Below are 57,671 nucleotides of genomic sequence, written 5' to 3'. Positions count from 1 at the left end.
CGGGCGGGGTCGGAAGTTCAGGCGATATCCTCAGCCGGCGACGTGCGTCCCCGCGAGCGCCGCGAGCAGCAGCAGCGCGACGATGTTGGTGATCTTGATCATCGGGTTCACCGCCGGCCCGGCAGTGTCCTTGTAGGGATCGCCCACCGTGTCGCCGGTCACGGCTGCCTTGTGGGCCTCGGAGCCCTTGCCGCCGTGGTTGCCGTCCTCGATGTACTTCTTGGCGTTGTCCCATGCGCCGCCGCCCGAAGTCATCGAGATCGCGACGAACAGGCCCGAGACGATCACGCCCAGCAGCATCGCGCCCACCGCGGCAAAGCCCTGCGCCTGGCCGGCGACCGCGGTGATGATGAAATAGACTGCGATCGGGCTCAGCACCGGCAGCAGCGAGGGGATGATCATTTCCTTGATCGCCGCCCGCGTGACGATGTCGACGGTGCGGGCATAGTCCGGGCGGCTGGTGCCCTCCATGATCCCCGGATTGTCGCGGAACTGGTTGCGGACGTCCTCCACCACCGATCCGGCGGCGCGGCCCACCGCAGTCATGCCGAAGGCGCCGAACAGATAGGGGAGCAGCGCGCCGAGCAGCAGCCCGACGATCACGTACGGGTTGTTCAGCGAGAAATCGACCACGGTGTCCGGGAAGAACTCCTTGAGGTCGGTCGTATAGGCGCCGAACAGCACCAGCGCCGCGAGCGCCGCCGATCCGATCGCATAGCCCTTGGTCACGGCCTTGGTGGTGTTGCCCACTGCGTCGAGCGCGTCGGTCTTGTGCCGCACTTCGTCCTCGAGTCCCGCCATCTCGGCGATGCCGCCGGCATTGTCGGTCACCGGTCCATAGGCGTCGAGCGCGACGACCATGCCCGCCAGCGCGAGCAGCGAAGTCGCGGCGAAGGCCACGCCGATGATCCCGGCGATCTGGTATGCCGCGATCACCGCGACGACGATCACCAGCGTCGGCAGCGCGGTCGATTCGAGGCTGATCGCCAGCCCCTGGATCACGTTGGTGCCGTGGCCCGTCACCGAAGCCTTGGCGATCGACTTGACCGGGCGATAGTTGGTGCCGGTGTAATATTCGGTGATCCACACCAGCAGTCCGGTCACCGCCAGGCCGATCATCATGCAGATGAACAGGTCCCATCCGGTGAAGGACGGGCCGGCGGCGAGGCCCGCGATCGCCTCGTCGGTGAGCGGACCGTCGACCAGGCTGCCGAGCTCCGGAACGCCGCCGATCGGGGCGTTCAGGTCGCCCAGCGCATAGCTGGTGACGAGCCAGATCGCCGGGATCGAGAGCAGCGCCGTCGTCCAGAACCCCTTGTAGAGCGCGCCCATGATCGACTGGCCCTTGCCCAGCCGGACCATATAGGTGCCGATGATCGAAGTGATGATGCACACCCCGCCGACGATTAGCGGCAGCGACATCAGGTTGGTGAGCAGCGCGGTGTCGAGCCCGCGCATCAGCAGCGCGATCGAGACCATGGTGAGGCCGAGCGTCACGACATAGGTCTCGAACAAATCGGCGGCCATGCCGGCGCAGTCGCCGACATTGTCGCCGACATTGTCCGCGATCACCGCGGGGTTGCGGGGATCGTCCTCGGGAATGCCTGCCTCGACCTTGCCGACCAGGTCGGCGCCGACGTCGGCGGCCTTGGTGAAGATGCCGCCGCCGAGACGCGCGAAGATCGAGATGAGCGAGGCGCCGAAGGCCAGCGCAGTCAGCGTGCCGATCACCGCACGGGCATTGGGCTGGTAGTGGGCGACTTCGACCAGGTACCAGAACAGCCCGGCGATCGCGAGCAGGCCCAGGCCTGCCACCAGCATGCCGGTGATAGCACCCGAGCGGAAGGCGAGGGTGAGCCCGCCCTGCAGCGATCCGCGCGCGGCTTCGGCAGTGCGGACGTTGGCGCGGACCGAGATGTTCATGCCCACATAGCCCGCGACGCCCGAAAGCACCGCGCCGATCACGAAGCCCAGGGTAGAGAGCCCGCCAAGGGTGAAGAACAGCACGACGGCGACGATGACGCCGACGATGGCGATGGTCGTATATTGCCGGCCCAGATAGGCTTTCGCGCCTTCCTGGATCGCGGCGGCAATGCTTTGCATCTTCTCGTTGCCGGCGGGTGCTCTCAGCACCTGCTGGCTGGTCAACAGCCCATAGGCCACGGCTATCAGGCCGCAGGCGATTGCAAGGTAAACAATCGTCATCCGGTGCAGTCCTTCCCCTAGAACTTCTGGAAATCCGCGCCAGTCTTTGCCGGTCTTCGGAAGGGGGGAGCGTATCGGGGGCTCTTGGGGAGCGCAAGGCGCGCGTCAGCCGTGCTCGTAGCCCAGCTTTTCGGGCGGCTTGGCGCCATCGAGCAGTAGCGACGCGGGCCCCTTCTCGGCCATGCTCCCGACCTGCACGACCGGAACCGGCGGCTCGAATCCGGCGGGCGCGGCGAAGAGCAGCGCATAATCGTCGCCCCAGCTCGCCGCCGCGATCCGGTCCTCGCGCGCGACGCCCGGCGCGAAGGGGAAGGCGTCGAGCGACAGCATCGCAGTGCAGCCGCTCGCCTCGGCCATGCGCCGCGCGTCGAGCAGCAGCCCGTCGGAGACGTCCATCATCGCATGGACATGCGAGGCGAGCGCGCGCCCCTCGGCAAGCAGCGGCCTGGGGCGCAGATAGGCCTCGCCGTCGCCGGCGCGGAAGCCGAGCATCGCGGCGCCGATCGTGCCCGCGACGAAGAGCGCGTCGCCCGGCCTCGCGCCCGCGCGCGTCGGCACCGGCGTGACGGTCGCGCGGCCGATCGCCGTGCAGCCGAAGGTCGCGGGGGTTCCGGGCTTGAGCGCGATCGTGTCGCCGCCGAGCAGCGGCACGCCATAGGCCTCCAGAATCGCGCGCAGCCCCTCGACGAAGCGCTCGGAGCCCTCGATCAGCGCCGCGCCGATCAGCACGCCCAGCGGCTCGGCGCCCTTGGCGGCGAGATCGGAGAGATTCACCGCGACCAGCTTCCAGGCCACATCGGCGGGATCGGTGCCGGGCAGGTAATGGACGCCCTCGGCGATCGCGTCATGGGTGAGGACGAGCGTCTCGCCGCCCAGCGCCAGCGTGGCGCAATCGTCGGCAAGCCCTTCCGCCCCCGGGGCGAGGGGAAGCGTGCGCAGCGCGGCGATGAATTCGGCTTCGGTCATGGCGCACCCCCAAAACCTTCCCCTTGAGGGGAGAAGGATACGGAGCCTTGGCAGCTTGCTGCCCAGGCGTAGTTGGATGAGGGGTGGGCGCTTGCGCAGCAAGCGCGCGAAGCTTCGCTTCGCACCACCCTCACCCAGCTCCGACTAACCTTTTGCTGCGCAAAAGCTAAGTCTGCGCAACCCTCTCCCGCCGGCGGGAGAGGGGAGTTAACCCCGCACTTCCTTCGCCACCGCATCCAGGATGCCGTTGACGAAGCCCTTCTCGCGCCGGTCGTAGAAAGCGTCGGTCACGTCGAGATACTCGCTGATCACTGCGCCCACCGGCACGTCGTTCCGCGCGAGCAGCTCGTAGGTGCCTGCGCGCAGGATCTGGCGCATCGGCTTGTCGAGCCGCTCGAGCGACCAGTCGGCCGAGAGCTTGGCCGCGATCAGCGCGTCGATCTCGTCCTTGCGCGCGTCGACGCCCTTCACGACATCGTCGAAGAAGAGCACGTCGGCTTCGGCATATTCGACTTCCTCGATCACCGCGCCGAGCCGGTGCTGGTGGAATTCGTGGAGCAGCGCAGGCACGGGCGTGCCTTCCATCTCGCGCTGGTAGAGCGCCTGGACGGCGGCGAGGCGCGCAGCGGCGCGCGCCTTGGAACGGGTCTTTGCTTTGGGACTTGGCATAGCGGCGGCAGATAGGCGCGTGCGCCGCCAAAGGCAAAGGCTGCGATCAGCGGCCCGGCGCACCCGCTCCGGCAGGGTTGTCGAGGTCCAGTGGATAGGTCCCGTGGCCCGAACGGACGCGGTCGCCGTCGAATACCAGCACTTCGCTCACCGGGACGCCGCGCTGGTTGCGATACTGGATCACCACTGCGTCCACGCCGGCGAACACGCGCTCGACCGTGAAATGGAGGTCGGGGATGCGCCGCAGCCCTTCCTCCCAATAGGCCCTGAGCGCCGCCTTGCCGGTGATTCGCCCGCCGGTCTCGGGCAGCAGCTTCGCCGCCACCGGCGAGGTGAAGACCGCGTCCTCGTGGAAATGCGCGAGCACCGCGTCGAGGTCGTGCGCGTTCCAGGCGGCGCACCATTCAGCGGCAAAGGCGTCGGGATCGTCCATGGTGCCATCCTGGCTCGCCGCCGTGCGCGCGGCAATCCCGGGACTCAGTCGCGCGGCCAGCTCCGCAGCGGCGTCCGCGCGGCATAGTCGCGGCTCTCTTCATTGCCGGCCTGGACGTCGATGACATGCTCCTGGGTGAAGGGAAGCTCGGTCCCGATCCAGAATTCGTCGTTTTCGTCGATGTCGGGCGCGTTGTCGAGCAGCCCGAAATAAGTGTCGCCGGCGACTTCGCGCACGACCACCCACATCCGTTCGTAGATCGGCTCCTCGTCGTCCTCGACGGCGATCGCGAAGATCAGCTTGGCGAAATCGCCCGCGCGCAGCGTGCGGCGGGTGCCTTCGTCCGGAATCTCGAAGGTCTCGGGGTTGAGCGCATGATATTCGACTGCGCTTTCCAGGCACCACCCGTCCTCGATCAGGTCGGGCGCCCGCATCAGCCCTGTCCCAGCCGGATCGCGACCGAGCGTGCGTGCGCCGGCAGGCCCTCGGCATCGGCCAGCGCCACCGCCGCTGGGCCGATCGCCGCCAGCCCGGCCTCGTCGAGCGCAAGGAAGCTGGTGCGCTTCATGAAGTCGAGCACCGAAAGCCCCGAGGCGAAGCGCGCGCGCCGCCCGGTGGGGAGGACGTGGTTCGGCCCCGCGACATAGTCACCCACCGCTTCGGGCGTGTGGCGGCCGATGAACACCGATCCGGCGTGGCGCACCAGTTCGAACAGCGCCTCGGCCTCGTCGCAGGCAAGCTCGAGATGTTCGGGCGCCAGCCGGTCGACCAGCGCGATCGCGTCGGTCAGGCTGGGCACGAGCACGATCGCGCCATTGGCGTCCCAGCTCGCCCGCGCCGTGTCGCGCGTCGCGAGCTGCTCGATCTGTGAGTCGACGGCCAGCGCCACGCGATCGGCGAACCTGGCGTCGTCGGTGAACAGGATCGATTGGCTGGTCGGGTCGTGCTCGGCCTGGCTCAGCAGGTCGGCGGCGATCCATTCGGGGTCGTTCTTGCCGTCGGCGACGACCACGATCTCGCTGGGCCCCGCCACCATGTCGATGCCGACCACGCCATAGAGCTGGCGCTTGGCCTCGGCGACCCAGGCATTGCCGGGGCCGGTGATGACGTCGACGGCTGCGATCCTGTCGGTGCCATAGGCGAGCGCCGCGATCGCCTGTGCTCCGCCGACGCGCCACAGCTCGTCCACGCCGGCGACATGCGCCGCGGCGAGCACCAGCGGATTGACTTCGCCGTTCGGCGTCGGCGTCACCATCACCAGCCGGCGCACGCCCGCGGCCTTGGCCGGGATCGCGTTCATCAGCACCGAAGAGGGATAGGCCGCACGGCCGCCGGGCACATAGACGCCCGCCGCATCCACTGCGCGCCACCGCGCGCCGAGCCGGATGCCCTGCGCGTCGATCTCGTCGCGATCCTCGGGCTTCTGCTTGGCGTGATAGGTGGCGATCCGCTCGGCGGCGAGCTCGAGCGCTTCGCGCAGCTCGGGCTTGAGCCCCTCATAGGCCGCGAGGCAATCGGCGCGATCGAGCGTCCAGCCGCTCGCGTCGAGGTCGAAACGGTCGAAGCGCTGGGTGAGGTCGCGCAGTGCCGCATCGCCTTCGTCGCGCACCCGCGCCACGATCGCGGCGACGTCGCGCGCCACATCGGCATCGGCCTCGCGCCGCGCATTGACCAGCGCCGTGAAGGCGTCGGCGAAGCCGGCGGCGGAGAAGTCGAGCCGGATCACGCCGCCTTCCTCTCCACGGCTCGCCGGAACCCGTCCACCAGCGGCACCACTTCGCTGGCGCGCGTCTTGAACGCGGCGCGGTTGACGACCAGCCGGCTGGTGACCTCTGCGATCACTTCGACTTCGACCAGCCCGTTCTCCTTGAGCGTGCGGCCGGAGGAGACGAGGTCCACGATCCGCGGCGCCAGCCCCAGCACCGGCGCCAGCTCCATCGCGCCGTTGAGCTTGACGCACTCGGCCTGCACGCCGCGGGCCTCGAAGTGCGCACGCGTGATGTGCGGATATTTGGTCGCGATGCGGACGTGGCTCCAGCCGCGCGGATCGTCCTTGGCAGCCAGGTCGACCGGCTCGGCGACCGAGACTCGGCACTTGCCGATGCCCAGGTCCACCGGCGCATAGAGTTCCGAATAGGCGAATTCGGCGAGCACGTCCGATCCGACGATACCCAGCTGCGCGGCGCCATGCGCGACGAAGGTCGCGACGTCGAACGCGCGCACGCGGATCAGGTCGATCGCGGGGCTGTTGGTCTTGAAGCGCAGCGCGCGGCTGCCCTCGTCCGAAAAGGCCGGCTCGGGCACGATGCCGACCGCCGCGAGCAGCGGCAGCGCCTCGTCGAGGATTCGGCCCTTCGGCACGGCAAGGATGAGCGGTTCCTGCATGGGATGGCGGGGGCTTTACTTGCGGGGTGCCTCGGGCGCAACAGCGGGAGCGGAGGGCAGGGGAATGGCAGACGAGGCAGCGAACCGCGAGGGCTTCCGCATCCAGGCCGGCTATTGCACGGCGATGGCGGCGCCGATCACCGCGCGGATATCGACGGTGCTGGCGGATGCGCTCACCCGCGACAGCGAAACCGGGCGGCGCGTGCTCGACTGGCCAGGCGAGCCCGTGGCCGATGCACTGGTGCTGCGGCTGATCGGCGGTCTCCACGCACTCCACCGCCGCGGCGTGCCCGAGCTGGCCCCGGTGTTCACGGGCGCCGAGACCGATCCCGCCAAGGTGGGCGCGATCCTCCAGCACGTTCTGGCCGCGCATGACACCGAGCTGCTCCCCTGGCTCGATGGCCCGCCCCAGACCAACGAGGCGGGGCGTTCGGCCGGGCTGATGACCGGCATCCTCCACTTGGCCGAACGCTATGGCCCGCGCTTCGAGCTGCTCGAGATCGGCTCGAGCGCCGGGCTCAACCTGCTGATCGGTCGTTATCGCTTCGATCTCGGCGGCGTGCGCACCGGCCCTGCCGATTCGCCGGTCACGATCAGCCCCGAATGGCGCGGCCCGCCGCCGCCCGACGCGCCGGTCAAGATCGTCTCCACGCGCGGCGTCGACATCCAGCCGCTCGACTTGTCGGGCCCGCGCGATGCCGAGCGGCTTCAGGCCTATTGCTGGGTCGAGAATGTCGAGCGCCAGGCCCGGCTCGAGCAGACGATCGCAATGGTCCGCGCGCACGGCGTCGACCTGGTCCAGGGCGACGCCGCCGACTGGGTCGAGGCGCGCCTCGCCGAGCCGCAGCAGGAGGGCGTCACTCGCGTGCTCATGCACTCGGTCGTCTGGCAATATCTCCCCCGCGCCACCCAGCAGCGCATCACCGACGCGATGCGCGCCGCCGGTGCCCGCGCCGCGCCTGAGCGCCCGCTCGGCTGGGTGATGATGGAGCCCAATCGCGACTTGCACCGTCACGAAGTGCCCGTGCAGGGCTGGCCCGGCGACACGCCGATGGAGCTGTTCGCGCTCACTCATGCGCATGGCGCCTGGGTCGAATCGCTCGAACCGCCCTATGAGACGCGGGCATATGCAATGCGTGCCTAATGATGTTGACGCGCCCCCGTTCATCTGGGGTACAGGGGCGCCAAGCCTTTTCGCGGTATCCGTAAGATTACGAGGGAGTAGGGGAATGATTCGCCGTCACATGTTCATGAGCGCGGCTGCGGCAACGCTGGCGCTGGCAAGCTGCAGCGGCGGTGATGACGATCCCACGCCGACGCCGAGCCCGTCGCCCACGTCGAGCCCGTCGCCGACGCCCACCGCATCGCCGACCTACACGGCCTTCCCGCTCGCTGCGGCGGCCTCGTTCAACACGATCAACGCCTCGGTCAGCTACACCGGCGATCCGGCCGCGGGCGCAGTCTCGCTCGGCGCAGGCGCCACCGAGACGCTCTCGTCGCGCGTCAGCCTCGCGACCAGCAATGCGATCGCCACCGGAACCTATGTGATCAACGAGGCGGGCGAGGAATCGCGCTTCACCACCACCAACGTCACGGTCCAGCCCGCGCCGGCGGTGAACGAGTTCGTGTTCCGCACCGACGACGCCACCACCGCGGGCAAGTTCTCGCAGCTCGAGTTCCTCAACAACACCATCCCGTCGCAGGTGACCAGCACCGCGGCGCTCCAGCTCACCAATGTGAGCTACATGAACTGGTGGCGTGGCGATTCGACCGCGGGCGCCAAGCGCTTCACCACCGGCGTGTGGGGCTACAACACCGCGGTCGGCGACCTGCCGACCACCGGCACCCAGGCCTATACCGCGACCGTCAACGGCCGCCTGATCAGCGTCGCGGGCACCACGACGACGGTGACGCGCGTCTCGGGCACGGTGACGCTGTCGGTCAACTTCGCGACCAGCATCGTCGACATCACCATGAACCTGACCACGCCCGGAACCGGCGGCGGCGCGCCGGTGCCTTACGGCACCTTCACGGCCCAGGCCTCCTGGGCGACCAAGTCGACGCTGTTCAACGGCAGCTTCCTCCAGGGCAGCCCGCTCAACGGCACGGTCGCCGGCGGCTTCTACGGCTCGCAGGCCAAGGAAATCGGCCTGGTGTTCCAGGGTTCGGGCACGTTCAACGGCGCCAACCAGCGCCTCGTCGGCAACATCGTCGGCAAGAAGTAAGCGCGGGCGGCTCGCCCAAAGCGAAAGGAAAGGGCTCCGGGAACCGGGGCCCTTTTCCTTTTGCGCCTCAGTCCTGCAGCCGCAGCGCCACGTCGTTCATGAAGCGCGTGTCGTCGCCCTTGGCCAGCCATTCGGCCTCGGCCGCGATCGCGCCCAGCATGTCGCTCAGCGGCTCGATCTCGGTCTTGGCGTAATTGCCCAGCACATAGCCGGTCACCCGGTCCTTGTGCCCGGGATGGCCGATGCCGATCCGCACCCGGCGGAAGTCCGGGCCGATGTGCTTGTCGGCCGAGCGCAGGCCGTTGTGCCCCGCGGTGCCGCCGCCGGTCTTCACCTTCACGCGGAACGGCAGCAGGTCGAGCTCGTCGTGGAACAGGGTCACGTCCGCCGGCGTGAGCTTGTAGAAGTCCATCGCCGCGCGCACCGCCCGGCCGCTCTCGTTCATGAAGGTCGCGGGCTTGAGCAGCACGAGCTTCTCGCTCCCGATCCGCCCCTCCTGGGTCCAGCCCTGGAACTGCTTCTTCGGCGCCGAAAACCCGTGCACCTCGGCGATGGCGTCGAGCGCCATGAAGCCGACATTGTGGCGGTGCATCGCATATTGCGGCCCCGGATTGCCCAGGCCGACCCAGAGCTGCATCTCAAATCCCCGAAACGAAAATCGCCCCCGCACCTAGGATGCGGAGGCGATTTTTTCACCCAAGAAGTTCGGTGAAGGGCTTATTCGCCCTCGGCCTCGCCCTCGGCGGCTTCGGTCTGCGTGTCGCCTTCGCTCGACTTGAGCGCCGACGGAGCAACCACGGTCGCGATGGTGAAGTCGCGATCGGTGATCGCGGGCTTCGCGCCCTTCGGCAGCTGGACCGCGGAGATGTGGATCGAATCGCCGACTTCGACGCCCTTGAGCGAAATCTCGACCTGGTCGGGGATCTCGGCCGCGTCGACCACCAGTTCCAGCTCGTGGCGGACGATGTTCAGCACGCCGCCGCGCTTGATGCCGGGGGCTTCCTCTTCGTCGGTGAAGACGATCGGCACTTCGACCGTGACGGTCGCGTGCTCGGAGATGCGCAGGAAGTCGACGTGCAGCGGACGATCGCTGACCGGGTGGAACGCCACGTCCTTGGGCAGGGTACGCTCGCCCTCGATCATCACGACCGAGTTGAAGAAGTGCCCGGTGTTGAGAAGCTTCTGCAGCTCACGTTCGCCGACGTGGATGCTCTTGGGCTCCTGGTTGTTGCCGTAGATGACGGCGGGGACGCGGCCTTCACGACGAAGCGCCCGGGAGGCTCCCTTGCCAGCCCGGTCGCGCGTCTCGGCCGACAGCGTAAGCGTCTCGCTCATGTGTCGTTCCTGTGCGCTAAAGTTATCAGTTCAATGCCGGGCAGGCCTCCAGGGATGACCCTGCCGCGACAAGCGCGCGCCTTTAGCGGAGATGCGGCCGAAGCGCAACCGGATCAGTAGTTCACCCGCTCCACCTTCAATCCGCGCTTCGCCAGCTCGGCCTGCACGCTGCGCCCGCCGGCCAGATGCCCCGCGCCGACTGCGACGAACACCGTCCCCGGCTGCTTCATCCGCTCGACCAGCCAGTCGGCCCATTTGCGGTTGCGCGCGGCGAGCAGCCGCTCGGCCAGCTCGGGCGATCGGTCGAGGTCCTCGTTCATCAGCGCCGCGAGCCCGTCGGCGTCGCCCTTGCTCCACGAAGCGACCATGCGGTCCACCGTCGCCCCGGCATTGGGCAGGTCGCCCAGCGTGTCGAGCAGCAGCGCGCGCTGCGCATCGGCGGGCAGCGCGTCGAAATAGCCGAGCTGCTCGCGCGCGGTCTCCAGCCCCGTCACCGGCTTGCCGGCCCTGGCGGCGGCGTCGCTCAGTATCTTCTCGGCGCCGTCGGCATCGTCATAGCCGAGCTGGCGCAGCGGCAGCGACGACAGCATCGTCGCGGCCAGCCAGGGCTCGGCCCGGTCGAGCGCATTGGCCCTGAGCCCATATTGCGGCAGCGCCGCGCGGATGCGCGCCGCCGCCTCGGGCGGCAGCTGCTCGGGCAGGCTGGGGCCGCTCGTCGTCGTCCCCAGCTCGGAAACCAGCGCCTGCATCTCCTGCTCGGGCGGCATCACCAGCTCGAGCACCAGGCTGTCGCTCGCGTCGAACGCGCTCTTCACGCCTTCGTCGAACCAGCTCAGCCCCGGCTTCAGCATGTGCACCGTGCCGAACAGATAGATGGTCGTGTCGGCGTCCTTGACCACCCAAAGCGCCGGATCGGCGTCGTTCGCCACGGGCTTGGGCCCGCATCCGGCGAGCGCGAACAGGGCGAGCAGGGGAAGGAAGCGACGCAACATCGCCGGCCTTGGACCCGAGCGGCGCTGCGCTGTCAACGCAGGGCATCCCGCACTTCTTTGGTCATCACACCCCCTTCGTCATCCCCGCCCCCCTTCGTCATCCCCGCGAAGGCGGGGACCCAGGAATCGCAGGCGACGCCGCCCGTTGCTCCGGGCCCCCGCCTTCGCGGGGCTGACGACAGGGCGCGCCGCACACCCGCGCCATTGACCCTCCCGCACCTTCGCGCCAAAGCACCGGCCATGTCGGAACCCCTCAGCTTCCAGCGAATGATCCTCAAGCTCCACGACTATTGGAGCGAGCGCGGCTGCGTGATCCTGCAGCCCTATGACATGCGCATGGGCGCGGGCACCTTCCACCCGGCGACCACGCTCAAGGCGCTCGGCCCCGATCCGTGGAACGCGGCCTTCGTCCAGCCCTGCCGCCGCCCGACCGACGGCCGCTATGGCGAGAACCCCAACCGGCTCCAGCATTATTACCAATATCAGGTGATCCTGAAGCCGAGCCCGCCCGATCTGCAGGAGCTCTACCTGGGCAGCCTCGCCGCGATCGGGATCGACTTCACGCGCCACGACATCCGCTTCGTCGAGGACGATTGGGAATCGCCCACGCTCGGCGCCTGGGGTCTCGGCTGGGAAGTCTGGTGCGACGGCATGGAAGTCACCCAGTTCACCTATTTCCAGCAGATGGGCGGCTTCGACTGCAAGCCCGTCGCCGGCGAGCTCACCTACGGGCTCGAACGGCTGGCGATGTACATCCAGAACAAGGACAGCGTGTACGATCTCGCGTTCAACGACGCGGGCGTGACCTATGGCGACGTGTTCCACGAGAACGAAGTCCAGATGTCGACCTGGAACTTCGAGGTCGCCGACACCGAGACGCTGTTCGACCAGTTCCGCAAGGCCGCGGCCGAATGCGAGAACTGCCTCGCCAAGGGCCTGCCGATCCCCGCCTATGAGCAGGCGATCGAGGCGAGCCACATCTTCAACCTCTTGAACGCCCGCGGCGTCATCTCGGTCGCCGAGCGCCAGGCCTATATCGGCCGCGTCCGTGACCTCGCGAAGGGCAGCTGCGCCGCCTGGATGGAAAAGAACGGATGGGCGGCGTGACGCGCTTCCGCACCCAAGGTCGCGAGGGCGCGATGATTGGTTCACGCGGAGGCGCGGAGACGCGGAGGTCGTCGCGTCGCCGCGCCAGCGGCCATCAAATCCGCCCGATCGCCAGTCCGCTGACGATTTCGAGAGCGGCTGACGCCGCCGCGCAGCGCGACATCTCCGCGTCTCCGCGTCTCCGCGTGAACCAAATCCTTCTTCGTGGCTTCGTGGCTTCGTGTGAGCAGGATTTTCTCACGCAAAGGCGCGAAGGCGCAAAGGCACGGAGATCGTCGCCCCGCCGCGCCAGCGGCCTTCAGATCCGCCCGATCCCCAAGCTGCCGACGCTTTTGAAGGCGGCTGACGCTGCCGCGCAACGCGACATCTCCGCGCCTTTGCGCCTTTGCGTGAACCAATCTTCTTCCCTTCTCCGCGCCTCCGCGCCTCCGCGTGAGTCAAAATGACCGATTTCCTCCTCGAACTCCGCTCCGAAGAAATCCCCGCGCGCATGCAGGAAAAGGCGCGCGAGGATCTCGCCCGCCTGTTCGCCGCCGAGCTCGACAAGGCCGGGCTCAAGGCCGCGGAGACCGTCACCTACGCCACCCCGCGCCGCCTCGCGCTGATCGCGCGCGGCCTGCCCGAGCAGACCGCCGCCGTCTCGGAGGAGACCAAGGGCCCGCGCGTCGGCGCACCCCCGCAGGCGCTCGAAGGCTTTCTCCGCAAGACCGGCCTCAGCCAGGACCAACTCGTCGAGCGCGACGGCGTGCTCTTCGCGATCGTCGACAAGCCCCGCCGCGACACGGCGCAAGTGCTCGCCGAGGCGATCCCCGCGGTGATCCGCGCCTTCCCCTGGCCCAAGTCGATGCGCTGGGGCCAGGCCTCGCTCTCGACCGAGAGCCTGCGCTGGGTCCGCCCGCTGCAGGGCATCGTCGCGATCCTCGGCGAGACCGTGGTCGACTGCGAAGTCGCCGGCGTCCGCAGCGGCGCCGCCACCGTCGGCCACCGTTTCCACCACCCGGGCGTGATCACGATCGGCGGCCCCTCCGACTATGTCGAGAAGCTGCGCGCCTGCCACGTCATCGTCGACGGCGCCGAACGCCGCGGCATCATCGCGCTGGGCGCCAAGATGGCCGCGCAAAAGGCCGGCCTCAGCCTGGTCGAGGACGAGGGGCTGCTGTTCGAGAACGCCGGCCTCACCGAATGGCCGGTGCCCTTGCTCGGCCGCTTCGACGAAGATTTCCTCAGCGTGCCGCCCGAGGTGATCCAGCTCACCGCGCGCGTGAACCAGAAATATTTCGTCTGCCGCGATAGCGCGGGCAAGCTCGCCAACGCCTTCGTCTGCGTGTCGAACATCGACGCGGCCGACGGCGGCGAGAAGATCGTCGAGGGCAACCGCAAGGTCCTCGCCGCCCGCCTCAGCGACGCGCGCTTCTTCTACGAGACCGACCTCAAGGTCGCGCTCGAGGAGCAGGCGAAGAAGCTCGAGAAGATCGTCTTCCACGAAAAGCTCGGCACCGTCGCCGACAAGGTCGAGCGCGTGGCCAAGCTGGCGCGCTGGCTGGTGGAAGAGGGGATCGTCCCTTCTTCTCCCTCTCCCCTCCGGGGAGAGGGTCGGGGAGAGGGGGAGTCATCCTCCGGCGCCGCGCCTGCCGAAACTGCCCCTCTCCCAACCCTCTCCCCTGAGGGGAGAGGGCTTTTGGCAGACCTCGCGGAACGCGCAGCCCGCCTCGCCAAGGCTGACCTCGTCACCGGCATGGTCGGCGAGTTCCCCGAGCTCCAGGGCTTGATGGGCGGCTATTACGCCGCAGCCCAGGGCGAGGACCCGGCGGTCGCCGAAGCGATCCGCGACCATTACAAGCCGGTCGGCCAGGGCGACGAAGTCCCCACCGCACCGGTGACGGTGGCGGTGAGCCTCGCGGATAAGCTGGATACGCTGGCAGCATTTTTTACCGTGCACGAGCGACCTACCGGTTCGAAGGATCCTTTCGCTTTGCGACGGGCGGGCATCGCTATCGCATCTCTGATCCTCAATAATCAGTTGCGGGTTTCGCTCACACCAGCGGTGATGGAAGCGATGTTCGGTGTGCTCGGACCGATTTATCGCCGTGCACTGCAGGCAAAGTTGGATGAGATCTCACCGGCACTCCGCAGTGTTTCGGACGCGGACTTGAGGCGGTCTATTATCCGGGACATTTTCCCTTCTGTGACCTTACCGGGAGATCCCATCGCCCGCGTGCCGGTCGAGCAGAGTGACCGCGACAATGCAGCGACGCTAGTCGAAACAATCGCCTTCCTCATGGACCGCCTCAAGGTCCAGCAGCGTGAAGCCGGCGTCCGCCACGACCTCATCGACGCGGTGTTCGCGCTTGGCGGCGAGGACGATCTCGTCCGCCTGCTCGCCCGCGTTCACGCGCTGCAAGCCTTCGTCACCACCGAGGACGGCGCCAATCTCCTCGCCGGCTACAAGCGCGCCGCCAACATCCTCAAGAAGGAGGAATGGCCTCCCCGTGCTCCTGCGGAAGCAGGAGCCCAGGGTGGCTCTGACCCGAACGACTCTGGGCTCCTGCTTCCGCAGGAGCGCGAAGGGGGCAGGATTTCGCTGTCCTACACGCCCCTTCCCGAGGAGCAGGCGCTTATCGCGGCGCTCGATTCGGCCGAGCCCGTCGCAACCGCCGCGATCGAGCGCGAGGACTTCGAAGGCGCCATGGCTGCGCTCGCCTCGCTGCGCGCGCCAATCGATGCCTTCTTCGACAAGGTCACGGTGAACGACTCCGATCCGGCGAAGCGCACGGCTCGTCTCGATCTGCTCGCGCGCATGCGTGCTGCAGTGCACAAGGTCGCCGATTTCTCACGGATCGAGGGCTGAAACAAAATTGCGCTGTCAGGAAATCTAGTTTCAGGATTCGCAAGAATTTTGTGACTGGTGGGCAATAATTGCTGTTTTCTGACAACGCGATCAGCGCTTCCGCCTCGTTCGCGGCTGCGGTAGCGGAACTTCCCTCCCCGGGAAGCGCTCACGGCCTAAAGGAGTTTGGATGACGCAGTACGTGTACCGCTTCGGCGGCGGTGTTTCGGATGGCGGGGCAGGGGACAAGAACCTACTCGGCGGCAAGGGCGCGAACCTGGCGGAGATGGCCTCGATCGGCCTCCCCGTTCCCCCGGGCTTCACGATCAGCACCGAGATGTGCACTCGCTATTACGAGGAAGGCGAGACCTTCCCCGATAGCGTGAAGGCCGAGGTCGCGAACGGCATCGCGCATATCGAGGCGATCACCGGCAAGAAGTTCGGCGACGCCGCCGATCCGCTGCTCGTCTCGGTCCGCAGCGGCGCGCGCGTGTCGATGCCCGGCATGATGGACACGGTGCTCAACCTCGGGCTGAACGACCAGACCGTGCAGGGGCTCGCGGCGACTTCGGGCGACGATCGCTTCGCCTGGGACAGCTATCGCCGCTTCATCCAGATGTATTCGGACGTGGTGCTCGGGCTCGATCACGGCCGCTTCGAGGAAGCGCTCGAGATCGCCAAGGAGGACCGCGGCTTCCAGCTCGACACCGAGCTTTCGGCCACGGACTGGCAGGGCCTCGTCGCCGAGTACAAGGGCCTGGTCGAGGAGCTGTGGGGCAAGCCTTTCCCGCAGGACGTCCACGATCAGCTCTGGGGCGCGATCGGCGCGGTGTTCGGCTCGTGGCAGTCCGAACGCGCCAAGGTCTATCGCCGCCTGAACGACATCCCCGGCGACTGGGGCACCGCGGTCAACGTCCAGGCGATGGTCTTCGGCAACATGGGCGACACCTCGGCGACGGGCGTGGCCTTCACTCGCGACCCTTCCACCGGCGAGCGCGCTTATTATGGCGAGTTCCTGATCAACGCCCAGGGCGAGGACGTCGTCGCCGGCATCCGCACCCCGCAATATCTCACCCGCGCCGCGCGCGAGCGGGCAGGGGCCAAGCCCGCTTCGATGGAAGAGGCGATGCCCGAGGTGTACCAGCAGCTCGCCCAGGTCTTCGACACGCTCGAAAACCACTATCGCGACATGCAGGACATCGAGTTCACGGTCGAGCGCGCCAAGCTGTGGATGCTCCAGACCCGCTCGGGCAAGCGCACCGCCAAGGCCGCGCTCAAGATCGCGGTCGACATGGCGAACGAGGGGCTGATCACGCGCGAGGAGGCGATCCTGCGCGTCGATCCGGCGGCGCTCGACCAGCTGCTCCACCCGACGCTCGATCCCGATGCGCCGCGCGACGTGCTCACCAAGGGCCTGCCCGCCTCGCCGGGCGCGGCCTCGGGCAGGGTCGTGTTCGACGCCGACAGCGCCGAAAAGGCCGCCGCGGCGGGCGAGAGCGTCATCCTGGTCCGCGTCGAGACCTCGCCCGAGGACATCCACGGCATGCACGCCGCCAAGGGCATCCTCACCGCGCGCGGCGGCATGACCAGCCACGCCGCGGTGGTCGCGCGCGGTATGGGCCGCCCCTGCGTCTCCGGCGCCGGCACCCTGGCGATCAACGCCCGCGAGAAGCTGTTCCGCGTCGGTAAGCGCGAAGTTCGGGAAGATGACACGATCACTATCGACGGCGCGACCGGCGAAGTGATGCTGGGCAGCGTCCCCACGGTGCAGCCCGAACTCGCCGGCGATTTCGGCACGCTGATGCAATGGGCCGACGAGAAGCGCCGGCTCAAGGTCCGCACCAATGCCGAGACTCCGCTCGACTGCCGCACCGCGCGTGATTTCGGCGCCGAAGGCATCGGCCTCTGCCGCACCGAGCACATGTTCTTCGAGGCCAACCGCATCACTGCCGTCCGCCAGATGATCCTCGCGCAGGACGAGGCCGGCCGTCGCGCCGCGCTCGACAAGCTGCTTCCCGAGCAGCGCAGCGACTTCGTCGAGATCTTCGAAGTCATGGCCGGGCTGCCGGTGACGATCCGCCTGCTCGATCCGCCGCTCCACGAGTTCCTGCCGCACGAGGAGGCCGAGTTCGCCGAGGTCGCCGAGGCCGCGGGGCTCGATGTCGAGACGCTCAAGCGCCGCGCCGCCGAGCTACACGAGTTCAATCCGATGCTCGGCCACCGCGGCTGCCGTCTCGGCGTGACCTTCCCCGAGATCTACGAGATGCAGGCGCGCGCGATCTTCGAGGCCGCGATCGCCGTCGCCGAGAAGTCCGGCGCCGCGCCGATCCCCGAGGTCATGATCCCGCTGGTCGCGACCAAGCGCGAGCTCGAGCTGATGAAGGCCGTGGTCGACAAGGCCGCCCAGGCGGTGTTCGCCGAGAAGGGCCGCACGATCGAGTATCTCGTCGGCACGATGATCGAGCTGCCCCGCGCGGCGCTGCGTGCGGGCGAGATCGCCGAGGCCGGCGCCTTCTTCAGCTTCGGCACCAACGACCTGACCCAGACCACGCTCGGCGTCAGCCGCGACGACGCCGCGCGTTTCCTCACGACCTATGTGGAGAAGGGCATCTATGCCCGCGACCCGTTCGTCAGCCTCGACGTCGAGGGCGTCGGCGAGCTGATCGCGTTGGCGGCGGAGCGGGGCAGGGCGACGCGCCCGGACATCAAGCTCGGTATCTGCGGCGAGCATGGCGGCGATCCCGCCTCGATCGCCTTCTGCGAGAAGACCGGCCTCGATTACGTCTCGGCCTCGCCTTACCGCGTTCCGATCGCGCGGCTTGCGGCGGCGCAGGCGGCGCTCAGGCGCTGATCCTGCCCGTCATCCCTGCCGGCATGACTCAATAGCGGTCGGGGCGGTCGTCCGGGTGGCGTTCCGGCAGCGGCGCGCGTGCCAGGCTGCCGCCCAGCCGTGCATTCTCGTCCTCGAGCACGCGGATGCGGTGGTTCGCCTCGCGCAGGTCCTGCTCGGCGACGTTGCGGTAGCGGGCGTGTTCGGCTTCGGCTTCGTTGAGTCGGGCCCGCCACTTGCGGGCGCCCGAATGGCTTGCGAGGCCCAGGATCCAGCCGGCCACGAGCGTGAGCCCAAGCGCGACGAACTGCGTGAGTGTCTCGAACGGCAATAGCTGCATCTTGCCCTCCACCTCTCGTGCGGTGGGCAAAGCTACTCCGCGCGGCGGCCCGGCGCCACCCTCATGATCGGCGCTTAATGCGCGATCAGCGCGTCGTTGATCGAGCAGGCGGCCGGACCCAGGATCACGATGAACAGCACCGGCAGGATGAACAGGATCAGCGGTACGGTCATGATCGCGGGCAGGCGCGCGGCCTTTTCCTCGGCGCGCATCATGCGCTCGTTGCGGAACTCGGCCGAGAGCACGCGCAGCGCCGAGGCGAGCGGCGTGCCGTATTTCTCGGTCTGGATCATCGTGGTGACGACGCCGCGGATTGCGTCGAGGTCGATGCGCATGGCGAGATTCTCGAACGCCTGGCGGCGGTCGGTGAGAAAGCCCAGCTCGATCGCGGTCAGCGAGAATTCCTCGCCGAGTTCGGGATAGGCCTTGCCCAGTTCCTTTGAGACGCGGGCGAAGGCTGCGTCCACGGTCAGGCCCGCCTCGGCGCAGATGACGAGCAGGTCGAGCGCGTCGGGAAGCCCCTTGCGGATCGCGTCGCTGCGCTTGGTGATGCGGTTCTTCAGGTAGAGGTCGGGCCCCTTGTAGCCGAGGATCAGCGAGCCGGCGACGAGGCCGTAGCGCTTGAACGCCGTCCAGTCGGCGAAAGTGTCGGTGCCATAGACCAGGAAGCCCATGATGCCGCCGAACAGGATCGGCAGCACCAGCCGGCCGAAGATCACGGCGACTGCCCATTCCTTGCGGCGGATGCCCGCCTGGAGCAGCTTGATCTGCGCGGTCTTGACCTGCTCGTCCTGCAGCACCTTGAGCGACGAGAGGAAGGCGCGGATCTTGTCCGTGGTCTCGCTCTTCTGGACCAGCTTGGCGCGGCGCTTGGAGGTCGAGGCGGTGATGCCCGCCTTGAGCTGCTCGCGGCGGTCGTTGAGCGCCTTGACGCGCTTGACCATCGGGTCGCGCACCGTGGTGGCGGTGTAGATGGCGAAGAGCACGGCGAAGGCGGCCACGCCGGAGAGCAGCGTCGCCACCCACATGACATCGACGCCCAGCAAGGTCGGACCGGAGGGAGGAGGAGTCATCGCATCAGATCTCGAAGCTGACCATCTTGTGCATGATGAAGGCGCCAATCCCCATCCAGACGAGGCCGCCGCCGCCCGCGACCATAAGTCGCTGGTCCTCGAAGAAGTTGGCCATGTAGTTGTTGTTGATGAACCAGACCATGCCGAACACCACGAACGGCAGTGCGCCGACGATCAGCGCCGACGCCTTGGATTCGGACGACATCGCCTTGATCTTGAGCTTCATCTGGGCGCGCTTGCGCAGCACCTCGGCCAGGTTGGCGAGCGTCTCTGCCAGGTTGCCGCCCGTCTCGCGCTGGATCGCGATGGTAATGGTGAAGAACTGAAACTCGGGTGTCCCCAGCCGGTCCGCGGTCTCCTGAAGCGCGGCGTCGAGCGTGCGGCCGATCTTCATCTTGTCCGAGACCGAGCGGAACTCTTCGCCCACTGGTCCCGCGACTTCCTGACCCACCACACCCATCGTCTCGGTGATCGGCAGGCCGGAGCGCAGGCCGCGCACCAGCAGTTCGATCGCGTCCGGGAATTTGGTGGTGAACTGGGTGATGCGGCGCTTGATGAAGAAGCCGACCATGAAATGCGGCAGCCCCAGCCCGACGAACAGCCCCAGGAAGAGGGCGAGCCAGATCGGCGCGCCCTTGAGCCACAGCATTGCTGCGGAAACGATCATCAGGCCGGCGGTCGCCAGGCCATATTGACCGAGCGACCAGGGCTTTCCGGTCATCGCCAGGCGCTTCTGGAGCAGCGCGGGGTTGGGCAGCAGCCGCGACGCCGCCGCGTCCATTCCGGTCGCGCGGGTCGAAGTGACGCGGCGGATCTGCGCTTCCATCGCCAACGCGCCGGTGGGGCTTAGCGAGTGCCGCTCGCGCACGCTCGACAGCCGTCGCGTGCTCGCGCGCGCGGCGGAGGGCCCCGAAAAGGCGAGCACGACGAGCGCCAGCACCAAGAAGGCGCCCCCGCCAAGCATCAAAATCGGCAGCAATTCCATGCCGCTTGCGCCTCCGAACCCATATTGCCCGGCAGCCGGAGCCGCCGGTCCCAGTTACTTCTTTGCCTTGCCCGGCATCTTCACCTTGATCTCGCTGAGCTTGCCCAGCAGCGAGGTGCCCTTGCCTGCGGCCTTGCCCGACTTGCCGCCCTTGGCCGGCTTGTCGTCGTGATCGCCGGAGTCGGTGATCGCTGTGATCCGCCGCGCCAGGTCCATGAACGGGGCCAGCGACTTGGCGTTCTTGCCCGCTTCGGCGAGCGGCTTGCCCAGCTTGGCGGCCTGCGCGGCGAGGCGCGGCTCGAACGGGATCACGATGTCGATCTTGCGCTCGATCGAGCCCTCGAAGTCCTTTCGGCTGATTTCGAGCATTGCGGGCTGATGAACCTTGTTGGCAATGACGATCACCTGAGTCTGCGGCGCGTTTGACTTGAACCAGCTCAGCAGGCGGATCGCGTCGCGCGCGGCGGCGAGCGTGAGCTCGGTCACCAGCACCGCCACCTGGACGTCGGCGATTAGGTGCGGATGGTTGACCAGCATCGCGCGCGTCAGGTCCACCACGGTGCACTCGAACGCGCCGCGCATCTCTTCCTGCAGCTGGTAGAAGGCTGCGCCGTCGCTCAGGATCGGCGAGTTGATCGGCGCCTCCGCCGAGAGCACCGCGAGCCGCTCGGACGCCTTCACCATCGCGCGCTCGATGAACAGCCCGTCGATGCGGCTCGGATTCTCGATCGCATCGGTCAGGCCGCGGCCCGGCTCGAGGTCGAGCGCGAGCGCGCCGGTTCCGAAATGCACGTCGAGGTCGAGCAGCGCGGTCGCGCGCGCATGCTTCTCGCTGAGCTGCCACGCGAGCGAAGTCGCGATTGTCGAGGCGCCGCAGCCGCCGCGCGTCCCGATCACCGCCACGCTGCAATGCGGACGGTCGGTGCCGGCCTCGGCCAGCTTCGGCGCGGCCAGCGCCGCCTGGGCCTGGCCGAACGCGTCGCGCAGCGCATCGGGGTTGAGGGGTTTCAGCAGATAATCGTGGATGCCGCTGGCGACGAGGTCGCGATAGAGGCGCACGTCGTTGACCTGCCCGGACGCGATCACGATCGTGCCGGGTTCGCAGACTTCGGCGAGCGCATTGATGTCGTTGAGCGGGTCGCCGCTCTCCGAGAGATCGACGAACAGGATGTTGGGGCTCGCCGACACCGAAAGCGTCTGGACCGCGTTCCGCAGCCCGCCCTTGTTGACCTTCTCGGGCGACCAGCCGAGCTCGACGGCGATCGGACGGAGGACCTCCGCCGTGGTCTCGTCGCAGACGAAGGCGATGAACGGTTCGCGGTGGCTGGCGCGGCCGGGTTGGAAGGGCGCGTTCACTTAATTGGCTCCCGTGGATTCGGACTTGACCGCAGTGCCGCCATTGCCGGTCGGCCTGGCGCTGCGCAGCGCGCGGATCGACTTGGTCGCGCTCAGCGGATCGGCGGTGGGGGCGCCGGGGGCGCCGCGCACGAGATCGGCCGGATTGGCGATCATCGCCGCCAGATTGCTGTTGATCGCGCAGCCGAAGTTCGGGCTGGTGCTCTGCGAATAGTTGGGCGCGTAGTCGCCTGAATAGTTCGGGCAGTCGGGCACCGAGGCAGTCATGCGCGTCAGCACGACGCGAACCGTGCCGGGGGCGATCTGGCCCACCGTCACCGGTGCCTGCTCCGAGAGTATCAGGCCATAGCGATTGGCCTGCGCCGCGACTTCGTCGCGCGCGGTGCTGCCGCCGGCGCCATCGTCGACGGCGATCCGATCACCGTAACGCAGTTCCATGGAGGCCAGCCAGCCGGCGAGCCGCTCGGCTTCGCCCGCGGCGAGGCCGCTGCCCGCCGCCTGCAGATCGAGCACGTAGTCGTTACGCTGAACGACCGGCTGGTGAACCGATTCCAGCCCGCCATTTTGGCTTCCACAGCCGCTCAGCAGCAGCGCCGGTGCCAGAAGGAGGAGGGGAGTGAAGCGCGCGTACATTGCTGTCTCCTCGGGATCAGAAGCCGAAGCCGGGGGCGGCCGCGCCGCCCTTCTTCTTCGACTGGGAGGGGGCGGGTGCCTTGACCGGCGCATCGGCCGAGCGCTCGTTGGGAGCAGCGGGCGCCAGCGGCGCGGGCGCGAGCGCACCCACCGCCGGTGTGCCTGCGGGCGTCGCCATGCTCGGCGTGGGCCGCTGGCCGCCGCTGACGCCGGAGCTCAGCTGGCCGTTGAAGATGCGCTGGAAGTCGTCCGGCGCCTTGTAGCCGTCGGTCGGCAGCGCGATCTGGTTCGCGTTGACCGGCTTCACCAGATAGGGGGTGATCACGATCACCAGCTCGGTCTCGTTGCGACGGAAGCCGTTCGAACGGAACAGCGCGCCCAGGATCGGCACGTCGCCCAGCCCCGGTGCCTTGTCGATCGAGTTGTTGTGATCGTTCGAGAGCAGGCCCGCGATCATGAAGCTTTCGCCCGAGCCGAGCTCGACCGTCGTCTCCGCGCGCCGCGTGGTGAGCGCCGGGATGGTCACTCCGTTGAGCTGCACTGCGCCGGCCGAGGAAAGCTGCGAGACTTCGGGGCGCACGCGCATCGAGATGCGGCCATCGGAGAGCACGGTCGGCGTGAAGGCCAGGCTCACGCCATATTGCTTGTACTCGACCGACACGGTGCCCAGCGCCTGGCTGATCGGGATCGGGATCTCGCCGCCCGCCAGGAAGGTGCTGCTCTCGCCCGAAAGCGCGGTTAGATTGGGCTGGGCGAGCGTCGTCACCTGGCCGATCTGCTCACCAAGGTCGATCGCCGACAGGATGTCGAGCCCCAACAGCTTCCCGCCGAGCCCGAGCGTCGTGTGCTCGGCACCCTTTGCGATGTCCGTCACTGTCGTGCTGCGCGGATTGACGAACTGGCCGGTGGCGGGGTCATAGGCACCGGTGATGTAGCCGCCACCCGGCAGCGGAATCTGCGCGGTGGGAAATTTGGCGAGATCCGATTGCGTGAAAGCGCCGGGGATGCGGCCCGAGCCCAGACCGAACATGAAGCCGCCGGTGTTGTCGCGCGTGGCGAAATTGACGCCGACGTTCTTGATGAAGCTGCGGCTTACTTCGGCGAAGCGCACCTGGAGCTGCACCTGCAACGGAGTGGCGGTCTTGAGCCGGTTGAACACGCCGATCTTGAGCGACGCATTTGGATCGGAGACGTCGACGCCGGGATTGAGCAGCGCCGTCACGAGCCGCGCGGCCTGCTCGATGTCGTCCGGCGAGGCGACGGTGCCGGTGAGCACTGCCAGCTGGCCGACGGTGGTCACCTTGATGTCGGCGTCCGGCATCGCGGCCTTGAGCATCTTGTCGATCGACGTGATGTTCTGGCTCACCCGCACGTTGGTCGAATAGACTACGCTGCCGTTGGCGGCGGTGGCGAACACCGTCGCCTCGCCGAAGTTCTTGCCGAACAAGTGGATCTGGCGCGGGTTGGTGACATAGACGTCGGCCACGTCGGGGTTCGAGACCCAGACATTCGCGACGCTGGCGGGAAGCGTGATCAGCTCGCCTTCGCCCACCGAGAGCAGGACTTCGCGGGTCGGGCGTTGGGTGCCGACCGGAAGCTGGGCGACGCGGGCTCGGGTGCCGCTCTGGCCCGAGCGGGCCTGCTGTGCCCCGGCGGGGGCAGACAGCATCGCGAGCGTCGCTGCGGCAACCGCGGTCCGCTGCAGGAGAATCTTGCTTCGCATCTCAGTTCTTACCCCCGACTGGGACTTCGGTGACGGCGTTGCCGCGTGCGATCAGGATCACGGGGCCCTTGGGAGCCTGCCCGCCCGGATAGGCGCCGGTGGGCTGGCTCGCCGGCGCGGAATCGGCAGCCTTGCCGGGGACCGTGCGACGCTGGAAGCGCGAGACGTCGGCGCCGGTCGCGAAGGTCGTCTCACCTTCGATCGGACGCGCGGCGACGCGATCCAGCATTTCCTTTTCTTTCTTGGGATCGCCATCGGCGGGCACGTCGACTGCGCCGTCCGCGATCGCCTGCTCCAGATCGCCCTGGTTGTCGGCGATCGAGCGCAGCGACAGCGAAAGCGAGCCCACAGTCTGCGCGACCGAGATCTTTTCGGCGATCTTGGGAGTCACTTCGAGTGTTACAGTTGAGTAGGTGTCGACGACGGTGTTACCCTGATCGTCGGTCTTCTTGTCGGTGCGCTGGTCGGTCGCGAGCACGCGCAGGTTGCGCAGGATCGTCTCCGCGGCCTTGAGCGGCGGGCCGTCGCCACCGCCGGAGACCGTCTGCGTCAGCATCAGGTCGATGCGATCGCCCGGGAAGACGAAGCCCGCGACGGCGCTCTGCGCCGAAACCGGAACCGTGATCGCGCGCATGCCCGGACCCAGCGCGGCGGCGAGGAAGCCGCGATCGCCGGGCTTGACCAGCGCGCCCTGGGTGATCGGCTGGCCCGCGGGGATCGCGAAGCGCACCACGGTGCCCTGCAGCTTGGTGGGATCGGCCTCGCCCTTGACATAATAGGCGCCCTCGATGAGCTCCTTCGGCCAGGCGACGAACTTGACCGCCTGCGCGTCGAGGATCGTGCCGACCGGCAGCGCGCGCGTGGCGACCATGACCTCGGTGCTGTTCTCCGGCGTCGCCGCCGGCGCGGCACCCGCGGTCGGCGCGGCCGAGCCCGTCATCAGGCTGCGCGCCATGAATGCCGTCACCGCTGCGACCAGCAGCGCGCCGACGAGCAGAATGAGCTTGCGTGCATCCATTTCGCTTCAGGCCTTCCACATATCGTGCCCGCCCCGGGCCGAGCTGGGGCTAAGCATCACGAAAACTGGTTAAAAATCGGTTCGCGAAGAATCAGGAGCGCGGCCAAGGCGATAGCCACGCCATAAGGCACCTCGATCGGCCCGGTTTCGCGCCGCCGAATCCGGCGCTCGGCGAGCATCAGCAGCGTCAGCGCGCCGCCGAGAAGCGACATCCAGATCAGCATCCAGACGAGCGGCTGCATCGGCAGCCACAGCGCCAGCGCCCCGATCATCTTGACGTCGCCGCCGCCCATCTGGCCGAGCGCATAGGCGCCGACGAACAATGCGAAGACGACCGCCGCCACCCCGATCTGCACGCCCACGTCCGGCCAGAGCGCGAGCCCGTTCGCCCACCACCAGGCCGGCGCCAGCAGCGCGATCGCGCCGTTCTTCCAATTGGCGATCTCACGCGTGCGCGCGTCCTGGATCCCGGCCGAGACCAGCAGCAGCGCCAGCGCGCCGAGCAGAAAGATTGGAATCGCCGCCCCCATGACGGCAAATGCCTAGACGCGACGGCTTATCAAAACGTAACCACGACCCATGGCAACTTCCCCTATCGACCGCCGCGCGCTCCCGGCGGGCTCCAAGGTACAGCGCTGGAAGGCCCGCGACGGCTGGGACCTGCGCGTCTTCGACTGGCCCGCCGAAGGCCCCGCTCGGCGCGGCTCGATCCTGTTCCAGGGCGGCCGCGGCGACATCTTCGAGAAATATCTGGAGTCCTTCGCGCACTGGCACGCCCAGGGCTGGTCGATCCGGTCGTTCGACTGGCGCGGGCAGGGCGGCTCGGGCCGGCTCACCCCCGCCGCCAATTGCGGCCATATCGAGGACTATGGCGATTACGTCGCCGACCTCGGCGACTTCTACGCCGAATGGAGCGCGTCGACGCCCGGGCCCCATGTCGCGATGGGCCATTCGATGGGCGGGCACCTGCTGCTGCGCGCGCTGGTCGAGGGCGTGATCCGGCCCGATGCGGCGGTGCTCGTCGCCCCCATGCTGCGCTTCAAGAGCCCCTTCGGCCCGTTCGGCGAGCGCGCCGCGCGGCTGCTGGGCGGTCTGGGCAATCCGTCGCGCCCGGCATGGAAGGGCAACGAGAAGCCCTATACCACCGAGACGCGCGCATCGCTGCTCACGCATGATCCGGACCGCTATTCGGACGAGATCTGGTGGCAGACGCAGCAGCCCGAGCTGCTCACCGGACCGCCGAGCTGGCGCTGGGTGATCGAGGGCTTCCGCTCGAACCGCGAGCTCGCCGCCGATCCGCGGCTCGAGACGATGGACGTGCCGGTGCTGATGCTGGTCGCCCGGCACGACGGACTGGTCGACGCGCGCGGGGCGCTCGCGATCGGCCCCCGGCTGCGCGACGCACGCATGGTCGTGTTCGAAAAGGAGAGCGCGCACGAGATCCTGCGCGAGGCCGATCCGGTGCGCGACCGGGCGCTGGGCGAGATCGACCAGTTCCTGGCGGCGCGGGCGCCCCAACCTTGATCCGCTGGGATGTCGCGATCGTCGGCGCGGGGATCGCGGGCGCGAGCCTCGCGGCCGAGCTCGCGCCGCACGCGCGTGTGCTGTTGCTCGAAGGCGAGGACCGGCCGGGCTATCACGCCACCGGCCGCTCGGCCGCCTTCTGGTCCGAGACCTATGGCGGCCCCTTCGTCCAGCCGCTGACGACCGCCTCGGGGCCCGCGCTGGAGGCCGGCGGCTTCCTTGCGCCGCTTGGCTCGCTCCATATCGCGCGCGCCGGGGAAAAGCCTGCGGTCGACGCTTTCCTTGCCGAATTCGAGGGGAGCGGCGTCGAGCTCCGCGCGGTCGATCCGCGCGAGGCGCTTCCCGGGCTGCGCGACGAATGGCGCTACGGCGTGCTGGAGCCGAGCTGCGCCTATATCGACGTGGGCGGACTTCATGCCGCAGGTCTCGCGGCCGCGCGGCGTGCGGGAGCCGAGCTGGTGGTTTCCGCCGAGCTCCAGGCTGCGCAGCGCGCGCCCGGCGGCTGGCACCTCGAGACCCGCGCCGGGCGTTTCGAGGCGTCGGTGCTGGTCAATGCCGCGGGGGCCTGGGCCGATTCGGTGGCGCGGCTGGCGGGCGTGGCGCCCATCGGCATCCAGCCCTATCGCCGCACCATGGTGCAGATCCGCACCGACCCTGCGCCCCCCTCCGCGCTGCCGCTCGTCGCGCATCTGGCGGGAAGCTTCTATTTCAAGCCCGAGGCCGGCGGTCGGCTTTGGCTGAGCCCGCACGACGAGATCCCCACCGACGCGTGCGACGCCGCGCCCGAGGCGATCGACGTGGCGACCGCGATCGACCGCTTCGAACATGTCGTCGACTGGCGCGTCACTGCGCTCGAGCACAAATGGGCGGGCCTCAGGAGCTTCGCGCCCGACCGGCTGCCCGTCTATGGCTTCGATGCGGAAGGGGAGGGCTTCTTCTGGTGCGCGGGGCAGGGCGGCTTCGGCATCCAGACCGCGCCCGCGGCGGCGCGCATGGCGGCGGCGCTGCTCCTGGGGAGAACGCCCGATCCCTCGCTCGCAGGGGTCGACCCGCAGCGCTATCTGCCTGGCCGCTTCGCGCGATAGGAAGGCCGGACGGCGGAAGAGGGGGATACGCCGCCCGGCCAAAGTCCCGCAAAGTTGCGACCCTCGGGGCTTCGCGGCGTCTCTCGCATCAGTATCCCTGACGTAATAGTAAGGGAGCCACCCTAAGGGATTGTCCGGTTGCGTGCGCGTGGCGGTGCGGCCTGCCGCTACGGCAAGCTGGAGTCGCGCCCGAAACCGCGGATTTCCGCGAGTCCGCTGGGAAAACGAGTCGCGCGAAGGGCCGCGTTGCGATAGGATATGCAGCCATGCTTCCTGCCGCCACGCCCTATGAGTTCCGCATCGAAGTCGCCAGCGACGACATCGACTTCATGGGCCATGTCAACAATGCCAGCTACCTCAAATGGGTGCAGGAAGCGGTGATCAGCCACTGGCGCAAGCTCGCGCCGCCCGACGCGGTGTCGAGCCACCTCTGGGTCGCGCTGAAGCATGAGATCACCTATCGCCGCCCGGCCTTCCTCGAGGACGACGTGGTCGCCACGCTGCTTCTCGAAAAGGTCCACGGCGCGCGCGCCTTTTACGAGACGGTGATTCGCCGGGGCTCGGAAGTGCTCGCGGAAGTGAAGTCGAGCTGGTGCTGCCTCGACGCCGAGACGCTGCGCCCTGCGCGGCTCGCGCAGAACGTCGTCGATCGCTTCTTCGTGAAGGACGCGCGCTAGCCGCGCCTCCGAGTCGGTCCCGCAAAGTTGCGGGCCGGAACGGTACCGAAACCTTTTTGGCTTCGCAATCGTGAAGGCGAGGGGCGCGAGCTTGCGTTCCTATACCGCTTGAGTCGCCGATTCAAAGGAGCGCAACCATTGCGCTTAACGGCCTTTTCCCTTTGGTTTCCAGTAATTACAGCGGATCGTCTTCCAAGATCCGTGTGTAAACATACGTAAATTAACCTAATTTGATATTGAAACGTGTCCCATAAAGGTTCTCTCTCGCATTCCTAAGTTGCGGTCGCACAAAAATAAAATGCTGCGTGGAAGCCTTGGGAGATGGGCGTATGCAACTCGTTGCAAAGATCGTTTCGGATGCAAAAGAACTCCGGACTGCCAAGGCGCAGAAAGTATCCGGAAAGATCGGCATCAAGCCGGGCGACTATGTCGCCCTTTCGCTTACTCCATCGGAGGTATCGGGTTATACGCGCGAAGGCGCGGACCTGATCGTTCATCTGAAGAACGGCGAAACGCTTCGTATTGCTGATTTTTACGGCTCCGACGACCACAAGTCGCACCTGTACCTGGTGGACGACAACGATCAGCTGCTCGCCGCGGACTTCGTCACGAGCCCCGATGGTGTGCTCACCGCAGCCTATACCGCCGAGGGAACTTCTGCCGAATTCGCTTCGATCGGCCCGCTCGTCGCGGCGGCGGCCGGCGGCGGTGGCCTGGGTGCCGGCGCGATCGCGGGCGGCGGCCTGCTCGCTGCCGGCGCTGCGGCGGCCGCGGCGGGTGGCGGCGGCGGCGACAGTGGCGGAACACCCGCGCCTACCCCGACTCCGACGCCCACGCCGACCGCCGACACCACGCCTCCCGGAGCTGCAACCGGGCTCGCCTTCAACGCGAACGGCACGCAGCTCAGCGGCAATGGCGAGCCTGGTGCCACTGCGCGCATCGACGTGAACGGCGACGGCGTCGCCGACTATACCGCGGCGATCGGGGCCGACGGCCACTTCACGGTCGCGCTCAATCCCCCGCTCGCGAATGCGCAGCACGTCTCGGTGACGGTCAGCGACGCGGCGGGCAATGTGAGCCCCGCGGCCACCGCGACTGCCCCCGACCTCACTCCGCCCCAGCCGGCAACCGACGTTCAGGTGTCGGGCGACGGCGCTACGGTCACTGGCCATGGCGAGCCCGGCGCAACGGTCCAGGTGGACACCAATGGCGACGGCACGCCCGACGCGACGAGCACCGTCGGCACCGACGGAAGCTTCACGGTCCCGATCAACCCGCCGCTGACCAACGGTCAGACGGTCGAAGTCACCGTCACCGACGGCGCCGGCAACGAGAGCACGCCGGTCACCGCGACGGCGCCCGATACCACGCCGCCTGCGCCGGCGACCGGCGTGACGGTCACGCCCGACGGCACCGCCGTCACCGGCAGCGCCGAGCCTGGCGCGAGCGTCGGCGTCGACACCAACGGCGACGGCACCCCCGACACCAGCGTCACCGCAGGCCCCGATGGCAGCTTCACGGCGCCGCTCGATCCGCCGCTGACTAATGGCGAGACGGTCAGAGTCACCGTCACCGACGGTGCTGGCAATGAGAGCACGCCGGTCACCGCGACGGCGCCCGATCTGCTGCCTCCCCCGCCGGCGCCCGTGCTCGATCCGAGCAACGGCACCGAAATCTCGGGCACGGCCCTGCCTGGATCGACGGTCAGCGTCACCGATGCTTCGGGCAATGTGATCGGGACCGACGTCGCCGACGGCTCGGGCAACTGGAGCGTTACCCCCGCGTCGCCGCTCGCCGATGGCACGGTCGTGACTGCCACGGCCAGCAACAGCGAAGGCGAGGCCGGTCCGGCGGCCAGCGTGACGGTCGACGCCGTGGCGCCGGCAGCGCCGACGATCATGCCGACGGACGGCAACCCCATCGCGGGGACCGCCGAGCCCGGCAGCGTCGTTACGCTCACCGACGGCTCGGGCAACCCGATCGGCACGGCGACCGCCGATGTCGCAGGCAACTGGTCCGTCACGCCTGCCGCGCCGCTTGCCGACGGCACCGTGGTCAACGCCACCGCTACCGACGCCGCGGGCAACACCAGCCCGCCTGCCAGCACGGTCGTGGACGGCGCCGCCCCGGCTGCCCCCGCCATCGATCCCACCAACGGCACCGAGGTCAGCGGGACCGCCGAGCCTGGCGCAACCGTCACGCTCACCGACGGCGCAGGCAATGTGATCGGAACCGACGTCGCCGACGGCTCGGGCAATTGGAGCGTCACGCCTGCCGCGCCGCTGGCGAATGGCACGACGGTCAGCGCGACGGCCACCGACGCCGCGGGCAACACCAGTGCGCCGGATACCGAGACGGTCGACGCCGTCGCGCCCGGAACGCCGATGATCGCGCCGACCGACGGCAGTCCCGTCACGGGCACTGCCGAGCCGAACACCAGCGTCACGCTGACCGACGGCGCGGGCAATGTGATCGCGACCGGCATCGCGGTCGATGGCGCGGGCAACTGGAGCTACACGCCGGCGACGCCGATTGCCGACGGCACGACGGTCAATGCGACCGCTGCCGATGCCGCCGGCAACGTCAGCGCACCGGCCACCACCGTGGTCGATGCGGCGGCTCCCGCTGCGCCGGTGATCGCCCCGACCGACGGCACCGAGGTCAGCGGCACTGCCGAACCTGGCGCGACGGTGACGCTCACCGATGCTTCGGGCAATGTGATCGGCGCCGACGTGGCCGACGGCTCGGGCAACTGGAGCGTCACCCCGGCTGCGCCGCTCGCCGACGGCACGACCGTCAGCGCGACCGCGACCGACGCTGCGGGCAACACCAGCGCGCCGGATAGCGAGACGGTCGACGCAGTGGCTCCGGCGGCACCCGTCCTCGATCCCACCAATGGCACGCAGATTTCGGGCACGGCCGAACCCGGCGCGACGGTCACGGTCACCGATGGCTCGGGCAATGTGATCGGAACCGACGTCGCCGATGGCTCGGGCAACTGGAGCGTCACGCCGGCGGCGCCCCTTGCGGACGGGACCGTCGTGAATGCGACGGCAACCGATCCGGCGGGCAACACCAGCGCGCCTGACTCGGAGACCGTCGACGCAGTGGCACCCGCCGCTCCGGTGATCGCGCCGACCGACGGCAGTCCCGTCACGGGCACTGCCGAGCCGAACACCAGCGTGACGCTCACCGATGGCGCCGGCAATGTGATCGCCAGCGGCATTCCGGTCGATGGCTCGGGCAACTGGAGCTACACGCCTGTCAGCCCGCTGGCGAATGGCACGATCGTGAATGCGACGGCGACCGACGCCGCAGGCAACACCAGCGCGCCCGACACCGAGACGGTCGACGCCGCCGCGCCGCCGGCCCCGACGATCGCGCCGACCGACGGCAGCCCGGTCACGGGCACCGCCGAACCCAATACCAGCATCACGCTGACCGACGGCGCGGGCGCGGTGATCGCCAGCGGCATCCCGGTCGATGGCGCGGGCAACTGGACCTACACGCCTGCCAGCCCGCTGGCGGATGGCGTGACCGTCCATGCGACCGCGACCGATGCCGCGGGCAACGTCAGCGCGCCGGCCACCGCCGTGGTCGATGCCGTGGCCCCCGCTGCTCCCGTGATCGCCCCGACCGACGGCACCGAGGTCAGCGGCACCGCCGAACCCGGCGCGACGGTCACGGTCACCGATGCTTCGGGCAATGTGATCGGCACCGACGTCGCCGATGGCTCGGGCAATTGGAGCGTCACTCCCGCTGCACCGCTCGCCGACGGGACGACCGTCAGCGCTACGGCCACCGATCCCGCGGGCAACACCAGCGGCCCGGACACGGAGACCGTCGACGCAGTGGCGCCGGCAGCTCCGGTGATCGCCCCGACCGACGGCGCCGCGGTGAGCGGCACCGCCGAACCCGGCGCGACCGTCACCGTCACCGACGCCTCGGGCAATGTGATCGGCGCCGACGTCGCCGACGGCGCGGGCAATTGGGCCGTCACACCGGCCTCGCCCCTGGCCGACGGAACCGTGGTCAGCGCCACCGCAACCGACGCCGCAGGCAACACCAGCGGTCCCGATACCGAGACCGTGGACGCAAGCGCACCGGCGGCACCCGTGATCGCTCCGACCAACGGTACCGAAGTCAGCGGCACCGCCGAAGCGGGCGCAACCGTGACCGTCACCGATGGTTCGGGCAACCTGATCGGCACCGACGTCGCCGACGGATCGGGCAATTGGAGCGTCACGCCTGCTTCGCCGCTTGCCGATGGCACGGTCGTCAGCGCCACGCAGACCGACGCCGCGGGCAATGTCAGCGGTCCCGATACCGAGACCGTCGACGCAGTCGCCCCGGGCGCACCGGTGATCGCGCCGACCAACGGCACCGAAGTCAGCGGCACTGCCGAGCCTGGCGCGACGGTCACCGTCACCGACGGCTCGGGCACTGTGATCGGCACCGATGTCGCCGATGGCTCGGGCAACTGGAGCGTCACACCAGGCACGCCGCTTGCCGACGGCACGACCGTCAGCGCCACTGCAACCGACGCCGCAGGCAACATCAGCGGTCCCGACACGGAGACCGTCGACGCGCTGGCGCCGACCGCTCCGGTGCTCGATCCCAGCAACGGAACGGTGCTCGAGGGCACCGCCGAACCGGGCGCCACGGTCACGCTGACTCAGGCGGACGGCACCCCGATCGGCACTGCGACGGCGGACGGATCGGGCAATTGGGCATTCACGCCCGTCACGCCCTTGCCGGACGGCACGCAGGTGAACGCCACGGCCACCGACGCCGCCGGCAATACCAGCGGCCCTGCCAGCACCACCGTCGACTCGGCGCCACCGGCTGCTCCGACGATCGATCCAAGCAATGGTTCGGTGATCACCGGCGGCTCCGAGCCCGGCGCCGACATCCTCATCGTCTATGCCAATGGCACGCCCATCGGCCAGGCGACGGCGGATGGAGCGGGGGATTGGACCTTTACGCCGGCCACGCCGCTCCCGGACGGCACCGTGCTCGAGGTGCGCGCAGTCGACCCGGCGGGCAATGTCAGCGCGCCGGCGGCGACCACCGTCGATGCGGTCGCGCCGCCAGCGCCGGTGATCGCGCCGACCAACGGCACCGAAGTCAGCGGCACCGCCGAGCCCGGCGCGACGGTCACGGTGACCGACGGCCTGGGCAATCCGGTCGGCACCGACGTCGCCGACGGCTCGGGCAACTGGAGCGTCACGCCGGGGTCGCCGCTGGCGGACGGCACCGTCGTCAGCGCCACTGCGAGCGACGCGGCAGGCAATGTCAGCCCGCCCGACACCGAGACGGTCGATGCGATCGCACCTGCTGCCCCCGTCATCGCGCCCACCAACGGCGCCGAGCTGGTCGGCACGGCCGAACCCGGTTCGACGGTCACCGTGACCGACAGCCTGGGCAATGTGATCGGAACCGACGTCGCCGATGCCGGCGGCAACTGGAGTGTCACGCCGGCCTCGCCGCTCACGGACGGTACCGTGGTCAGCGCCACCGCAACCGACGCCGCGGGCAACACCAGCGGCCCGGGCACCGAGACCGTCGACGCATCGCTGCCCTCGATCCCCGTGATCGATCCGACCAACGGCACCGAGATCGTCGGCACGGCGGACGCGGGCAATACCATCACGCTCACGGCGGACGGTACCCAGATCGCAACCGGCATCCTTGTCGATGGATCGGGCAACTGGAGCTACACGCCCGGCGCGCAGCTGCCGGACGGCACGGTGGTTACGGCCGTCGCCACCAACGGCCTGGGCACCGACAGTGCAGCCGCGACCGAGATCGTCGACGGCATCGCACCAGCGGCACCGGTGATCGATCCGACCAACGGCACCGAGATCGTCGGTACCGCCGAAGCCGGCGCCACCGTCACGGTGACCGACTCGCTAGGCAATGTGATCGGCACCGACGTCGCCGATGCGTCCGGAAACTGGAGCGTCACCCCGGCCTCGCCGCTCGCCGACGGGACGGTGGTCAGCGCCACCGCGACCGACCCGGCCGGCAACACCAGCGGCCCGGACACCGAGACGGTGGACGCAGTCGCGCCAGGCACGCCCACGATCGACCCGACCGACGGCGTGGCCCTGACCGGCACCGCGGAGCCCGGCGCCACGGTGACGCTCACCGACGGTTCGGGCAATCCGATCGGCACGACCACGGCGGCGCCCGACGGCAGCTGGGCCTTTGCGCCGGCGACGCCGCTTGCCGACGGCACCGTCGTCAACGCGACTGCGACCGATCCGGCGGGCAACAGCTCGGGACCCGCCAGCACCACCGTCGACGCAGTCGCGCCCGACGCGCCGGTGATCGGCATCGCCAATGCGAACAGCGTGATCGGCACTGCGGAGCCGGGCGCGACGGTCACGGTCACCGATACCGCGGGCAATGTGATCGGCACCGACGTCGCCGATGGCTCGGGCAATTGGAGCATCACGCCGGCGACGCCGCTTGCCGACGGCACCGTGCTCAGCGCCACTGCCTCCGATCCGGCCGGCAACATCAGCCCGCCCGACTCGGCGATCGTCGACGCGCTCCCACCGGCTGCGCCCGTGATCGCGCCGACCGACGGCAGCCCGGTCGCCGGCACGGCCGAGCCCAACAGCACCGTCACGCTCACCGACGGATCGGGCAATGTGATCGCAACCGGGGTTCCGGTCAATGGTACGGGCCACTGGAGCTACACGCCGGCGTCGCCGCTGGCTGACGGCACGGTGGTCAGTGCGACCGCGACCGATGCCAACGGCAATACCGGCCCTGCCGCCACTGCGACGGTGGACGGGGTGGCTCCGCTCGCCCCGACGATCGCGCCGACCGACGGCAGCCCCGTCACCGGCACCGCCGAGCCCAACAGCAGCGTCACCCTCACCGACGGCGCGGGCACCGTGATCGCGGCCGGCATCCCGGTCGATGGCACGGGCCATTGGAGCTACACACCGGGAACTCCGCTTGCGAACGGCACGGTGGTCAACGCCACCGCTACCGATGCGGCCGGCAATACCGGGCCTGCAGCCACCGCGACGGTGGACTCTTCGGCGCCCCCGGCTCCGGTGATCAGCCCCACCGCCGGCACCGAAGTCAGCGGCACGGCCGAAGCCGGCGCGACCGTCACTGTCAGGGACGGGGCCGGCAACGTGATCGGCACCGACGTCGCCGACGGATTGGGCAACTGGAGCGTCACGCCCGCCGCACCGCTTTCGAACGGCACGGTGGTGCGCGCCACCGCGACCGATGCGGCGGGTAACACCAGTCCGGCGGACGCCGAGACGGTCGACGCCGGCGCGCCGGTCGCCACCGTGCCCGAAGCGGGCGACGGCTGGGTCAACGGCGCCGAGGCGGCCAACGGTGTCCAGGTGCAGGTCGCGCTCCAGCCCAACACCAATGCAGGCGACAGCGTGACCGTAACCTACAACGGCACCGCGCAGGCGCCGGTGGCTGTGACGGCGGCGGACTTGGCGAACGGCTTCGTCACCGTCACGGTGCCGGCGGCCTCGCTGGCGCAGGGCGCCGGCTCGGTGACCGCCGCGATCAACGGCGGCACCGTATCGGCGGCGACCGGCTTCACAGTCGACACGATCGCCCCGACGGTCGCGATCACCGCAGTCGACGACGGCGTGGCGGGGATCGTCGGCAATGTCGCGAACGGCGGGCTGACCAACGATGCCACGCCGACGCTGCATGGCACCAGCTCGACGCTCAACGGCCAGGTGGCCATCTACCAGGACGGTGTGCTCGTCGGCACCGTGCCGACCGACGCGAGCGGCAACTGGACCTACCAGGCGCCGACGCTGGCGGACGGCACGCATAGCTTCGAGGTGCGCTCGACCGACGCGGCGGGCAACACCGGCTCGTCGGGCACCTATTCGGTGCAAGTCGACGCCACCGCGCCCGGGGCTCCGATCGCGGACGTTACCGACGCCACCGGGGCGACGGTCACCGGCACCGGTGAGGCGGGCGCGCATGTCATCGTCTATGCCGCGGACGGCACCACGGTGCTGGGCCAGGGCAATGTCGCCGGCGACGGCACCTATACGGTGACGCTCGCCACGCCGCAGACCAACGGCGAGACGGTGGTCGTCACCCAGACCGACCTGGCGGGCAACACGTCGCTCCCGACGACCGTCGGAGCGCCCGACCTGGTCGCGCTGGTCAACGACATCGGCGACGCGTCGATCGACCTCAGCGTGCCCTCGAGCAACATGGCTGCCGTCAACGCCAGCTATCTCGTCGGCGTCGCGGCGCTGGGGGACCTGGTGGACCTGCAGCTCCTCGGCACGCCCACGGCCAATTTCAGCGTGGCCAACGGGCACCAGCTGGACGCGGTCTTCTCCTACAATGCGCTCATCAACCTTGGGGCGCTCAGCGGCTTCCACATCGTGGTGCAGGAGCTGATCGACGGCCAGTGGGTGGGTGTCGGCGGAGACTCGAACTACAGCCTGCTCACGGTGGGCCTGCTGAACGGCGACGTGGTCGCCAGCATGACCCTGGACGGCGGGACCTACCGCGCGTTCATGGCCAGCGACACCAGCGTGCTCGACGCCAACCTGCTCGGCAGCCTGACGGTCAACGGCGTCGATCACAACTACACCCTGCCGCCCACGTCCACGGCAATCGCGGTCAATGGTGACCTGCTTGCCAACGACACGGCACCCGTCGGCGCGGTGGTGCAGAGCGTCACCTTCAACGGCGTCACCACGCCGGTCGACGCCGATGGCGAGACGATCAACGGCCAATATGGCACGCTGACGGTCCACGCCGACGGCAGCTACACCTACACGCCGGCGAACAATCCCGCGAACATCGGCCAGGCAGAGACCTTCCAGTACACGGTCTCGTCCAGCGCGGGGACCGAGAGCGCCAACCTCTACATCCACGTCGGCAGCCCGGATGCGACGCTGATCTGGGATCCTGCCGCGCCGGGAAGCGACGCCGTCGCGCCTGCCGCAGCAGCGGACGACAGCGGTACCGCCGCCATCCTGGATCCGACGTATAATTCGACCGCCTCGCAGAACTATCCCAACCTCGTGGCCAACGGGAACATAGTGGGGGTCGGCACGGTGAGTGCCAGCACCAACGTCGGCTTCACGGTCGAGAGCAACGCGACCTCGTCGACCACGCTGCATCTTCAGGTCACCAATGCCACGGGCCTCGGCGCCGGCGTGCTTCCCACCTATACGGTGACGGTCACGAACTCCGGCGGCGTGGTGGTCTACACCACCAGCCAGACGGCGCTTCTGACCACCGGCATAACCGCCGCCGACATCACGATCCCCGGCCAATTGGCGTCGGGAGCGTACAATGTCGCAATCACGGCGAGCGAAGCGGTCGCGGGGGTCGGCGGCGTCAGCTTCACCACTGCGATTTCGTTGCAGCAGAACGTCACCCACCTCAACCAGTTCACGTCGCACAGCGTCGAAGGCAACCTGCTCGCCAACGACGCGCAGTCGGTGCCGTTTGCCGATCTGGCGGTGGGGCATGGAACGACGCTCACGCCGATGGACGCCGACGGCGTCCAGGTGGCCGGCACCTATGGCACGCTCACCGTCTATGCCGACGGCAGCTACCATTATCAGCCGAATGCCGTGCTGAGCTACGATCCGGCCGCGCCGGCGAACCTGCACGACGTGTTCGACTATAGCCTGGCCTATCCCGGCGGGACGGCGGGCGCGCAGCTCGACATCACGATCGAAGTGCCCGGCACCACGGTCAACGGCACGGCGGGCGCGGACGTGCTGAACGCCAGCTCGGCGAGCGGCAGCCAGCTCTATGGCTTCGGCGGCGCGGACACGCTCAACGGCGGCGCCGGCGGCGATCTGCTCGATGGCGGGGCAGGGGCCGATACGCTGCACGGCAACGGCGGCAACGACCGGCTGATCTACGACGCGCTCGACACGCTGGTGGATGGCGGCGCGGGCATCGACGTGCTCCAGATCAACACCGCCACGGCGCTGCTCGACGGGTCGACCAACGTCCACAACATCGAGCGGATCGACCTGGGCACCAACGACGGCGGGCACGCCCTGACGCTGACCACCGACGGCGTGCTGGCGGTGACCGGCACCGATCCGCTCGTGATCAGCGGCGATGCCGAGGATCGCGTGACGATGATGACGGCCAATCTTCAGGGGCAGACCGTCTCCGAAGGGCATGTCTATGACGTCTACAGCTTCGGAACGAGCACCATCTGGGTAGAGGACAGCGTCCAGGTGGTCACTCAGTAATCCGAATGTGCCCCGGTGCTTGCCGGGGAAAGGGAGGGAAGGCGCGTACTTCCGTAATACTACGGATGGCCGCGTCTTTCCTTCCGGATCGGCGGGAATAGTCTAGAATGCAGAAGAATAAACCTGGCGGCGTGACAGTGGATGTCCGATAAGTCATTGCGAAAGCTTCCGGTCATGCGGGAGCGGACGCGCGGGGGAGGGATGATTCGCTGGTGCCGGGGGGCGATGCTGCTCCTCGTCGCGATCCCTGCGGCGGCCCCCGCCACGTCGCTCCAGGATGCCGTCCGCAAGGGATTGGCGAACAACCCCGAGATCCGCGCGGGCCAGGCGCAGGAAGGCGCCGCGCAGACCGACGTCACCATCGCCAAGGGCGGCTATCTGCCGTCGCTCTCGGCGTCTGCCGGGCCGCAGTCGGTCAGCCTCGACGGCCTCTCCTACGACGTGACTGCCAGCCAGATGCTCCACGATTGGGGCCGCACGCGCAGCGCGGTGGAAAGCGCGCGCGCCGACCGGAGGCGCATTTCGGAGAAGCTGCGCCAGAAGCGCGAGGAAGTCGCGCTCTCGATCGTCGAGGTGTACCTCGACATCCTCGTCACGCAGCGCCAGGTCGACGCCCTCCAGGCGCACATCGCGGACCTGGACGGCATTCGGCAAATGACCGTCGCGCGCGCGGAGGGCCATTATGCCGATCGCAGCGAGCCCGAGCGTTCGACGCTCGAGCTGGCGCGCGCGCGCGAGCAGCTTGCGATCGAGCAGGGCGCACTCGAAAATGCCCGCAACGAATATCTGCTGCTGGTGGGCGAGGAGCCCGAGGATCTCTCCGATCCGGTCCCCGCCTCGGTGGCGGCCTATGCCGAGCGCAACGATCTCGCCAAGCTGATCCAGGCCTCGCCCGGCTACAAGGTGGCCGGCGAGGACGTGCACACCGCCCAGGCGCAGCTTCGCGAGGCGCGCGCGTCGATGCTCCCGCAGCTCAACCTCGAAGGCTCGCTGATGCGCCGCGAGGTCGGCGGCATCCCGCGCGAGGACTCGATGATCGCGCTGCGCTTCCGCTCCAACCTGCAGGGCGGGCTGACCAGCTTCCTCAAGCCCAAGGGCGCCGAGCAGCGCGTCCAGGCCGCGGTGTGGAGCGAGCAGACCGTCGCGCGCGACCTGCGCCGCGAAGTGCAGACCCTGTTCGAGCAGGCGGAGATGCTGCGCACGCGGGTCCAGGCGCTGGAGGCGCAGGTGGATGCCTCGACTGCGCTCGGCGACACCTATCTCGAGCAGTTCCGCGTCGGCCGGCGCGACCTGATCGAAGTGCTCAACAATCGCCGCGAGCGGTTCGAGGCCAGGCGCCAGCTCACCGGCGCGCGCATCGACTTGCTCCGCGTCCAATATCGCGCGGCCGCGAAGCTGGGCCTGATCGGCCAGTTGCTCGAACAGGGGCTCTATTGATGGCGACGATCCTGCCCGGCCCGGGTCCCCGGCCCGATCCGCTGCGCGAAGGCCTGGCGCTGCTGTGCAATACGCTCGGCCGAACGACCAACGCTGCCGAGCTTGGCGACGGCATGCCGCTCCAGCAGGGCCGACTGCCCGCCGCGATGGTGCCGCGGGCGCTCCGTCGCATCGACATGGCGGCGCGCGTCGTCCCCTATGCGCTCGACGATATCGAGCCCTATCTGCTGCCCGCGCTGCTCGAGCTCGCCAACGGCGAGTGGGTGGTGCTGGCGACGCTCGACGAAGACGGCGCCGAGCTGCTGCTTCCCGGCAGCGGCGGCGGGCGGCAGCACATGGATCGCGTCGAGCTGGCCGCGCTCTATGCCGGCACTGCGGTCTTCGCCAAGCCGCGCTACCGGTCCGACGGCCGCGCCGGCGATTTCGCTCGGACCACGGGCGAGCACTGGTTCTTCGCGACGCTCAAGCGCCATCGCCGCGACTATCTCGAAGTCGCACTCGCCGCCCTGATGGCGAACCTGCTCGCGATCGGCTCGGCGCTGTTCTCGATGCAGGTCTATGACCGCGTGGTGCCGAACGCGGCGTTCGACACGCTCTGGATTCTCGCCAGCGGCGTGGGTCTTGCGCTGCTGCTCGAAGCGGCGCTGCGCATCATGCGCGCGCACCTCCTCGACACGATGGGCAAAAGGCTGGATCTCAAGCTCTCGTCGCAGCTCTTCGAGCGCGTGCTCAGCACCCGGCTCGCCGCCAAGCCGCCGTCGCTCGGCGCGTTCAGCACCCAGGTGCGCGAATTCGAATCGGTGCGCGAGTTCTTCACGTCCTCGAGCGCGGCGATGATCAGCGACCTGCCGTTCGTGCTGATCTTCCTCGCGCTGATCGCGCTGCTCGGCGGGCCGATCGTCTGGGTGCCGATCGGGGCGATCCTGCTGATCGTGCTGCCGGGCATCCTCAGCCAGCGCAAGCTCGGCGCGCTCTCGCGGAGCAACCTGCGCGAAGGCGCGGTCAAGAACGCGATCCTGCTCGAATCGATCGAGAATCTGGAGACGCTCAAGGCCGCGCATGGCGAGGGCCGCGCGCTGCACCTGTGGGAGAATCTCACCGCCGAGCTCGCCGCGACCTCCAGCCGCACCTCCAAACTCGCGTCGATGCTCGCCTATAGCGCGTCGATGGTCCAGCAGCTCGGCTATGTCGGGGTGATCGTCTTCGGTGTCTATCGCATCAGCACCGGGGAAATGACGGTGGGTGCGCTCGTCGCCTGCTCGATCCTGACGTCGCGCGGGATCGCGCCCATGTCGCAGGCCGCGTCGATCCTCGCGCGCTGGCAGCATACGCGCGTCGCGCTGGAGGGGCTCGACCAGCTCATGTCGTCCCCCACCGAGCGGCCCGCGGGTCGGAGCTTCGTGCGCAAGGAGCGGATCGGCGGCGGCTATCGGCTGGAGGAAGTGAAGATCCAGTACGGCGAGAGCCCGCCGGTGGTGAACGTCGCGTCGCTGTCGGTCGGCCCCGGCGAACGCGTCGCGCTGCTTGGCGGCAACGGCGCGGGCAAATCGACGCTGCTGCGCCTGCTCTCGGGCTTCGGCGACGAGAGCGGCGGGCGCATCCTGCTCGACGACGTCAGCATCCACACGATCGATCCCGCCGACCGCAGGCGCGCGATCGGCTTCCTGCCGCAGGACGTGGCGCTGCTCCACGGCACGCTGCGCGAGAATTTGAACCTCGGCGGCGCGGCGCTGGCGGACGAGGAGGTGTTCGAGGCGCTCGACGCAGTCGGCCTCGGCGCCTTCGTCCGCGCGCATCCGCTGGGGCTCGACATGCCGATCCAGAGCAGCGCCAGCTTCTCCGGCGGCCAGCGCCAGGCGGTCGGGCTCGCCCGAGTGATCCTCCAGGATCCCCAGATCGTGCTGCTCGACGAGCCCACTGCCTTCTTCGATCAGGCCAGCGAGAAGCAGGTGATCGACTATCTCAAGAACTGGCTGGGCGGCCGCACGCTGATCGCCACCACCCACAAGCGCAGCCTGCTCGCGCTGGTCGACCGCGCCGTGGTGCTGCGCCAGGGGCGAGTGATCATGGACGGGCCGCTCGAAGGCCTGGTGTCGGGCGATCAGGTCCGCGTGCCGCCCAAGGAAGGGACCGCCGATGCGTCTTAGCCTCACGCCCGCCGAGCGGCTGCGGCGCGAACTCGCCGATCCCTTCAGCGCGGAAGTGCATCCGCACTCGCGGCTGATGCTGTGGACGGTACTCGGCGTCGTCGCGCTGTTCATCGCCTGGGCATCCTGGGCGCAGCTCGATCAGGTGACGCGCGGCGAGGGGCGAGTGGTGCCCTTCAGCCGCGAGCAGAAGATCCAGAGCCTCGAAGGCGGCATCCTGGGCGCGCTGCTCGTCAAGGAAGGCGACCTGGTCAACGTCGGCCAGCCGCTCGTCCAGCTCGATCCCACGCGCTTCGCGACTTCGCTCGACGAATCCTCCAATCAGGCCGCGGGCCTCAAGGCTGCGATCGCCCGGCTCGAGGCCGAGGTGCTCGGCAAGAGCACGATCAGCTTCCCCGCCGGGGTCGATCCCGCGAGCCCGGTCGCGCGTACCGAGGCCGAGCTGTTCCGCTCCCGCCGCGAGAAGCTGGCCGAGACCACCGGCTCGATCGCGCAGCAGATCCGCATCGCCGACGACCAGCTCGCCATCCTGCGCCCGCTCGTCGCGAAGAATGTCGTGAGCGACATGGAGGCGCTCAAGCTCAGCCAGGAGATCGCCAATCTCAAGGGCAAGCTCGCCGAGATCCGCAGCAGCTATTCGCAGGACGCCTATACCGAGCTGTCGAAGAAGAAGGCCGATCTGAGCGCGCTCGAGCCGATCGTGCGCCAGCGCGGCGACCAGCTGCGCCGCACCCAGATCGTCTCGCCGGTGCGCGGGCGAGTGAACAAGATCATCATCAACACGCGCGGCGGCGTGATCCAGCCGGGCGAGCCGATCATGGAAGTGATCCCGGTGGAGGAGCAGCTGCTGGTCGAGGCGCGGATCAAGCCGCGCGACGTCGCCTTCCTCGTCCCGGGCATGCCCGCCAAGGTCAAGATCACTGCCTATGACTATACGATCTACGGCGACCTCAATGGCACGCTCGAGCAGATCAGCGCCGACACGATCGAGGAGCAGACCCCGCACGGCAAGGAATCCTATTACCAGGTCCTGATCCGCACCGACGGCAAGCAATTGAAGCGCGGCAACGAGGTCCTGCCGATCATCCCCGGCATGGTCGCCGAGGTCGACATCCTCAGCGGCAAGCGCAGCGTGCTCAACTATCTGCTCCGCCCGCTGATCAAGGCGCGGCTGAACTAGAGCGGCTCCGCCTCATTTGCCGACCTTAATCCCTCTCCCCTTGTGGGAGAGGGAGGGAGCCGACGTTAGTCGGCGGAAGGGTGAGGGGGAGTGAGACTCAGCCCCCTCATCCTTCCCACTCGCTGCGCGAGCGGGCCCCTTCCTTCTCCCACAAGGGGAGAAGGAGGTAAGGCTGCTTCCCCCGATCCCGGACATCCAGCCCGCGCGACGATAGCGGCCGTCTGTGAGTGCACCCAGGCTCTTCGCAGCTGGGCGAAGCGGAAGTTTCATCAACGCTCCGTCGCTTTTCATTGCGTTGCAACAACAACGCAGCCGAGCCGTCATCTTGCGGTCTTAGGCGCGCCCTCGATCCGCAGTCCTGCGGATGGGGTTAGGGGACATCAGAATGATCGCCGCAAAAACGGCTCGGGCCGCTCTCGTCGCATTGCTTCTTACTGCCAGCACCCAGGCGCTCGCGCAGGCTCAGACCGGCGAGAGCGAGGCTCCGGGCGACGATATCGTCGTCACCGGCCGCGCCGGCACCGGCGATCGCACCCGCGCCGAGATGAGCTTCTCGGTCACGCGCATCGAAGAGGAGAAGCTGCGGCTGCAGGCGCCGACAAGCGTCACCGAGGCGCTCAAGTCGGTACCCGGATTCTGGGTCGAATCCTCGGGCGGCGAGGCGAGCGGCAACGTGCGTGCGCGCGGCGTGCCGGTCGACGGCTTCGGCTCGATCCAGCTACTCGAAGACGGCATCCCGATCCAGCACGATCCGGCGCTGGGCTATCTGAACGGCGACCAGGTGTTCCGCCTCGACGAGACGATCGAGCGCATCGAAGTCGTCCGCGGCGGCCCGGCCTCGCTCTTCTATTCGAACGCGCCGGCGGGCGCGGTCAACTTCATCCCGCGCCAGGTGGGCGACAAGGCCGAGGGGCTGGTCAAGGCGACGCTCGGCGCCGACAGCCTCTATCGCATGGACTTCTGGGCCGGCGCGCCGATCGGCGACGACTGGAAGCTCGCGATCGGCGGCTTCTACCGCTCCGAGGGCGGCGTGCGCGACCCCGGCTTCACCGGCAACCGCGGCGGCCAGCTGCGCGCCACCATCTCGAAGCAGTGGGAGCGCGCCAGCTTCAGCTTCGACGCCAAGCGCGTCGACGACACCGTCGTCTTCTACACCGGCATCCCGATGCGCACCTATCCGGACGGCAAGATCCGCGCGGTGCCCGGCTTCGACGGCCATTACGGCACGGTCGCGGGGCCCGAGACCGAGCGCGTCAAGATGATCATGGGCGATGGCAGCACCTATGATTTCGACAACAGCGTCGGCACCCAGGTCAAGCGCACCCAGCTGACCGCCAAGTTCGAGTTCGAGCCCTGGGACGACTGGAAGATCAGCAACACCAGCCGCTACAACGACACCGCGACCCAGCGGAACGGCGTGTTCCCCAACACGCTGCAGAGCGCGACCAGCCTGCTCACCCAGGCCGCGCCGATGCTCGCCACCGTGCCGGGCGCGACGGCGCTGCAGCTGCGCTACGTGACCACGCCGACCCAGGTCTATGACAATGCCGCCCAGAACGGGAACGGGCTGGTCATCGTCGGCGGCCTGCGCGGCCTCACCCTGCCGGTGAAGGAGTTCATGAGCGACACGCGCATCTCGCATCGCTTCGACATGGGCTCGATGACCCACGACATCACCTTCGGCTATTATTTCGCCCATATCGACGAGGATTTCAGCCGCTATTCCTCGACCGCGCTGCTCGACGTGCAGGACAATGCGCGGCTGCTGAACCTCGTCGCGGTCGACGCCGCCGGCACGGTGCTCAAGACCTTCACCGACAACGGCATCTACAAATATGGCTATGAGTGGGAGGACGCGCACGGCGAGCAGACCACGCATGCGCTCTACCTCGCCGACGAATGGCAGGTGACCCCCGAGCTGCGCATCGACGGCGGCGTGCGCTGGGAGACGATGAACGCGCGCGGCACGGTGGCGCTGAAGAAGACGGTCAACCTCAACCCGGCCAACCCGGCGACGTCGTCGATCTCGACCGGCAGCGGCGTCTACGCCAATTACGACAACAACTTCAGCCGCGCGACCTGGACGGTCGGCGCCAACTACCAGTTCAGCCGGCGCGCCGGCCTGTTCGCGCGCTACACCTCGGCCAACCGCCTGCCGAGCCTGGGCAACTACGTCACCAGTCCGACTGCCAAGCCCGTCGTCCAGACGATGGACCTTGGCGAAGTCGGTCTCAAATATGCCGACCGGCTGATCGAGCTCTACGCCACCGGCTTCTGGACCAAGTACCACAATGTCTCGTTCACGAACTACCGCTTCGACCTGAACGGTCCGGCGGTAAGCGAGGCGCGCTTCGCCGACACCCAGACCTTCGGCGTCGAGCTCGAGGGCACGGTGCGCCCCGCGCGCTGGTTCGACGTGTCCACGACCGCGACGCTCCAGGACCCGCGCTACAAGGGGCTCACTTATGTCGACGCCGCGGGCAAGACCTTCGACTTCGACGGCAATCGCCTGATCCGCGTGCCCACCACCAGCGTGCGCGTGGTGCCCGGCTTCAACCTGCTCGGCGACAAGCTGCGCCTGCAGGCGTCGTACGAATATGAAGGCCCGCGCTACGTCGACACGGCCAACTCGGTGCGCCTGCCGGGCTATGCCACGATCAATCTCAGCGCCCGCGCCGAGATCGGCGGGGGCCTGACGCTCTACGGCTATGTCGACAATCTCAACAACTCGCTGGGGCTGACCGAAGGCAATCCGCGCGCGGGCGAGCTGCAGAACGCCGATGCGGGTGCCAATACCTTCATCGCCCGCCCGCTGCTCGGCCGGAACTTCCGCGCCGCGCTCATGTACCGATTCTGATCGTGCGGGGAGCCGTGCTCGCCGCGCTGGCGCTGGCGCTCGCCGTGCTGGCGCCCGGCCGCCTGCTCGCGCAGGAGGCGGGCCCGGCTCCCTGGCGCACGCTCAGCGGCGCGATCACGCGTGCCGATTACGAGCATTATCACGAAGTCCCGTTCGATCTTCCCGAAGGCGTGACGCGGCTGACGATCCGCGTCCGCTACGGCAAGGAGCAGCATACGGTCGTCGACCTCGGCCTCGCCGATCCGCAGCGCTTCCGCGGCTGGAGCGGCGGCACGCGCGACGCGATGACGCTCAGCGTGGAGGACGCGACGCCGGGCTATCTCCCCGGGCCGCTTCCCGCCGGGCAATGGCGGCTGATCCTCGGCGTGCCCAACATCCGCCTGGGCGTCGAGGCCAGGTTCGAGGCGCAGGTCTTCATCGAGCGCCAGCCGGTCGTCCAGTCCTTCGCCGACCGGCCGATCAACCCGGCGCCGGGCTGGTATCGCGGCGACCTGCACATGCACAGCGGCAACAGCGACGGCAAATGCCTGTCGCAGGCGGGCGAGAAGGTGCCGTGCCCGGTCTATCGCACCGTCGCCACCGCCGCCGAGCGCGGGCTCGATTTCATCGCGCTGACCGATCACAACACCACTGCCCATTATGCCGCGCTCCGCGAGCTGCAGGGCGCGTTCGACAGGCTGCTGCTCGTGCCGGGGCGCGAGGTCACGACCTTCCAGGGCCATTCCAACGTGTTCGGCCCGACCGACTTCCTCGACTTCCGCACGCTCGCGCCCAGCTATGCCGAGGCGGCCAAGTGGATGGACGCGGTGAAGCGCGAAGGGGGCCTGGTTTCGATCAACCACCCGGGCGCGCCTTCGGGCGAGATCTGCATGGGTTGCGGCTGGCGGATCGACGATTTGCCCGAGGGCGCGGTGCAGGCGGTCGAGGTCGTCAACGGGGGCACCATGGCCGAGACCGGCTCGGCCGAAAGCCCGCTCCAGGGCTTCGCCTTCTGGCACAAGCTGCTGAACGCCGGCCGGCACGTCACGGCGATCGGCGGCAGCGACAACCACAATGCCGGCATCCCGCTCGACAAGCTCGGCGCGATCGGCACGCCGACGACGGTCGTCCATATGGAGGCGCTGTCGCTGCAGGGCCTGCTCGACGGCATCCGCGCAGGCCGCGTGTTCATCGACGTCCAGGGCAGCCGCGACCGCTTGCTCGACCTTTCGGCGACCAGCGGCGGTCAGACCGCGGCGATGGGGGGCACCCTCAGCGTCGCCCGCGGCCGCGCGGTGCGCTTCACGGCCGAGGTGAAGGGCGTCACCGGCGGCGCGGTCCAGCTGATCATCGACGGCAAGGCCGATCCGGCCTGGCGCAAGGGCATCGCCGCCGACGGCAGCATCACCATGCCCGAATGGCGCAGCGACGGCGGCCGCCACTGGGTCCGCGCCGATGTCGGCGACGGCAGCGGCGCGCTGATCCTCGTCGGCAACCCGATCTATGTGGAGCCGCGCTAAGCGGGTCGATCCGTTGTCCTGAAGCAGGCAGCGCCCCGGCGAAGGCCGGGGCCCAGTTGCTATGTCATTCGAGAGGTTCCCATACCCCTCCAGGCTGCTCCATACCGGGCCCCAGCCTTCGCCGGGTACGGATTTTAGTTCGGCCGAATCCGACTCTACGCCCTCAGCGCCGCGTCGCTGGCCAGCTTGTCGGCGCGCTCGTTATCGGGGTGGCCGGCGTGGCCCTTTACCCACACCCATTCGACGCGGTGGGGCTTGGAGGCGGCGAGCAGCTCCTGCCACAGCTCCGCGTTCTTGACCGGTTTCTTGTCCGCGGTCCGCCAGCCGTTCTTGAGCCAGCCGTGGATCCATTTGGTGAGGCCGTCCATCACATAGCGGCTGTCGGTCGAAAGCGTCACGCGGCACGGCCGCTTGAGCGCCTTCAGCCCCTGGATCGCGGCCATCAGCTCCATGCGGTTGTTGGTGGTGTGCGCCTCGCTCCCCGAGAGCTCCTTCTCGGTCGTGCCCATGCGCAGCACCACGCCCCAGCCGCCGCGTCCGGGATTGCCTTTGCACGCGCCGTCGGTGGCGATCTCGACATGGGGAAGCTCGGTCATTCGAAGAGCGAACTACCGTGCTCCGCATAGAAGTCGAGCCTGCGGCGATAGGCGAGGGGGTCCTTTCGCGTCACCATCGCGTCGGCCGGGGTGTTGAGCCAGTCCCAGGCGCGCGTCAGGAAGAAGCGCAGCGCCGCGCCTTCGGCCAGCACCGGCAGCGCGGCGCGTTCCTCGGCGCTCAGCCCGAAGCTCGCCGAATAGCCCTCGACCAGCGCGCCGCCCACCGCGGCGTCGAAGTTGCGGCCGGTGGCGTCGAACGACCAGGCGCCGTGCGACACCGCCAGGTCGTATGCGCGGATGTCGGTGCAGGCGAAATAGAAGTCGATCAGCCCGGTGACGCGGTCGCCGAGCATCAGGACGTTGTCGGGGAACAGGTCGGCGTGGATCGCGCAGGTCTCCAGCCCCCGCGGCCAGTGCGCCGCGATCCGGTCGAGCGCGGTGCGCGCCCAGTCGAACAGCCCCGGCTCGATCGCATCGAGATCGCGCCCGCAGCGCTCGAGCAAAGGCGCCCAGGTCTCGAACCCCATCGAGTTGGGCCGGTCGAGCGGGAAGTCCGCGACGGCCCTGTGCATCCGCCCCATCGCAGTCGCGGCGGCGCGCGCCTGGGCAGGGGTGGGGTGCGATACCGACACGCCCGAGAGGAACTGGATCAGGCAGGCCGGCCGCCCCTCCAGCTCGTGGATGATCCGCCCCTCGCGATCGGGCACCGCCGGCGGCACCGGCAGGCCGGCGTCGGCGAGATGATCGAGCAGCGCCATGAAATAGGGCAGGTCGTCGGCCGCGACGCGCTTCTCGTACAGCGTCAGGATGAAGCGGCTCCTGGTCGTGTCCACCAGGTAGTTGCTGTTCTCCACGCCCTCGGCGATGCCCTTGGCCGAGACCAGCTCGCCCATGTCGAACCGGGCGAGGAAGTCCGCCAGCGCCTCCGCCGATACCTGGGTGTAGACCGCCACATTGCCCCCTTGTCGTCATCCCCGCGAAAGCGGGGACCCATCTCCTGAACTTACCGCGGATACAACAGCAGTTGTGCTTGGGGTGCGTATAGGGCGCAGTCTGCACTCCCCTCCCTTGCAGGGAGCGGAATCAAGCGAGGGGAGAGGCGTTCAGGCCGCCTGGAGCCCGCGCGGGAGCTTGAAGGCGATGTTCTCGGACACCGTCTCGAGTTCGCGCTCGGAGACGGTGAAGCGCTCGCCGATCTGGTCGACCACTTCGCGCACCAGCAGCTCGGGGGCCGAGGCGCCTGCGGTGATTCCTACCGTCCGCACGCCTTCGAACCAGGCGAAATCGATCTCGGCGGCGCGCTGGATCAGCGTCGCGCGCGTGCCGGCGCGCTCGGCGACTTCGACCAGCCGCATCGAATTGGACGATTTGGGCGATCCGATCACCAGCACCAGGTCGGCCTGCTCGGCGATCGCCTTGACCGCCGCCTGGCGGTTCGAGGTCGCATAGCAGATGTCGTCCGCGCCCGGCGCCAGGATGCTCGGGAAGCGCCGCTTGAGCACTGCCAGCGTCGCCGCGGTGTCGTCCACCGACAGCGTCGTCTGGGTGAGAAAGGCGAGGTTCTCGGGATCGGCGACCTGCACCTTCTCGGCGCAGGCGACGGTCTCGACCAGGGTCATCGATCCTTCGGGCACCTGGCCGAAGGTGCCGATCACTTCGGGGTGGCCGGCGTGGCCGATGAACAGGATGTGCCGCCCCGCCGCGACCAGCCGCTCGGCCTGGCGGTGGACCTTGGAGACGAGCGGGCAGGTGGCGTCGAGATATTCGAGCCCGCGCTCGGCCGCCTTGGCCGGCACTGCCTTGGGCACGCCGTGCGCCGAGAAGACCACGGGCACGTCGTCGGGCACCTGGTCGAGCTCGTCGACGAAGATCGCGCCCTTCGCCTTCAGGCTGTCCACGACATATTTGTTGTGGACGATCTCGTGGCGCACATAGACCGGCGCGCCGTATTTCTCGATCGCGAGCTCGACGATGCGGATCGCGCGGTCGACTCCGGCGCAGAAGCCGCGCGGCGCGGCGATCAGCAGATCGAGGGCGGGTTTCAGGGCTTCAGCCATCACGCGAGCGCTCTACGCGATTGCTTGCGCGTGCGAAAGGCGGTTCCTATGGTGCGCGCCGTTTCCGGGTCGCCCCTGCGGCGGCCCGCGTCCTATGAAAGGTGCCCTGTGTCCCTCGCCAGAATCGCTGTCCCCGCCCTGATCCTCCTGGCTGCCGGCGGCTGTTCCCGCACCGGCGACATCGAAGCGAGCGGCGGAGGGGCGGGCATCACCGCAGTGCGCACCGCCTGCCCGATCGTCGCGGTCCCCGCAGGCACCGGCGACATCACGCTGTTCAACCCGCCCGCGAGCCGCGACGCGGCGGCGATCGACGTGACGGCGGCGCTCACCAACGTCCAGTCGACCTGCAACGACGCGGGCGATCAGGTGGTGACCAACGTGACCTTCGACGTGCTCGCCCGCCGCGCCCAGCCTGGGCCGGCGCGCACCGTGACCTTCCCCTATTTCATCACCGTGGTGCGCGGCGGCAACGCCGTGGTCGCCAAGCGGGTCCACCAGATCGCCGTCCAGTTCGGCGACGGCCAGCTGCGCGCCCAGGCGAGCGGCCAGGCGAGCACCAGCATCGACCGCGCCGCCGCGACGCTGCCGCAGGACGTGCGCGAGCGACTCACGCGCCGCCGTCGCGCGGGCGAGGAAGCCGCCGCGATGGACCCGCTCGCCGATCCGGCAGTGCGCGGAGCCGTCGCCGCCGCGACCTTCGAGGCGCTGGTCGGCTTCCAGCTCACCGAGGACCAGCTCAAGTACAACGTCACGCGCTGAACCTCTCATTCCCCTCCCGCTTGCGGGAGGGGAGCGCAGACTTCTGGGGACAGTCCGCAAACCCCGATTGACTCCGCCTCGCCGCCCGGCCAAGGCTCCTCCCCGTCGATGGCGAGCAATCGCCATGGGTACGCGAGGGAGAGTGTCCGCCTCAGCTCCGAAGGAGCGGCGGCGGACCGCCGAAGGAGCAACCGCCCCGGAATCTCTCAGGCACAAGGGACCGCGCGGACCACGACACTCTGGAAAGCGCTGCCGAGGAGGCAGCCACCGAAGGGGTAACCTCGCGTCGCACGCGGGGGAAAGCTCTCAGGTCCCGTGACAGAGGGGGTGATGGAATCGAACGCCGTATCCGGGCGTTGAGACCGTCGTTCCTTTCATGCGCGGAGTGCCCCGATGAGCCGAGACGTCCACAACGGCCCCACCGACGAATTCACCCAGGCGCGCGGCACCGAATACAGCCACGATGCCGACGCCGGCGAGGCGCCCGAGCTGCTCCAGCTCCCGCTCGACCAGTGGCACCGCGCGCGCGGTGGCCGGATGGTGCCCTTCGCGGGCTATGAGATGCCCGTCCAGTACGAAGGCATCATGGCCGAGCACGTCTGGACGCGCGAGCATGCCGGGCTGTTCGACGTCAGCCACATGGGCCAGCTGCTCTTCTCCGGCCCCGATGCCGACGCCCAGCTCGAGACGCTGCTGCCGGGCGACATCAAGGGGCTCGGCGAGGGCCGCATGCGCTATTCGCTGCTGCTCGCCGAGAACGGCGGCATCCACGACGACCTGATGGTCACGCGCCTGCCCGCCGAGAACGCCTTCGAGGCCGAGGGGCGCGATTTCTACATGGTCGTCAACGGCGCGACCAAGTGGGACGACATCGGCGTCTTCCGCGAATTCCTTCCCGACGAGGTGGGGATGAGCCATCTCGACGAGCAGGCGCTGCTCGCGCTGCAGGGCCCCGAGGCGGTGACGGCGCTCGAGCGCGTCGTCCCCGGCGTCTCGGCGCTCGTCTTCATGACCGCCGCCGCCTTCGAATGGCAGGGCAATCCGCTCTGGGTCAGCCGCTCGGGCTATACCGGCGAGGACGGCTTCGAGATTTCGATCCCCGGCGACGCCGCCGAAGCCTTTGCCGAGGCGCTGTGCGCCCAGCCCGAGGTCAAGCCGATCGGCCTCGGCGCGCGCGATTCGCTGCGGCTCGAGGCGGGGCTGCCGCTCTACGGCCATGACCTCGACCTCGAGACCACGCCCGTCGCCGCCGATCTCGGCTTCGCGCTGTCGAAGCGTCGCCGCGAGGAAGGCGGTTTCGCCGGCCACGCCCGGATCATCGCCGAGCGCGAGCAGGGACCGGTCGCCAAGCGCGTCGGGCTGATCGTCGACGGCCGCCAGCCGGTGCGCGAGGGCGCCGCGGTGGTCGACGACGAAGGCACCACGGTCGGCAAGGTCACCAGCGGGGGCTTCGCGCCCACGCTCCAGAAACCGATCGCCATGGCTTATGTGCCCGCCGCGCTCGCCCAGCCGGGCACGCGCGTCACGCTCGCCCAGCGCGGCAAGATCCATCACGCGGAGGTCGTCGCCATGCCCTTCGTGCCCCATCGCTACGTCAGAAAGGGAAGCTGACTCATGAGCCGTTACTACACCGAAGACCATGAGTGGATCGAAGTCGACGGCGAGACCGCCACGGTCGGCATCACCGATTATGCCCAGGGCCAGCTCGGCGACATCGTGTTCGTCGAAGTGCCCGAGGAAGGCCGCACCGTCGCCAAGGGCGACGACGCCGCGGTGGTGGAATCGGTCAAGGCCGCGTCGGACGTCTATGCGCCGGTCGCCGGCACGGTGATCGAAGGCAATCCCGCGCTCGCCGACAATCCCGCTCTGGTCAACGAGGACCCCGAGGGCGAAGGCTGGTTCTTCAAGCTGACGCTGGCCGACACCGGCGAGCTCGACAGCCTGATGGACGAGGCCGGGTACCAGGATTTCGTGAGCAAGCTTTGACCTGAACTCCCCCTCCCGCGTGCGGGAGGGGGCTGGGGGGTGGGCGCTCGCTCTCCCCCAGCGATGCCGCCCGAGGATAGCGGGCGCCCACCCCCGGCCCCTCCCGCAAGCGGGAGGGGAGAGAGATGCGACAATGCGCTACCTGCCCCTCACCGACACCGATCGCCAGGCGATGCTCGCCACGGTCGGCGCCAGCTCGATCGACGACCTGTTCGTCGACGTCCCCGAATCCGCGCGCCTCGCCGGCCCGGTGCCCGGCCTGCCGCTCCACGCCAGCGAGCTCGCCGTCGAGCGCCACATGAGCGCGCTCGCCCGCAAGAACCTCGCCGCCGGCGACGCGCCCTTCTTCCTCGGCGCCGGCGCCTATCGCCACCATGTGCCGGCCTCGGTCGATCACATCATCCAGCGCGGCGAGTTCCTGACCGCCTATACGCCCTACCAGCCCGAGATCGCGCAGGGCACGCTGCAGGTGATGTTCGAGTTCCAGAGCCAGGTCGCGCGCCTGCTCGGCTGCGAAGTCGCCAATGCCTCGATGTACGACGGCTCGACTGCCTGCTGGGAAGCCATCGTCATGGCCCGCCGCGTCACGCGCCGCGGCAAGGCGATCCTCTCGGGCGGGCTGCACCCGCATTATGTGTCGGTCGCCAACACCATGGCCAAGTTCACCGGCGACAAGCTGGTCACCGCGCTGCCGACGCTCAGCCCCGAGCCCGACACGCTCGACCTGATCGACGCGATCGACGACGAGACCTCGTGCGTCGTCGTCCAGTATCCCGACATCCTCGGCCGCATCGAGGACATGACCGCGCTCGCCGACGCCTGCCACGCGAAGAAGGCGCTGCTCGTCGCCGTGGTCACCGAGCCGGTGGCGCTCGGCGCGATCAAGTCGCCCGGCGAGATGGGCGCGGACATCGTCGTGGGCGAGGGCCAGTCGCTCGGCGTCGGCCTCCAGTTCGGCGGCCCCTATGTCGGCCTGTTCGCCTGCTCGGAGAAGCTGGTCCGCCAGATGCCCGGCCGCCTGTGCGGCGAGACGGTGGATGCCGAGGGCAAGCGCGGCTTCGTGCTCACCCTCTCCACACGCGAGCAGCACATCCGCCGCGAGAAGGCGACCTCGAACATCTGCACTTCGTCGGTGCTCTGCGCGCTCGCCATGTCGGCGCACATGACGCTGCTGGGCGAGGCGGGCCTGCGCCGCCTGGCCGAGATCAACCATGTCGCCGCGAGCGCCGCCGCCGACCGGCTGGCCGAAGTCGACGGCGTCGAGCTGGTCACCGACCGCTTCTTCAACGAGTTCACGCTGAAGCTCTCGAAGGAGGCCCGCCCCGTCGTCCGCACGCTCGCGGACAAGGGCATCCTCGCCGGCGTCTCGCTCGGCCGCCTCTACCCCGACGCGTCCGGGGTCGCCAACGGCCTGATCGTCGCGGTCACCGAAACCACCACCGAGGAGGATGTGGAAACGCTTGCCTCCGCGCTCGAGGAGGCGCTGGCATGAGCAGCATCAACCAGTCCGGCTGGCGCCCGACCACCCCCGAGAAGGGCGAGAGCCAGGGCGAGACCTTCACCGGCAACCGCGCGCTGATGCTCGAGGAGCCTTTGATCTTCGAGATCGGCTCGACCGAGACCACCGGCGTCGACTTCGCCGAGGCGCCCGCGGGCAAGTCGCGCCTGGGCGGGCTCGAGCGCTCGAAGACCATCGGCCTCCCCGGCCTGTCCGAGCCCGAGGCGGTGCGCCACTACACCCGCCTCAGCCGCCAGAACTATGCGATCGACCTGGGCCTGTTCCCGCTCGGCTCGTGCACGATGAAGCACAATCCGCGCCTCAACGAACGCATGGCGCGGCTCCCCGGCTTTGCCGACATCCACCCGCTCCAGCCGGTCGACACCGTCCAGGGCGCGTTCGAAGTGATCCACCAGCTCGCCCACTGGCTGGTCACGCTCACCGGCATGCACAGCGTCGCGATGAGCCCCAAGGCGGGCGCGCACGGCGAGCTGTGCGGCATCCTCGCGATCCGCGCCGCGCTCGACGCGCGCGGCCAGCAGGCGCGCAAGGTCCTGCTCGTCCCCGAGAGCGCGCACGGCACCAACCCCGCCACCGCGGCCTTCGCGGGCTTCACCGTCGAGGACATTCCCGCGACCGAGGAGGGCCGGGTGAATCTCGACGCGCTCAAGGCGCGGCTGGGGGACGACGTCGCCGGCGTGATGATCACCAATCCGAACACCTGCGGGCTGTTCGAGCCGGACCTCAAGGCGATCTCGGACGCGGTCCATGCCGCGGGCGGCTTCGTCTATTGCGACGGCGCCAACTTCAACGCGATCGTCGGGCGCGTCCGCCCGGGCGACCTCGGCGTCGACGCGATGCACATCAACCTCCACAAGACCTTCTCGACGCCCCACGGCGGCGGGGGCCCCGGCTCGGGCCCCGTGGTCTTCTCGGAGGCGCTCACCCCCTATGCCCCGCTGCCCTTCGTCGAGAAGCAGGGCGAGCATTTCGCGCTGGTCGAGGAAGAGACCGCGGGCGAGCATCACGCCGGCAGCTTCGGCCGCATGGTCGCCTTCCACGGCCAGATGGGCATGTTCACCCGCGCGCTGACCTATATCCTCAGCCACGGCGCCGACGGCCTGCGCCAGGTCGCCGAGGATTCGGTGCTCAACGCCAATTACGTGCTGCGCTCGATGGAGGACGTGCTCGACGCGCCCTTCGCCAAATCGGGGCCGTGCATGCACGAGGCGATCTTCAGCGATAAGGGCCTGCCCGAGGGCTTCTCGACGATCGACATCGCCAAGGGGCTGATCGACGAGGGCTATCACCCGATGACGGTCTATTTCCCGCTGGTGGTCCACGGCGCAATGCTCGTCGAGCCGACCGAGACCGAGAGCAAGGCGACGCTCGACCAGTTCATCGGCGCCTTCCGCTCGGTCGCCGCGCGCGCCAAGAACGGCGAGCCGGCGCTCAAGTCCGCGCCCCACTTCGCCCCCCGCCGCCGCCTCGACGAGACGCTCGCCGCGCGCAAGCCGGTGCTGGCGTACAAGGAGCCGGCGCAGGCCGAAGCGGCGGAATAGCCCTCTTAAGCCCCTCCCCTTCAGGAGCATCAGGTCGGCCATGCCCCCGGCATGGTCTGAACAGCGCGGGGCGCTGTTCACCTGATGCTGGGTTTGGGGTGGGGGACTCTCCACGAGCGTCTCCGCCCGCGATTACTGCCCCACCCCAACCCCTCCCCTGAAGGGGAGGGGCTCGGAATCAAATCCAGCGGCGCACGCTGGCCTTGTACGCGCGGTACCGGTCCCCGAACCGGCCCTCCAGATAGGCCTCCTCGCGCGCGATCACTTCGCGCTCGATCACCAGCATCACCGGCACCAGCAGCACCAGCGCGAACAGGCTGTCGGTCACCAGTGCGATGCCGGCGTAGATGCCGGCCATGCCCAGGTACATCGGGTTGCGCGTCCAGCGGAACACGCCGTCGGTCGCGAGCGCGGTCGAGGTCTTCCACGGCTTCACGTTGGTGCCCAGGTTGCGGAACAGGCTCGCGGCGGAGAGCATCGTGCCCGCGCCGAGCACGATTCCCAGCCAGCCGAGCAGGTTGGTGAGCGAATGCGGCAGCGGGATGCCGGGATCGCCCAGCATCTTGTTGATCGCCAGCCCCGCCAGCAGCCCGCCCAGATAGGCGATGGGCGGCGGGAATTTCACGTCTGCGCTGTCGTCGTCTCGGTCCATCTTCCCCTCCTGTGCCATAGATGGACCCGTTCGCTGGCCCTCGCAATGGTCGCCTTGCCAGGATGCGCGCGCTCGGCAAACATGGCGGCGATGAACGCTTCCACCCCGCAGCCCGGCTGGATCAGCTATGCGATCCCCGCCGTCGTCATCCTCGTCGTGCTCGCGCTGCGCTGGCGCAGGCTGGGCCGCGCGCGTCCGCTCAAGGTCGAGCGGCTGTGGATCGTTCCCGCCTTGTATCTGGTGATCGCCGCGCTCGGCTTCTGGCGCTTCCCGCCGGTCGGGCTCGGCTGGCTCTGGTGCCTGATCGCGCTCGGGGCGGGGGCCGCGCTCGGCTGGCAGCGGGGAAGGCTGATGCGGATCAGCGTCGATCCGGTGACGCACGAAGTCTCGCAGAGCGCCTCGCCCGCGACGATGGTCTTCGTGCTGGTGCTGATCCTGATCCGCTCGGGCGTGCGCAATGCGGAGGCGCTGGGCGGCCCGGCCTTCCACGTAGACGTCGCGATGCTCACCGACGTGCTGATCGCCTTCGCGCTCGGCCTGCTCAGCGCCCAGCGGACCGAGATGTGGCTGCGCGCCCGCCGCCTGATCGGCCAGGCGCGCGCGGGCGTCGCTCCGGAGGTCTAGGGCGTATGGACAAATTCGAACGGCAGAAACCCGCGCTTGCTCGCCGGGAACCGGTCATTCCGCTAACGCCCCGATGTCGGTCGTTCCCCTCGGAGATCGCGGTTCCCGATTGCGGACGATCGTTCAGCGAGGCAGCCTGATGCGGCGACGATCACTCCTGCCATCCGGAGTTAGCTACCGCTCCC

At 68.8% G+C, this 57,671-nt stretch carries 42 protein-coding genes and 1 riboswitch; of the genes, 20 read left to right on the top strand and 22 right to left on the bottom strand.

Annotation, left to right across the window (positions count from 1 at the left end):
• Positions 1-30: 30 nt before the first annotated feature.
• The 7 genes from J7500_RS15295 to hisG all read right to left on the bottom strand — a co-directional run bounded on the left by J7500_RS15295 (position 31) and on the right by hisG (position 6,658).
• Positions 31-2,205, bottom strand: a complete 2,175-nt coding sequence (locus J7500_RS15295) for a sodium-translocating pyrophosphatase (protein ID WP_294062750.1) — start codon at positions 2,203-2,205, stop codon at positions 31-33.
• 105 nt (positions 2,206-2,310) lie between these two features.
• Positions 2,311-3,171, bottom strand: coding sequence for a thiamine-phosphate kinase (thiL, locus tag J7500_RS15290; protein ID WP_294062748.1), 861 nt, complete (start codon positions 3,169-3,171; stop codon positions 2,311-2,313).
• A 207-nt stretch (positions 3,172-3,378) separates the two neighbouring features.
• Complete coding sequence (gene nusB / locus J7500_RS15285) at positions 3,379-3,840, bottom strand: transcription antitermination factor NusB (RefSeq protein WP_294062747.1); 462 nt, start codon at positions 3,838-3,840, stop codon at positions 3,379-3,381.
• A 46-nt stretch (positions 3,841-3,886) separates the two neighbouring features.
• Positions 3,887-4,273, bottom strand: coding sequence for a nuclear transport factor 2 family protein (locus J7500_RS15280; protein ID WP_294062746.1), 387 nt, complete (start codon positions 4,271-4,273; stop codon positions 3,887-3,889).
• Positions 4,274-4,317: 44 nt separating this feature from the next.
• Positions 4,318-4,707, bottom strand: a complete 390-nt coding sequence (locus J7500_RS15275) for a hypothetical protein (protein ID WP_294062745.1) — start codon at positions 4,705-4,707, stop codon at positions 4,318-4,320.
• Positions 4,707-5,999, bottom strand: coding sequence for a histidinol dehydrogenase (gene hisD / locus J7500_RS15270; protein WP_294062744.1), 1,293 nt, complete (start codon positions 5,997-5,999; stop codon positions 4,707-4,709). Before hisD ends, J7500_RS15275 begins: the two co-directional genes overlap by 1 nt.
• Positions 5,996-6,658, bottom strand: coding sequence for an ATP phosphoribosyltransferase (gene hisG / locus J7500_RS15265; protein WP_294062742.1), 663 nt, complete (start codon positions 6,656-6,658; stop codon positions 5,996-5,998). Before hisG ends, hisD begins: the two co-directional genes overlap by 4 nt.
• 64 nt (positions 6,659-6,722) lie before the next feature.
• Here hisG and J7500_RS15260 point away from each other — a divergent pair, with 64 nt between their 5' ends.
• Both J7500_RS15260 and J7500_RS15255 read left to right on the top strand, forming a co-directional pair.
• Complete coding sequence (locus J7500_RS15260) at positions 6,723-7,802, top strand: DUF2332 domain-containing protein (protein WP_294062741.1); 1,080 nt, start codon at positions 6,723-6,725, stop codon at positions 7,800-7,802.
• An 85-nt stretch (positions 7,803-7,887) separates the two neighbouring features.
• Positions 7,888-8,883 (top strand): hypothetical protein, encoded by a 996-nt coding sequence (locus tag J7500_RS15255; protein ID WP_294062740.1) that lies wholly within the window; start codon positions 7,888-7,890, stop codon positions 8,881-8,883.
• Between the two features lie 67 nt (positions 8,884-8,950).
• On the opposite strand, the gene pth is transcribed toward J7500_RS15255, so the two are convergent.
• The 3 genes from pth to J7500_RS15240 all read right to left on the bottom strand — a co-directional run bounded on the left by pth (position 8,951) and on the right by J7500_RS15240 (position 11,210).
• The gene (gene pth, locus J7500_RS15250; RefSeq protein ID WP_294062738.1) at positions 8,951-9,520 is read right to left on the bottom strand and encodes an aminoacyl-tRNA hydrolase; all 570 of its coding nucleotides are present in this window, start codon (positions 9,518-9,520) and stop codon (positions 8,951-8,953) included.
• 80 nt (positions 9,521-9,600) lie between these two features.
• On the bottom strand, positions 9,601-10,218 hold the full coding sequence (locus J7500_RS15245) for a 50S ribosomal protein L25/general stress protein Ctc (protein ID WP_294062737.1): 618 nt from the start codon (positions 10,216-10,218) through the stop codon (positions 9,601-9,603).
• Between the two features lie 113 nt (positions 10,219-10,331).
• Positions 10,332-11,210, bottom strand: a complete 879-nt coding sequence (locus J7500_RS15240) for a TraB/GumN family protein (RefSeq protein WP_294062736.1) — start codon at positions 11,208-11,210, stop codon at positions 10,332-10,334.
• Positions 11,211-11,450: 240 nt separating this feature from the next.
• Between J7500_RS15240 and J7500_RS15235 the strand changes: the two genes are divergently transcribed.
• The 3 genes from J7500_RS15235 to ppdK all read left to right on the top strand — a co-directional run bounded on the left by J7500_RS15235 (position 11,451) and on the right by ppdK (position 17,995).
• The gene (locus J7500_RS15235) at positions 11,451-12,317 is read left to right on the top strand and encodes a glycine--tRNA ligase subunit alpha (RefSeq protein ID WP_294062735.1); all 867 of its coding nucleotides are present in this window, start codon (positions 11,451-11,453) and stop codon (positions 12,315-12,317) included.
• A 442-nt stretch (positions 12,318-12,759) separates the two neighbouring features.
• Complete coding sequence (glyS, locus tag J7500_RS15230) at positions 12,760-15,165, top strand: glycine--tRNA ligase subunit beta (protein WP_294062733.1); 2,406 nt, start codon at positions 12,760-12,762, stop codon at positions 15,163-15,165.
• 169 nt (positions 15,166-15,334) lie between these two features.
• Positions 15,335-17,995 (top strand): pyruvate, phosphate dikinase, encoded by a 2,661-nt coding sequence (gene ppdK, locus J7500_RS15225; RefSeq protein WP_294062732.1) that lies wholly within the window; start codon positions 15,335-15,337, stop codon positions 17,993-17,995.
• 28 nt (positions 17,996-18,023) lie between these two features.
• On the opposite strand, the gene J7500_RS15220 is transcribed toward ppdK, so the two are convergent.
• From J7500_RS15220 to J7500_RS15185, 8 genes are all read right to left on the bottom strand, one after another.
• On the bottom strand, positions 18,024-18,314 hold the full coding sequence (locus J7500_RS15220; RefSeq protein ID WP_294062730.1) for a hypothetical protein: 291 nt from the start codon (positions 18,312-18,314) through the stop codon (positions 18,024-18,026).
• 74 nt (positions 18,315-18,388) lie between these two features.
• Entirely contained in the window at positions 18,389-19,387 is a 999-nt protein-coding gene (locus tag J7500_RS15215) for a type II secretion system F family protein (RefSeq protein WP_294062729.1), read from the bottom strand.
• A gap of 4 nt (positions 19,388-19,391) precedes the next feature.
• Complete coding sequence (locus tag J7500_RS15210; RefSeq protein WP_294062728.1) at positions 19,392-20,372, bottom strand: type II secretion system F family protein; 981 nt, start codon at positions 20,370-20,372, stop codon at positions 19,392-19,394.
• 54 nt (positions 20,373-20,426) lie between these two features.
• Positions 20,427-21,728 carry a pilus assembly protein CpaE gene (locus J7500_RS15205; protein WP_294062727.1) on the bottom strand — a complete coding sequence of 434 codons (1,302 nt, stop codon included), beginning with the start codon at positions 21,726-21,728 and terminating at the stop codon, positions 20,427-20,429.
• The gene (locus J7500_RS15200; protein WP_294062726.1) at positions 21,729-22,361 is read right to left on the bottom strand and encodes a CpaD family pilus assembly lipoprotein; all 633 of its coding nucleotides are present in this window, start codon (positions 22,359-22,361) and stop codon (positions 21,729-21,731) included.
• A 16-nt stretch (positions 22,362-22,377) separates the two neighbouring features.
• The gene (locus J7500_RS15195) at positions 22,378-24,084 is read right to left on the bottom strand and encodes a type II and III secretion system protein family protein (protein WP_294062725.1); all 1,707 of its coding nucleotides are present in this window, start codon (positions 24,082-24,084) and stop codon (positions 22,378-22,380) included.
• Between the two features lies 1 nt (position 24,085).
• Complete coding sequence (gene cpaB / locus J7500_RS15190; RefSeq protein WP_294062724.1) at positions 24,086-25,102, bottom strand: Flp pilus assembly protein CpaB; 1,017 nt, start codon at positions 25,100-25,102, stop codon at positions 24,086-24,088.
• 56 nt (positions 25,103-25,158) lie between these two features.
• Positions 25,159-25,632 carry a prepilin peptidase gene (locus J7500_RS15185; protein WP_294062723.1) on the bottom strand — a complete coding sequence of 158 codons (474 nt, stop codon included), beginning with the start codon at positions 25,630-25,632 and terminating at the stop codon, positions 25,159-25,161.
• A 49-nt stretch (positions 25,633-25,681) separates the two neighbouring features.
• Here J7500_RS15185 and J7500_RS15180 point away from each other — a divergent pair, with 49 nt between their 5' ends.
• The 9 genes from J7500_RS15180 (at position 25,682) to J7500_RS15140 (ending at position 47,752) form a co-directional block, all read left to right on the top strand.
• Complete coding sequence (locus J7500_RS15180) at positions 25,682-26,626, top strand: alpha/beta hydrolase (RefSeq protein WP_294062722.1); 945 nt, start codon at positions 25,682-25,684, stop codon at positions 26,624-26,626.
• Complete coding sequence (locus J7500_RS15175) at positions 26,623-27,711, top strand: FAD-binding oxidoreductase (protein WP_294062720.1); 1,089 nt, start codon at positions 26,623-26,625, stop codon at positions 27,709-27,711. Before J7500_RS15180 ends, J7500_RS15175 begins: the two co-directional genes overlap by 4 nt.
• A 266-nt stretch (positions 27,712-27,977) precedes the next feature.
• Positions 27,978-28,388, top strand: a complete 411-nt coding sequence (locus tag J7500_RS15170; protein ID WP_294062719.1) for a thioesterase family protein — start codon at positions 27,978-27,980, stop codon at positions 28,386-28,388.
• Between the two features lie 329 nt (positions 28,389-28,717).
• Complete coding sequence (locus J7500_RS15165) at positions 28,718-38,632, top strand: BapA/Bap/LapF family large adhesin (protein WP_294062717.1); 9,915 nt, start codon at positions 28,718-28,720, stop codon at positions 38,630-38,632.
• A gap of 225 nt (positions 38,633-38,857) precedes the next feature.
• Positions 38,858-40,069 (top strand): TolC family protein, encoded by a 1,212-nt coding sequence (locus tag J7500_RS15160; protein WP_294062715.1) that lies wholly within the window; start codon positions 38,858-38,860, stop codon positions 40,067-40,069.
• Positions 40,069-42,216, top strand: coding sequence for a type I secretion system permease/ATPase (locus J7500_RS15155; protein ID WP_294062714.1), 2,148 nt, complete (start codon positions 40,069-40,071; stop codon positions 42,214-42,216). Before J7500_RS15160 ends, J7500_RS15155 begins: the two co-directional genes overlap by 1 nt.
• Positions 42,206-43,396, top strand: a complete 1,191-nt coding sequence (locus J7500_RS15150) for an HlyD family efflux transporter periplasmic adaptor subunit (protein WP_294062713.1) — start codon at positions 42,206-42,208, stop codon at positions 43,394-43,396. The genes J7500_RS15155 and J7500_RS15150 overlap by 11 nt, the downstream gene beginning before the upstream one ends.
• A gap of 385 nt (positions 43,397-43,781) precedes the next feature.
• Positions 43,782-46,253, top strand: coding sequence for a TonB-dependent siderophore receptor (locus J7500_RS15145; protein ID WP_294062712.1), 2,472 nt, complete (start codon positions 43,782-43,784; stop codon positions 46,251-46,253).
• A gap of 2 nt (positions 46,254-46,255) precedes the next feature.
• Complete coding sequence (locus J7500_RS15140; RefSeq protein ID WP_294062711.1) at positions 46,256-47,752, top strand: CehA/McbA family metallohydrolase; 1,497 nt, start codon at positions 46,256-46,258, stop codon at positions 47,750-47,752.
• A 155-nt stretch (positions 47,753-47,907) separates the two neighbouring features.
• Here the strand turns inward: J7500_RS15140 and rnhA are convergent, their stop codons facing one another.
• The 3 genes from rnhA to ispH form a co-directional block, all read right to left on the bottom strand.
• Complete coding sequence (rnhA, locus tag J7500_RS15135) at positions 47,908-48,348, bottom strand: ribonuclease HI (protein WP_294062709.1); 441 nt, start codon at positions 48,346-48,348, stop codon at positions 47,908-47,910.
• Positions 48,345-49,301 (bottom strand): homoserine kinase, encoded by a 957-nt coding sequence (thrB, locus tag J7500_RS15130; protein WP_294062708.1) that lies wholly within the window; start codon positions 49,299-49,301, stop codon positions 48,345-48,347. Before thrB ends, rnhA begins: the two co-directional genes overlap by 4 nt.
• A gap of 150 nt (positions 49,302-49,451) precedes the next feature.
• Entirely contained in the window at positions 49,452-50,405 is a 954-nt protein-coding gene (gene ispH, locus J7500_RS15125; RefSeq protein WP_294062706.1) for a 4-hydroxy-3-methylbut-2-enyl diphosphate reductase, read from the bottom strand.
• Positions 50,406-50,513: 108 nt separating this feature from the next.
• Here ispH and J7500_RS15120 point away from each other — a divergent pair, with 108 nt between their 5' ends.
• The 5 genes from J7500_RS15120 to gcvPB all read left to right on the top strand — a co-directional run bounded on the left by J7500_RS15120 (position 50,514) and on the right by gcvPB (position 56,210).
• Positions 50,514-51,164, top strand: coding sequence for a hypothetical protein (locus J7500_RS15120; RefSeq protein ID WP_294062705.1), 651 nt, complete (start codon positions 50,514-50,516; stop codon positions 51,162-51,164).
• 229 nt (positions 51,165-51,393) lie between these two features.
• A riboswitch (glycine riboswitch) is annotated at positions 51,394-51,496 on the top strand.
• Between the two features lie 61 nt (positions 51,497-51,557).
• On the top strand, positions 51,558-52,775 hold the full coding sequence (gene gcvT, locus J7500_RS15115; protein ID WP_294062704.1) for a glycine cleavage system aminomethyltransferase GcvT: 1,218 nt from the start codon (positions 51,558-51,560) through the stop codon (positions 52,773-52,775).
• Positions 52,776-52,778: 3 nt separating this feature from the next.
• Positions 52,779-53,150: a glycine cleavage system protein GcvH gene (gene gcvH / locus J7500_RS15110; RefSeq protein ID WP_294062703.1), complete on the top strand. Its 372-nt coding sequence runs from the start codon at positions 52,779-52,781 to the stop codon at positions 53,148-53,150.
• A 133-nt stretch (positions 53,151-53,283) separates the two neighbouring features.
• On the top strand, positions 53,284-54,642 hold the full coding sequence (gcvPA, locus tag J7500_RS15105; protein ID WP_294062702.1) for an aminomethyl-transferring glycine dehydrogenase subunit GcvPA: 1,359 nt from the start codon (positions 53,284-53,286) through the stop codon (positions 54,640-54,642).
• Positions 54,639-56,210, top strand: a complete 1,572-nt coding sequence (gene gcvPB, locus J7500_RS15100) for an aminomethyl-transferring glycine dehydrogenase subunit GcvPB (RefSeq protein WP_294062701.1) — start codon at positions 54,639-54,641, stop codon at positions 56,208-56,210. Before gcvPA ends, gcvPB begins: the two co-directional genes overlap by 4 nt.
• A 178-nt stretch (positions 56,211-56,388) precedes the next feature.
• Here gcvPB and J7500_RS15095 read toward each other — a convergent pair whose 3' ends face one another.
• On the bottom strand, positions 56,389-56,862 hold the full coding sequence (locus J7500_RS15095; protein WP_294062700.1) for an isoprenylcysteine carboxylmethyltransferase family protein: 474 nt from the start codon (positions 56,860-56,862) through the stop codon (positions 56,389-56,391).
• 90 nt (positions 56,863-56,952) lie between these two features.
• Between J7500_RS15095 and J7500_RS15090 the strand changes: the two genes are divergently transcribed.
• The gene (locus J7500_RS15090) at positions 56,953-57,486 is read left to right on the top strand and encodes a CcdC protein domain-containing protein (protein ID WP_294062699.1); all 534 of its coding nucleotides are present in this window, start codon (positions 56,953-56,955) and stop codon (positions 57,484-57,486) included.
• Positions 57,487-57,671 lie beyond the last annotated feature (185 nt).

Source organism: Sphingomonas sp., assembly GCF_017744835.1.
GTDB lineage: Bacteria > Pseudomonadota > Alphaproteobacteria > Sphingomonadales > Sphingomonadaceae > Sphingomonas.
The sequence above is the reverse complement of the archived record's forward strand: the minus strand, read 5'-3'. Positions and strand labels throughout refer to the sequence as shown.

Excerpts from the sequence above, each read along its gene's own strand:
- J7500_RS15295 (WP_294062750.1), bottom strand. The coding sequence starts at position 2,205 with ATGACGATTGTTTACCTTGCAATCGCCTGCGGCCTGATAGCCGTGGCC.
- thiL (WP_294062748.1), bottom strand. The coding sequence starts at position 3,171 with ATGACCGAAGCCGAATTCATCGCCGCGCTGCGCACGCTTCCCCTCGCC.
- nusB (WP_294062747.1), bottom strand. The coding sequence starts at position 3,840 with ATGCCAAGTCCCAAAGCAAAGACCCGTTCCAAGGCGCGCGCCGCTGCG.
- J7500_RS15280 (WP_294062746.1), bottom strand. The coding sequence starts at position 4,273 with ATGGACGATCCCGACGCCTTTGCCGCTGAATGGTGCGCCGCCTGGAAC.
- J7500_RS15275 (WP_294062745.1), bottom strand. The coding sequence starts at position 4,707 with ATGCGGGCGCCCGACCTGATCGAGGACGGGTGGTGCCTGGAAAGCGCA.
- hisG (WP_294062742.1), bottom strand. The coding sequence starts at position 6,658 with ATGCAGGAACCGCTCATCCTTGCCGTGCCGAAGGGCCGAATCCTCGAC.
- J7500_RS15260 (WP_294062741.1), top strand. The coding sequence starts at position 6,723 with ATGGCAGACGAGGCAGCGAACCGCGAGGGCTTCCGCATCCAGGCCGGC.
- J7500_RS15255 (WP_294062740.1), top strand. The coding sequence starts at position 7,888 with ATGATTCGCCGTCACATGTTCATGAGCGCGGCTGCGGCAACGCTGGCG.
- pth (WP_294062738.1), bottom strand. The coding sequence starts at position 9,520 with ATGCAGCTCTGGGTCGGCCTGGGCAATCCGGGGCCGCAATATGCGATG.
- J7500_RS15245 (WP_294062737.1), bottom strand. The coding sequence starts at position 10,218 with ATGAGCGAGACGCTTACGCTGTCGGCCGAGACGCGCGACCGGGCTGGC.
- J7500_RS15240 (WP_294062736.1), bottom strand. The coding sequence starts at position 11,210 with ATGTTGCGTCGCTTCCTTCCCCTGCTCGCCCTGTTCGCGCTCGCCGGA.
- J7500_RS15235 (WP_294062735.1), top strand. The coding sequence starts at position 11,451 with ATGTCGGAACCCCTCAGCTTCCAGCGAATGATCCTCAAGCTCCACGAC.
- glyS (WP_294062733.1), top strand. The coding sequence starts at position 12,760 with ATGACCGATTTCCTCCTCGAACTCCGCTCCGAAGAAATCCCCGCGCGC.
- ppdK (WP_294062732.1), top strand. The coding sequence starts at position 15,335 with ATGACGCAGTACGTGTACCGCTTCGGCGGCGGTGTTTCGGATGGCGGG.
- J7500_RS15220 (WP_294062730.1), bottom strand. The coding sequence starts at position 18,314 with ATGCAGCTATTGCCGTTCGAGACACTCACGCAGTTCGTCGCGCTTGGG.
- J7500_RS15215 (WP_294062729.1), bottom strand. The coding sequence starts at position 19,387 with ATGACTCCTCCTCCCTCCGGTCCGACCTTGCTGGGCGTCGATGTCATG.
- J7500_RS15210 (WP_294062728.1), bottom strand. The coding sequence starts at position 20,372 with ATGGAATTGCTGCCGATTTTGATGCTTGGCGGGGGCGCCTTCTTGGTG.
- J7500_RS15200 (WP_294062726.1), bottom strand. The coding sequence starts at position 22,361 with ATGTACGCGCGCTTCACTCCCCTCCTCCTTCTGGCACCGGCGCTGCTG.
- J7500_RS15195 (WP_294062725.1), bottom strand. The coding sequence starts at position 24,084 with ATGCGAAGCAAGATTCTCCTGCAGCGGACCGCGGTTGCCGCAGCGACG.
- cpaB (WP_294062724.1), bottom strand. The coding sequence starts at position 25,102 with ATGGATGCACGCAAGCTCATTCTGCTCGTCGGCGCGCTGCTGGTCGCA.
- J7500_RS15185 (WP_294062723.1), bottom strand. The coding sequence starts at position 25,632 with ATGGGGGCGGCGATTCCAATCTTTCTGCTCGGCGCGCTGGCGCTGCTG.
- J7500_RS15180 (WP_294062722.1), top strand. The coding sequence starts at position 25,682 with ATGGCAACTTCCCCTATCGACCGCCGCGCGCTCCCGGCGGGCTCCAAG.
- J7500_RS15170 (WP_294062719.1), top strand. The coding sequence starts at position 27,978 with ATGCTTCCTGCCGCCACGCCCTATGAGTTCCGCATCGAAGTCGCCAGC.
- J7500_RS15165 (WP_294062717.1), top strand. The coding sequence starts at position 28,718 with ATGCAACTCGTTGCAAAGATCGTTTCGGATGCAAAAGAACTCCGGACT.
- J7500_RS15160 (WP_294062715.1), top strand. The coding sequence starts at position 38,858 with ATGCTGCTCCTCGTCGCGATCCCTGCGGCGGCCCCCGCCACGTCGCTC.
- J7500_RS15155 (WP_294062714.1), top strand. The coding sequence starts at position 40,069 with ATGGCGACGATCCTGCCCGGCCCGGGTCCCCGGCCCGATCCGCTGCGC.
- J7500_RS15150 (WP_294062713.1), top strand. The coding sequence starts at position 42,206 with ATGCGTCTTAGCCTCACGCCCGCCGAGCGGCTGCGGCGCGAACTCGCC.
- J7500_RS15145 (WP_294062712.1), top strand. The coding sequence starts at position 43,782 with ATGATCGCCGCAAAAACGGCTCGGGCCGCTCTCGTCGCATTGCTTCTT.
- rnhA (WP_294062709.1), bottom strand. The coding sequence starts at position 48,348 with ATGACCGAGCTTCCCCATGTCGAGATCGCCACCGACGGCGCGTGCAAA.
- ispH (WP_294062706.1), bottom strand. The coding sequence starts at position 50,405 with ATGGCTGAAGCCCTGAAACCCGCCCTCGATCTGCTGATCGCCGCGCCG.
- gcvT (WP_294062704.1), top strand. The coding sequence starts at position 51,558 with ATGAGCCGAGACGTCCACAACGGCCCCACCGACGAATTCACCCAGGCG.
- gcvH (WP_294062703.1), top strand. The coding sequence starts at position 52,779 with ATGAGCCGTTACTACACCGAAGACCATGAGTGGATCGAAGTCGACGGC.
- gcvPA (WP_294062702.1), top strand. The coding sequence starts at position 53,284 with ATGCGCTACCTGCCCCTCACCGACACCGATCGCCAGGCGATGCTCGCC.
- gcvPB (WP_294062701.1), top strand. The coding sequence starts at position 54,639 with ATGAGCAGCATCAACCAGTCCGGCTGGCGCCCGACCACCCCCGAGAAG.
- J7500_RS15095 (WP_294062700.1), bottom strand. The coding sequence starts at position 56,862 with ATGGACCGAGACGACGACAGCGCAGACGTGAAATTCCCGCCGCCCATC.
- J7500_RS15090 (WP_294062699.1), top strand. The coding sequence starts at position 56,953 with ATGAACGCTTCCACCCCGCAGCCCGGCTGGATCAGCTATGCGATCCCC.